The organism is Ralstonia sp. GX3-BWBA, assembly GCF_003290055.1.
In the GTDB taxonomy this organism is placed as follows: Bacteria; Pseudomonadota; Gammaproteobacteria; order Burkholderiales; family Burkholderiaceae; genus Ralstonia; species Ralstonia holmesii.
In genome coordinates this window covers 168517-224921 of the sequence record NZ_QMKS01000020.1, presented here as the reverse complement: position 1 = coordinate 224921, position 56405 = coordinate 168517, and the positions used below count along the sequence as shown (strand labels likewise).

54 protein-coding genes and 3 pseudogenes (1 of these 57 running past the window's edge) are annotated in these 56405 nt (G+C 62.1%); 31 read left to right on the top strand and 26 right to left on the bottom strand.

Features of this window, described 5'->3' with window-relative positions; genetic code table 11:
* Positions 1-257 precede the first annotated feature (257 nt).
* From DOD19_RS19890 to DOD19_RS19845, 10 genes are all read left to right on the top strand, one after another.
* Positions 258-2273 carry a glycoside hydrolase family 28 protein gene (locus DOD19_RS19890; RefSeq protein ID WP_112187532.1) on the top strand — a complete coding sequence of 672 codons (2016 nt, stop codon included), beginning with the start codon at positions 258-260 and terminating at the stop codon, positions 2271-2273.
* A 79-nt stretch (positions 2274-2352) separates the two neighbouring features.
* The gene (locus DOD19_RS19885) at positions 2353-3345 is read left to right on the top strand and encodes a TRAP transporter substrate-binding protein (protein ID WP_112187529.1); all 993 of its coding nucleotides are present in this window, start codon (positions 2353-2355) and stop codon (positions 3343-3345) included.
* Between the two features lie 133 nt (positions 3346-3478).
* Entirely contained in the window at positions 3479-3967 is a 489-nt protein-coding gene (locus DOD19_RS19880; protein ID WP_037032478.1) for a TRAP transporter small permease, read from the top strand.
* A gap of 6 nt (positions 3968-3973) precedes the next feature.
* A complete protein-coding gene (locus tag DOD19_RS19875) occupies positions 3974-5326 on the top strand; it encodes a TRAP transporter large permease (protein WP_024979304.1) in 1353 nt (450 codons plus the stop codon).
* 59 nt (positions 5327-5385) lie between these two features.
* A complete protein-coding gene (locus tag DOD19_RS19870) occupies positions 5386-6594 on the top strand; it encodes a porin (protein WP_112187527.1) in 1209 nt (402 codons plus the stop codon).
* A gap of 226 nt (positions 6595-6820) precedes the next feature.
* On the top strand, positions 6821-7474 hold the full coding sequence (locus DOD19_RS19865; protein ID WP_024979306.1) for a GntR family transcriptional regulator: 654 nt from the start codon (positions 6821-6823) through the stop codon (positions 7472-7474).
* Between the two features lie 279 nt (positions 7475-7753).
* Positions 7754-8584 (top strand): hypothetical protein, encoded by an 831-nt coding sequence (locus DOD19_RS19860; RefSeq protein WP_112187525.1) that lies wholly within the window; start codon positions 7754-7756, stop codon positions 8582-8584.
* A gap of 157 nt (positions 8585-8741) precedes the next feature.
* On the top strand, positions 8742-9173 hold the full coding sequence (locus tag DOD19_RS19855; protein ID WP_024979308.1) for a YciI family protein: 432 nt from the start codon (positions 8742-8744) through the stop codon (positions 9171-9173).
* 11 nt (positions 9174-9184) lie between these two features.
* Entirely contained in the window at positions 9185-10468 is a 1284-nt protein-coding gene (locus DOD19_RS19850) for an RNA polymerase sigma factor (RefSeq protein ID WP_112187523.1), read from the top strand.
* Between the two features lie 89 nt (positions 10469-10557).
* A complete protein-coding gene (locus tag DOD19_RS19845) occupies positions 10558-11685 on the top strand; it encodes an acyltransferase (protein WP_112187521.1) in 1128 nt (375 codons plus the stop codon).
* A 57-nt stretch (positions 11686-11742) separates the two neighbouring features.
* Here the strand turns inward: DOD19_RS19845 and DOD19_RS19840 are convergent, their stop codons facing one another.
* Complete coding sequence (locus DOD19_RS19840) at positions 11743-12561, bottom strand: class I SAM-dependent methyltransferase (RefSeq protein ID WP_112187518.1); 819 nt, start codon at positions 12559-12561, stop codon at positions 11743-11745.
* A 129-nt stretch (positions 12562-12690) separates the two neighbouring features.
* Positions 12691-13641: a LysR family transcriptional regulator gene (locus DOD19_RS19835; protein ID WP_112187516.1), complete on the bottom strand. Its 951-nt coding sequence runs from the start codon at positions 13639-13641 to the stop codon at positions 12691-12693.
* A 110-nt stretch (positions 13642-13751) separates the two neighbouring features.
* On the opposite strand from DOD19_RS19835, the gene pcaD reads away from it, so the two are divergent.
* Both pcaD and DOD19_RS19825 read left to right on the top strand, forming a co-directional pair.
* Complete coding sequence (pcaD, locus tag DOD19_RS19830) at positions 13752-14567, top strand: 3-oxoadipate enol-lactonase (protein ID WP_024979313.1); 816 nt, start codon at positions 13752-13754, stop codon at positions 14565-14567.
* Between the two features lie 86 nt (positions 14568-14653).
* Positions 14654-15274, top strand: a complete 621-nt coding sequence (locus DOD19_RS19825) for a TetR/AcrR family transcriptional regulator (protein ID WP_112187514.1) — start codon at positions 14654-14656, stop codon at positions 15272-15274.
* A 3-nt stretch (positions 15275-15277) separates the two neighbouring features.
* Here the strand turns inward: DOD19_RS19825 and paaE are convergent, their stop codons facing one another.
* From paaE to DOD19_RS19780, 9 genes are all read right to left on the bottom strand, one after another.
* Positions 15278-16378: a 1,2-phenylacetyl-CoA epoxidase subunit PaaE gene (gene paaE / locus DOD19_RS19820; RefSeq protein WP_112187512.1), complete on the bottom strand. Its 1101-nt coding sequence runs from the start codon at positions 16376-16378 to the stop codon at positions 15278-15280.
* Positions 16379-16399: 21 nt separating this feature from the next.
* Positions 16400-16882, bottom strand: a complete 483-nt coding sequence (paaD, locus tag DOD19_RS19815; RefSeq protein ID WP_112187573.1) for a 1,2-phenylacetyl-CoA epoxidase subunit PaaD — start codon at positions 16880-16882, stop codon at positions 16400-16402.
* Positions 16883-16905: 23 nt separating this feature from the next.
* The gene (gene paaC, locus DOD19_RS19810; RefSeq protein ID WP_112187510.1) at positions 16906-17706 is read right to left on the bottom strand and encodes a 1,2-phenylacetyl-CoA epoxidase subunit PaaC; all 801 of its coding nucleotides are present in this window, start codon (positions 17704-17706) and stop codon (positions 16906-16908) included.
* A 9-nt stretch (positions 17707-17715) separates the two neighbouring features.
* A complete protein-coding gene (gene paaB, locus DOD19_RS19805; RefSeq protein ID WP_004635034.1) occupies positions 17716-18003 on the bottom strand; it encodes a 1,2-phenylacetyl-CoA epoxidase subunit PaaB in 288 nt (95 codons plus the stop codon).
* Between the two features lie 17 nt (positions 18004-18020).
* The gene (gene paaA, locus DOD19_RS19800; RefSeq protein ID WP_024979318.1) at positions 18021-19040 is read right to left on the bottom strand and encodes a 1,2-phenylacetyl-CoA epoxidase subunit PaaA; all 1020 of its coding nucleotides are present in this window, start codon (positions 19038-19040) and stop codon (positions 18021-18023) included.
* 165 nt (positions 19041-19205) lie between these two features.
* The gene (locus DOD19_RS19795; RefSeq protein ID WP_112187508.1) at positions 19206-20654 is read right to left on the bottom strand and encodes a DHA2 family efflux MFS transporter permease subunit; all 1449 of its coding nucleotides are present in this window, start codon (positions 20652-20654) and stop codon (positions 19206-19208) included.
* A gap of 40 nt (positions 20655-20694) precedes the next feature.
* Entirely contained in the window at positions 20695-21222 is a 528-nt protein-coding gene (locus tag DOD19_RS19790) for an SRPBCC family protein (RefSeq protein WP_112187506.1), read from the bottom strand.
* Positions 21223-21456: 234 nt separating this feature from the next.
* Positions 21457-21888: a VOC family protein gene (locus DOD19_RS19785; RefSeq protein ID WP_112187504.1), complete on the bottom strand. Its 432-nt coding sequence runs from the start codon at positions 21886-21888 to the stop codon at positions 21457-21459.
* A gap of 73 nt (positions 21889-21961) precedes the next feature.
* The gene (locus DOD19_RS19780) at positions 21962-22393 is read right to left on the bottom strand and encodes a nuclear transport factor 2 family protein (RefSeq protein ID WP_112187502.1); all 432 of its coding nucleotides are present in this window, start codon (positions 22391-22393) and stop codon (positions 21962-21964) included.
* Between the two features lie 138 nt (positions 22394-22531).
* Here DOD19_RS19780 and DOD19_RS19775 point away from each other — a divergent pair, with 138 nt between their 5' ends.
* Together DOD19_RS19775 and DOD19_RS19770 are read left to right on the top strand one after the other, a co-directional pair.
* Entirely contained in the window at positions 22532-23176 is a 645-nt protein-coding gene (locus DOD19_RS19775; RefSeq protein ID WP_112187500.1) for a TetR/AcrR family transcriptional regulator, read from the top strand.
* A gap of 84 nt (positions 23177-23260) precedes the next feature.
* Positions 23261-23773, top strand: coding sequence for a membrane protein (locus DOD19_RS19770; protein ID WP_024979324.1), 513 nt, complete (start codon positions 23261-23263; stop codon positions 23771-23773).
* A 45-nt stretch (positions 23774-23818) separates the two neighbouring features.
* Here the strand turns inward: DOD19_RS19770 and DOD19_RS19765 are convergent, their stop codons facing one another.
* Both DOD19_RS19765 and DOD19_RS19760 read right to left on the bottom strand, forming a co-directional pair.
* Entirely contained in the window at positions 23819-24763 is a 945-nt protein-coding gene (locus tag DOD19_RS19765) for a chemotaxis protein (protein WP_024979325.1), read from the bottom strand.
* A 115-nt stretch (positions 24764-24878) separates the two neighbouring features.
* Positions 24879-25784 (bottom strand): LysR family transcriptional regulator, encoded by a 906-nt coding sequence (locus DOD19_RS19760; protein ID WP_112187498.1) that lies wholly within the window; start codon positions 25782-25784, stop codon positions 24879-24881.
* Between the two features lie 112 nt (positions 25785-25896).
* Between DOD19_RS19760 and DOD19_RS19755 the strand changes: the two genes are divergently transcribed.
* On the top strand, positions 25897-26958 hold the full coding sequence (locus DOD19_RS19755; RefSeq protein ID WP_112187496.1) for an SDR family oxidoreductase: 1062 nt from the start codon (positions 25897-25899) through the stop codon (positions 26956-26958).
* A gap of 288 nt (positions 26959-27246) precedes the next feature.
* On the opposite strand, the pseudogene DOD19_RS19745 reads toward DOD19_RS19755, so the two are convergent.
* Positions 27247-28059 (bottom strand): annotated as a pseudogene (locus DOD19_RS19745) (IS30 family transposase); the annotation flags it as partial.
* Between the two features lie 95 nt (positions 28060-28154).
* Positions 28155-28751 (bottom strand): hypothetical protein, encoded by a 597-nt coding sequence (locus DOD19_RS19740; protein ID WP_112187494.1) that lies wholly within the window; start codon positions 28749-28751, stop codon positions 28155-28157.
* 1161 nt (positions 28752-29912) lie between these two features.
* Here DOD19_RS19740 and DOD19_RS19730 point away from each other — a divergent pair.
* The 8 genes from DOD19_RS19730 to DOD19_RS19685 all read left to right on the top strand — a co-directional run bounded on the left by DOD19_RS19730 (position 29913) and on the right by DOD19_RS19685 (position 39183).
* On the top strand, positions 29913-30518 hold the full coding sequence (locus tag DOD19_RS19730) for a hemerythrin domain-containing protein (RefSeq protein WP_239498050.1): 606 nt from the start codon (positions 29913-29915) through the stop codon (positions 30516-30518).
* A gap of 48 nt (positions 30519-30566) precedes the next feature.
* Complete coding sequence (locus DOD19_RS19725; protein WP_112187488.1) at positions 30567-30836, top strand: DUF2249 domain-containing protein; 270 nt, start codon at positions 30567-30569, stop codon at positions 30834-30836.
* Positions 30837-30999: 163 nt separating this feature from the next.
* Positions 31000-31824 (top strand): helix-turn-helix domain-containing protein, encoded by an 825-nt coding sequence (locus tag DOD19_RS19720; RefSeq protein WP_112187486.1) that lies wholly within the window; start codon positions 31000-31002, stop codon positions 31822-31824.
* Positions 31825-32023: 199 nt separating this feature from the next.
* Positions 32024-32731, top strand: coding sequence for a succinate dehydrogenase iron-sulfur subunit (locus DOD19_RS19715; protein WP_112187484.1), 708 nt, complete (start codon positions 32024-32026; stop codon positions 32729-32731).
* A gap of 30 nt (positions 32732-32761) precedes the next feature.
* A complete protein-coding gene (locus tag DOD19_RS19710; RefSeq protein WP_112187482.1) occupies positions 32762-33097 on the top strand; it encodes a cupin domain-containing protein in 336 nt (111 codons plus the stop codon).
* A 2149-nt stretch (positions 33098-35246) separates the two neighbouring features.
* Positions 35247-36266 carry a GGDEF domain-containing protein gene (locus DOD19_RS19695; RefSeq protein WP_316684929.1) on the top strand — a complete coding sequence of 340 codons (1020 nt, stop codon included), beginning with the start codon at positions 35247-35249 and terminating at the stop codon, positions 36264-36266.
* A 280-nt stretch (positions 36267-36546) separates the two neighbouring features.
* Complete coding sequence (locus DOD19_RS19690; protein ID WP_112187476.1) at positions 36547-37971, top strand: alkaline phosphatase family protein; 1425 nt, start codon at positions 36547-36549, stop codon at positions 37969-37971.
* Between the two features lie 3 nt (positions 37972-37974).
* Positions 37975-39183 carry an alkaline phosphatase family protein gene (locus tag DOD19_RS19685; RefSeq protein WP_112187474.1) on the top strand — a complete coding sequence of 403 codons (1209 nt, stop codon included), beginning with the start codon at positions 37975-37977 and terminating at the stop codon, positions 39181-39183.
* A gap of 649 nt (positions 39184-39832) precedes the next feature.
* Here DOD19_RS19685 and DOD19_RS19675 read toward each other — a convergent pair.
* Both DOD19_RS19675 and DOD19_RS19670 read right to left on the bottom strand, forming a co-directional pair.
* Entirely contained in the window at positions 39833-40282 is a 450-nt protein-coding gene (locus DOD19_RS19675) for a hypothetical protein (protein ID WP_112187471.1), read from the bottom strand.
* Between the two features lie 124 nt (positions 40283-40406).
* On the bottom strand, positions 40407-40829 hold the full coding sequence (locus tag DOD19_RS19670) for a CHAD domain-containing protein (RefSeq protein WP_112187469.1): 423 nt from the start codon (positions 40827-40829) through the stop codon (positions 40407-40409).
* 293 nt (positions 40830-41122) lie between these two features.
* On the opposite strand from DOD19_RS19670, the pseudogene DOD19_RS28000 reads away from it, so the two are divergent.
* Together DOD19_RS28000 and DOD19_RS19665 are read left to right on the top strand one after the other, a co-directional pair.
* Positions 41123-41317: pseudogene (locus DOD19_RS28000) on the top strand (porin); the annotation flags it as partial.
* A gap of 12 nt (positions 41318-41329) precedes the next feature.
* A pseudogene (locus tag DOD19_RS19665) lies at positions 41330-42217 on the top strand (HAD-IC family P-type ATPase); the annotation flags it as partial.
* A 6-nt stretch (positions 42218-42223) separates the two neighbouring features.
* Here the strand turns inward: DOD19_RS19665 and ppk2 are convergent.
* From ppk2 to DOD19_RS19645, 4 genes are read right to left on the bottom strand one after another with little or no spacing between them, the layout of a single operon-like run.
* Positions 42224-43027, bottom strand: a complete 804-nt coding sequence (gene ppk2 / locus DOD19_RS19660) for a polyphosphate kinase 2 (protein ID WP_112187465.1) — start codon at positions 43025-43027, stop codon at positions 42224-42226.
* A gap of 37 nt (positions 43028-43064) precedes the next feature.
* The gene (locus DOD19_RS19655) at positions 43065-43334 is read right to left on the bottom strand and encodes a DUF5676 family membrane protein (RefSeq protein ID WP_024977713.1); all 270 of its coding nucleotides are present in this window, start codon (positions 43332-43334) and stop codon (positions 43065-43067) included.
* Positions 43335-43364: 30 nt separating this feature from the next.
* Complete coding sequence (locus DOD19_RS19650) at positions 43365-44024, bottom strand: isoprenylcysteine carboxylmethyltransferase family protein (RefSeq protein ID WP_112187463.1); 660 nt, start codon at positions 44022-44024, stop codon at positions 43365-43367.
* The gene (locus DOD19_RS19645) at positions 44024-44284 is read right to left on the bottom strand and encodes a DUF2933 domain-containing protein (RefSeq protein WP_024977711.1); all 261 of its coding nucleotides are present in this window, start codon (positions 44282-44284) and stop codon (positions 44024-44026) included. Before DOD19_RS19645 ends, DOD19_RS19650 begins: the two co-directional genes overlap by 1 nt.
* A gap of 504 nt (positions 44285-44788) precedes the next feature.
* Here DOD19_RS19645 and DOD19_RS19640 point away from each other — a divergent pair.
* Complete coding sequence (locus DOD19_RS19640) at positions 44789-45520, top strand: helix-turn-helix domain-containing protein (protein WP_112187461.1); 732 nt, start codon at positions 44789-44791, stop codon at positions 45518-45520.
* Positions 45521-45875: 355 nt separating this feature from the next.
* Here the strand turns inward: DOD19_RS19640 and DOD19_RS19635 are convergent, their stop codons facing one another.
* Positions 45876-46262, bottom strand: coding sequence for a hypothetical protein (locus DOD19_RS19635; protein ID WP_024977709.1), 387 nt, complete (start codon positions 46260-46262; stop codon positions 45876-45878).
* A 157-nt stretch (positions 46263-46419) separates the two neighbouring features.
* A complete protein-coding gene (locus DOD19_RS19630) occupies positions 46420-46872 on the bottom strand; it encodes a hypothetical protein (protein ID WP_112187459.1) in 453 nt (150 codons plus the stop codon).
* A 692-nt stretch (positions 46873-47564) separates the two neighbouring features.
* Here DOD19_RS19630 and DOD19_RS19620 point away from each other — a divergent pair.
* From DOD19_RS19620 to pdeM, 4 genes are read left to right on the top strand one after another with little or no spacing between them, the layout of a single operon-like run.
* A complete protein-coding gene (locus DOD19_RS19620; RefSeq protein WP_112187455.1) occupies positions 47565-48620 on the top strand; it encodes a ligase-associated DNA damage response exonuclease in 1056 nt (351 codons plus the stop codon).
* Positions 48617-50263: an ATP-dependent DNA ligase gene (locus DOD19_RS19615; protein WP_112187453.1), complete on the top strand. Its 1647-nt coding sequence runs from the start codon at positions 48617-48619 to the stop codon at positions 50261-50263. The genes DOD19_RS19620 and DOD19_RS19615 overlap by 4 nt, the downstream gene beginning before the upstream one ends.
* On the top strand, positions 50260-52875 hold the full coding sequence (locus DOD19_RS19610; protein ID WP_112187451.1) for a ligase-associated DNA damage response DEXH box helicase: 2616 nt from the start codon (positions 50260-50262) through the stop codon (positions 52873-52875). Before DOD19_RS19615 ends, DOD19_RS19610 begins: the two co-directional genes overlap by 4 nt.
* The gene (gene pdeM / locus DOD19_RS19605) at positions 52872-53531 is read left to right on the top strand and encodes a ligase-associated DNA damage response endonuclease PdeM (RefSeq protein ID WP_112187449.1); all 660 of its coding nucleotides are present in this window, start codon (positions 52872-52874) and stop codon (positions 53529-53531) included. The genes DOD19_RS19610 and pdeM overlap by 4 nt, the downstream gene beginning before the upstream one ends.
* A gap of 188 nt (positions 53532-53719) precedes the next feature.
* Here the strand turns inward: pdeM and DOD19_RS19600 are convergent, their stop codons facing one another.
* Positions 53720-54922, bottom strand: coding sequence for a DUF2252 family protein (locus DOD19_RS19600; protein WP_112187571.1), 1203 nt, complete (start codon positions 54920-54922; stop codon positions 53720-53722).
* 192 nt (positions 54923-55114) lie between these two features.
* Here DOD19_RS19600 and DOD19_RS19595 point away from each other — a divergent pair, with 192 nt between their 5' ends.
* Entirely contained in the window at positions 55115-55540 is a 426-nt protein-coding gene (locus DOD19_RS19595) for an HU family DNA-binding protein (RefSeq protein ID WP_004631552.1), read from the top strand.
* 126 nt (positions 55541-55666) lie between these two features.
* Here the strand turns inward: DOD19_RS19595 and DOD19_RS19590 are convergent, their stop codons facing one another.
* Both DOD19_RS19590 and DOD19_RS19585 read right to left on the bottom strand, forming a co-directional pair.
* Positions 55667-56284, bottom strand: coding sequence for a DUF2894 domain-containing protein (locus tag DOD19_RS19590; protein ID WP_239498047.1), 618 nt, complete (start codon positions 56282-56284; stop codon positions 55667-55669).
* A gap of 1 nt (position 56285) precedes the next feature.
* Positions 56286-56405, bottom strand: the 3' portion of a protein-coding gene (locus DOD19_RS19585) for an OmpA family protein (protein WP_112187447.1). It continues 552 nt past the right edge of the window; the window shows 120 of its 672 coding nt (coding positions 553-672); its start codon lies beyond the right edge, outside the window — the gene reads right to left on this strand; its stop codon occupies positions 56286-56288.

The following is a 56405-nucleotide window of genomic DNA, read 5'->3' as shown; positions in this document are numbered from 1 at the left end:
CACAGCGGGCGATAAACGGGCGATCCTTGGTTGCCTCAGCCGTGTTTGCAGGCGATGTCAGCGAGCCCGACACGACGCTCCGCCGAGCGGGTACATGGCTGCTGCAGCCCCGTGTACCCCGCGGGTGGGGATCGGGAAAACCCGCCCTTGACCACTAATATATCAATCCATAAATTCTGATATATCAAAAGACGTGCCCGGATTCCGCAGCCTCCTGCCGGGTCGACACGTCAGACAAAACTAGACGAGGAGACCCAATGACAGCGCCCTTTCGTAATCGGCGGCGGCAGGCATCTGATGCACGCGCCCCGCACAATCCGTCGCGACGTGCCTTTCTGAGTTACGGCGGTGCCGTCGTCGGCGGGGCGCTGGTGAGCGCCTGTGGCGGCAGCTCCGACGACGCCGCAGCACCAGTTGCCACCACGCCCACGGCGCCCGTTCAGGCAGACCCGATCTGGGGCACGAACGGCCTGGCTACCACCATCATCTCGTCGCTGAAAGGCGTGGCACAGAGTGCATTCCCGGCAGTCGATTTCCAGGTCGAGGCGTACGGCGCACAGCCATGCAGCGTTGTCGCACAAACCAGCCCCTACACCGACCCGACCAAGTCGCCCGTCAGTTCAGGCGCGGGCGCAACACAAGCGCCCGGCGCATTCGATTCGCGCCCGGCGTTCCTGGCAGCCATTGCGGCATGCAACGCAGCCGGCGGCGGGCGCGTGGTGGTGCCGTCGGGCACGTGGTATTGCGCCGGGCCGATCGTGCTGCAGAGCAACGTCAACTTTCACCTCAGCGCTAACTGCACGATCTACTTCAGCGCCAATCCGGCGGACTATGCCAAGGATGGCCCGATCGACTGCGGCACCAACGGCAAGCTCTACTACAGCCGCTGGCAGGCCGACGATTGCCTGAATTACGGCTCGCCCATCTACGCACGCAACGCCAGCAACATCGCGCTCACGGGCGAAGGCGCGACCTCGGTGCTCAACGGCCAGGCCATGACGCCATTTGCCGGCACGGGCAACACCAGCACGTGCTGGTGGACCTTCAAGGGCAGCAACGGCGCCTATGGCTGCGCCAGCTCAAGCACGCCGTCGCAGGCTTACAGCAACCCGAACAACGTCGACTTGCAGACCGCGGTGCCGGGCATTCCGAGCGCGCTGTACACGCTGCTCACCAATCCGGCAACGCCCTGGCAGCAAGACCAGAACTATCTGCCCGCGCTGTCCGAAGCCGGCGTTCCGGTCGAGAAGCGCATCTTCGGGCTCGGCCACTACCTGCGTCCGTGCATGGTGGAGTTCATCGGCTGCACCAACGTGCTGATGGAGAACTACCGTACGGTCAACACGCCGTTCTGGCAGCACCATCCGGTGCACTGCACGAACGTGGTCATCCGTAGCGTAACGGTCGACAGCATCGGCCCCAACAACGACGGCTTCGACCCCGACGCCTGCAGCAATGTGCTGTGCGAAAACGTCACGTTCAACACGGGCGACGACTGCATCGCCATCAAGTCGGGCAAGAACCTCGACACCGGCTACGGCCCGGCGCAAGACCACGTCATCCAGAACTGCACGATGAACAGCGGCCACGGCGGCATCACGCTGGGCAGCGAAATGGGCGGCGGCGTACAGAACATCTATGCGCGCAACCTGGCGATGCTCAATCAGTTCTGGGCAACGAACTCGCTGAACATCGCCATCCGCATCAAGACGAACATGAACCGCGGCGGGTTCGTAAAGAACTTCTATGTCACCAACGTCAGCCTGCCCAATGGCGTGAACCTCACGGGTGCCGGCTACGGCAGCAAGATGCTGGCGGGCAGCCCGATCAACAGCACGGTGCCGCTGGGCGTGGTGACGGCGGCCGCAGCCAACCCGTCAGCTTCGCAAGGCGGCCTGATCACGTTCGACTGCGATTACCAGCCTGCAGCCGATGCCATCCGCACGCGGCCAGCCCTGGTGCAGAACGTGAACATCTCCAACGTAACCGCCGGCAACGTCACCACTGGCAGCCTGACGGGCTCATGCTTCCAGGCCATCGTTGCGCAGGGCCCCGTGGCGTTCGACTACAACGGCGCGCTGCCTGTGCCCACCGTTCCGCCCATCACTGGCGTGACGATCTCGAACTGCAACTTCGGCACGCCCACGGCGGCGGGCCCCGCAAGCGCCACCACGCCTGGGCCGATCTACGCCTACAACGTGCACGACATCACGCTGCAGAACGTCGTGATCGGAGGACAGATCTTCAACACCACCGTGACCGACGTCCGCTGAGCAACCCGCCTCCTTCGCGCTCGGCTGGTTCCGCTGGCCGGCGCCTTTTTATTCCGACCCTGCTGCCCATACATCCATCATGAAACGCCCTACCGCAATCGCTCGTACCTCCCTGCTGTTCGCCGCGCTGCTGGCCGCCTTCGCAAGCGGCGCTGCGCACGCGCGCACCTTCCGTGTAGCCGACGTGCACGGCGACACCTACCCCACCAACATGGCCGTCAAGTTCATGGGCGAGGAGATCAAAAAGGCCACCGACGGCAAAGACTCCGTCAAGGTGTTCGGCAACAGCGCGCTGGGCTCGGAGAAAGACACCATCGACCAGGTGCGCATTGGCGCGATCGACATGGTGCGTGCCAACGGCGCGGCCTTCAACGAGATCGTTCCCGAATCGGTCATTCCTTCGCTGCCCTTCCTGTTCCGCGACATCGACCACTTCCGCAAGGTGATGTACGGCCCGGTCGGCCAGAAGATCCTCGATTCGTTTGCCGCCAAGGGCTTCGTTGCGCTGACGTTCTATGAGAGCGGCGCACGCTCGATCTACGCCAAGAAGGCCATCCACACCCCGGCCGACATGAAGGGCGTGAAGATCCGCGTGCAGCCGTCGGACCTGATGGTCGACGAGATCAAGGCCATGGGCGGCACGCCCACGCCGATGCCGTTCAGCGAGGTCTACACCGGCCTGAAGACGGGCCTGGTGGATGCGGCGGAAAACAACATCCCGTCGTATGAAGAAACCAAGCACTTTGAAGTCGCGCAGATCTACTCCGAAACGCAGCATGCGATGACGCCGGAAGTGCTCGTCTTCTCCAAGAAGATCTGGGACACGCTCACGCCGCAGGAGCAAGCCGCAATCCGCAAGGCAGCTGCCGACTCCGTGCCGTACTACGTCAAGCTCTGGACCGCGCGCGAGCAGGCCGCCACGGCAACCGTGACCAAGGGCAACGCCACCATCGTGCCGGCTTCGCAGGTTGACCGCGCCGCCTTCGTCAAGGCCATGCAGCCGATCTGGACAAAATACGAGACCACGCCGCAGATGAAGGACATCGTCAACGCGATCGTGGCCACCAAGTAAGCCTGCATCACCGCTCAAGCGCGGGGCCTGCGACTTTCCCGCAGGCCCCGCGCCGGGCAGGCTCCCGATGTACGTCGTTGGTACACCGGCCCCGCCTGCCCACCTCCGATACCGCGTTCCCTCCAGGTTCAGCATGCAATCGATGTCTTTACTCAAGCGCATCAACGATGCGTTTGCGCTCGTGCTCACGCTTGTGGCGGCGTCATGCCTGGCCACGCTGACCGTGCTTGTCTTCTACGGCGTGATCATGCGCTACGTCTTCAACAACGCGCCGGATTTTGTTGAACCCATCGCGCTGCTCATGGTGGTGGTCATTGCCATGTTCGGGGCCGCGCTGAAGGTGCGCGAAGGCGGCCATATCGGCCTGGATTCCTTTGTTGAACGCCTGCCCGCGGGCGGCAAGCGCGCCGCGCACGTGCTGCAGAAGCTGTGCCTGATCGCCTTTGCCGTGGTGATCTTCATCGGCTGCTTCGATATGGCCGAAACCACGTTCGGTGACCGTATTCCCATTCTCGGGCTGCCTGAAGCCGTTCGCTATTGGATTCCTATCGTGGCGAGTGTCGCCATCGCCCTGTTCGCTCTCGAACGCCTGGTCGGGCTGTTCGCGCAAGACGCAAGTTAAGTCACCATGGATCTCGCCATTCTCTCCGTCAGTTTTCTGGCGTTTCTCTTGCTGGGCGTACCGGTTTCATTCGCGCTCGGCCTGTCATGCGTGCTGACGTATCTGCACGAAGGCCTGCCGGCGGCCACCGCCATGCAATCGATGATCTCGGGCATGAACGCGTTCTCGTTCCTGGCCGTGCCGTTCTTCATCCTGTCGGGCGAGCTGATGCTGCACGGCGGCATTGCAGACCGCATCCTGCGCTTCGCGCAATCACTGGTGGGGCACTTCCGCGGTGGCCTGGGCATGGCCAACGTGGTGGCCTGCACGCTGTTCGGCGGCGTCTCGGGCTCGCCCACCGCCGACACGTCCGCCATGGGCGGCGTGGTGATTCCGTTGATGAAACGCGAAGGCTACAGCGCGGCCTACGCCGTGAACGTGACCACGCATGCCTCGCTGGCCGGCGCGCTCATGCCGACCTCCACCAACATGATCATCTACGCCTTTGCGGCGCAAGGCATCGTGGGCTCGCTCAACGGCCAGCAGGTGAGCGGCGTGTCGATTGGCGACCTGCTGTTCTCGGGGCTGCTGCCGGTGCTGTGGGTCATGGGCTTCGTGCTAATCGCCGCCTACTGGCAAGCCAAGCGCTACGGTTTCCCGCGCCGCGCCGATGGCTCGACCGAGCTGCCGCCCTTCCCCGGCTGGTTTGCCGTGGCACGTGCCTTTGTGGGCGCAGTACCGGGCCTGATGGTGATCGCGCTGATCCTGGTGTGCGTGGCCATGGGCATTGCCACCGCCACCGAAGCCGCGGCCATCGCAGTCGCCTATTCGCTGTGCCTGACGGTGCTCGTCTATCGCTCCATGACGTGGACCAAGTTCCGCCGTGCGCTGGCCCACGCCGCCAAGACCACGGGCGTGGTGCTGCTGCTGATTGCCGTGTCGAACATGCTGCGCTTCCAGATGGCCTACCTGGAGATTCCGGACGCCATCGAGCAGATGCTCACGCAGACCAGCGCCGCACCGTGGCTGATGCTGCTCTACATCAACGTCCTGCAGGTGTTCCTGGGCACGTTCGTCGACATGGCGGCGCACATCCTGATCACCACGCCGCTGTTCCTGCCCATGGCCATGCATTGCGGCGTCGGCCCGGTGCAGTTCGGAATCATGCTGCTGCTCAACTGCTCGCTGGGTCTGGTGCATCCGCCCATCGGTTCAGTGCAGTTTGTCGGTTGCGCCATCGGCGAAGTCTCCATTGGCGAGACCACCAAGATCGCCTGGCCTTACTACCTCGCCATCTTCACCGCCATCAACGTGGTGACGTACATGCCGTTCTTCTCGACCTGGCTACCGAGCGTGATCAACGGGCACCCGGTGTACTGAGCCCCCTCAACGAATAACCAACATGCAGCCACGGCTGCGACATCAAGGAAGGAGTCATCATGAAGAGCCAAGTAGCAATCGCGGCAGCGATCGCGCTCACAGGAGGCATCGCCGGATCAGCGTACGCGCAGAGCAGCGTCACGCTGTACGGCAACATCGACGTGTCGGTCGGGTATCAGAGCAACCAGACCTCGGTCGGGTCCACGTCGAACGGCCACTCGGTCGTCAAGCAGAACAGCGGCATCTGGTCGGGCAGCCGCTTCGGCTTCAAGGGCAACGAAGACCTGGGCGGCGGCAACAGCGCGCAGTTCGTGCTTGAAGAAGGCTTTAACGGCGACACGGGCTCGCAATCGGTCTCGGGGCTGATGTTCAACCGCCAGGCCTTCGTGGGTCTGGCCAACCGCGAGCTGGGCACCGTCACGCTGGGCCGCCAGTACACGGCGTACTTCTCGATCCTGGCCCCGTACAGCCCGATCAACTGGCTGACCGGCTTCTACGGTGCGCACCCGGGCGATATCGACTCGCTCGACACCAACTACCGCGTCAACAACTCCGTGGTCTATACCTCGCCCACGCTGGGCGGCGTGACCTTCAGCGGCTCCTACGGCATGGGCGAAACGCCGGCCAGCGTGGGCAACGGTTCCACCTGGAGCTTTGCCGCGCGCTATGCCAATGGGCCGGTCGGCGTGGGCGCCGGCTTCATGCGCGTGAACAACTCGACGGTGGGCGGCGGTGCCTGGGGCGCGAACTCAGCGCTGTCCAACAACGGCAGCCAGCCGGCCGTGTCCGCCATCAACGCCGGCTACCAGCTGGCGGCGGCGCAACAGCGCTTTGCCGTGCTCGGTTCGTACACGTTCTCGCCGGCATGGGACGTGTCGGTGTCGTACTCCAACGTGCAGTACATCCCGGGTGTGAACTCCAAGTTCGCCAGCGAGGCGATCTTCAATACCGGCGGTGCCGTCCTGCACTACAAGGCCACCCCGACGCTTGACCTGGCCGCCGGCTATTCGTACACGCGCGCCACCAAGGCCAACGGCATTGCGGACGCGGCGACATATCACCAGTTCAACCTGTCGCAGTACTACAGCTTCTCCAAGCGCACGGGCCTGTACCTGCTGGAGGCGTATCAGAAAGCGAAGGGTAAGACGATCTCGCCCACGGGGGGCATCATCGATGCCACGGCGTCCATCGGCGATGGCCAGAACGGCGCGCCTTCGGCAACCGGGTCGCAACTTACCGTGGCTGTCGGCATGATTCACCGGTTCTGACCGGTTTGAGCGCCGGTCACGGCGTCCGCCCGGACGCTGTGACCGGGTTCACCTCAGTTCAAGTGCGCGGAGTTTGCCGCTATCATGGTGCCCGCGCTGCCCTTGGTCTCTGACCGCATCGACACCTCAGGCCGCGCCGTTGCGATCCCTTCCACTTCCCCCCGAACTCGTTGCGAGCTGTATGACTTCGCGCCCTTTCCCCTCGCCCTCTGAGGACGAGGCCACCATGACCGCCGCCCGACGCGTGTATCTGAAGCTGCGTGAGCGGATTGTCGAGATGGAACTGCTACCCGGAACGCGCATCGTCGAGAAGGATCTCGCAGAAGAATTCGGCACCAGCCGTACCCCCGTTCATGAGGCCGTCCAGCGGTTGGCCGAGGAAGGGCTGATCGACGTCCAGGCCCGCGTCGGGACGTTCGTGTCGCGCATTCCGCTCAATACGCTGGAAGAAGCCATGCTCGTGCGCGGCGCGCTGGAAGTCGCCATCATCGAGAAGGCTGCCGAGCGCATGACGCCCGAAGGCATCCACAAGCTGAACGTCGTGCTCGAACGGCAGGCGCAATGCGTTCGAGAGAGCAACCGGCGCGGCTTCTTCCGCACCGACGAAGCCTTTCACGCCACGCTGGCCGAGCTGTCGGGCTACCCCGGCGTCTGGCAGATCATCCTGGAAGTCAAAACGCAGATCGACCGCTACCGGCTGCTGACCCTACCGCTGGAGGGCCGCATGACCGAGGTCCTGGCCGAGCACCGCGCGGTGATCGACGCCCTCGCTTCCAACAATCCGAAACGCGCCGTGCGCGCCATGCGGGAGCACCTGGATCACGTGCTGCCCGTGTTGGAAATTACCCGCCGGCTGCGCCCGGAGTACTTCACCATCTAGCGGGTCCGGGCAAGTGGCCGCTTCAGGCTGGGGCGGCCGCTTGATGCACCGTGTCGGAGCACGGCCTTCGCCAGCCCGCACCGCCGTGACTGGCTCCGGCACAAACATCCCCACCGCCCGGGAATGCATATTCCCGAATCGCCCTGGCGCATGCACCAGTCGTTCGGCCCTGGCGCATTGTTAATCCTTGGTTCACATGCGCAGTGGATCATGTCGGATCAACCCGCTTCCCATGCACCGCCCTCCATGCCGAATTGCACTTCAGTGAACCCTTTGCCGATGACCTTGCCTGCTGCCGCATTGGTACTCAGCCTGGCACTCGCGCTGCCAGCGCTGGCACAAACGAACGCCCTGCGCGTGGCCTCCGATGTAAAGGACATCCGCATCAAGCCGTTGAACGTGCTGCCCAAGGCCACCGGCAGCAAGAGCGACCGAGCTGACTGCCCACAGGTCGTCATGAAGCCGGCATCGGCAGCAGCCAAGCAGGTGGCGGCACAAGGCTGGGCGGTCATGGCCGATGTGCCGCTTGGCTCGGCCTCTTCCGGCACGTATCGCGCCATCAGTTTTGCGGGCCGCCTGGAAGCCGGTACCAGCGCAACCTGCAGCATCACGCAAGGCAACGTGGCCGTGTTCGACAACGACAAGCTCGTCGCGCTGGCCTACGGCAAATCCGCCGAAGACACCGCCATCGGCACCCTCACCGCGCTCGAAGGCGGCGCCGTGCGCGTGTGGGACGGCGACATGGTTGCGTCGCCGGTCGGTGACTTGCGTGTCGACGCTGACGGCACGGTGCGCCTGAGCAAAATTGCCGACGAAGATACCGTCTGCCATGGCCGCGCCAAGGTACCGACCATCTACGGCATGCCGATCGACAAGGCCCGCAAGGCACTCGCCGCCAAGGGCTGGAAGCCTGTACGAGGCGGCCCCAACGGCGAGCCGCGCCAGAGCGCCCTGGTCAAGCAGGGTCTGGTAGAAACCGAAAACTGTGCAGGCACGGGCCTCGCCTACTGCGACTTCAGCTACACCGGCCCCGCCGGCAAGCTGACCGTGACCACCGCAGGGGAGGACGACCCGCCGCACGTTGCCGACTACGAGGTCAAATGCCGTTGATCGGCAGCAGCGCGCTCTTCAGGCACCCTCACGTTACATGTTGTTACACTTTCGTTTGCCAGGTCTGTCGATTCCGCCCACCCTTCATTCGACGTGCAAGTAGAGGCGCGAACATCATGCGTCGCCTCCAAACCCATCGAACTCAAGGAGAAACACCATGCGATTCATGATCCTGCGTCTGGCCGACAAAGACACCGAAGCCGCCGTCATGCCGAGCGAAGAACTGCTCACCGCCATGGGCAAGTACATGGAAGACTTGGCCAAGGCAGGCGTGCTGCTGGGCGGCGAAGGGCTGCACCCCAGCTCGCGCGGCGCACGCGTGGAATTCAAGAATGGCAAGCCGACGGTGATCGATGGCCCGTTTGCGGAAGCCAAGGAGCTGATCGCCGGCTACACAATGTTGCAAGTCAAGTCGGAAGAAGAAGCACTGGAGTGGGTCAAGCGCTGGCCCGCACTGGATGCCGGCGGCAATGTGCGCCTGGAAATCCGCCGCGTGTTTGAAGCGGAAGATTTTGGTGCGGAGTTCACACCCGAAGCCCGCGAGCGCGAAGAACGCCTGCGCGCAGAACTGGCGGCCAAGCAGCAATAAACGGCGCCGTCATGGCCGGTTCGACGCCGGATGCGCTCGCCATCCACCGCACCATCGATGCGGTGTGGCGCATCGAATCGGCCAGGATCATTGCCGGGCTTGCACGCCTGCTGCGCGACGTGGGGCTGGCCGAAGAGCTGGCGCAGGATGCACTGGTCGCGGCGCTGGAGCAATGGCCCGCATCCGGTATCCCCGACAATCCGGCCGCGTGGCTCACGGCCACCGCCAAACACCGCGCCATTGACCGGCTGCGCCATCACACGCTGGCGGAGCAAAAGCATGCGCTGCTTGCCATCGAGCTGGAGATCGAACAGGAGCTTGCCCAGGCCGATGCCGAAACAGCGCGCGACGAGGCCATCGGCGACGATCTGCTGCGGCTGGTCTTCATTTCCTGCCATCCGGTGCTGCCACACGAAGGCCGCGTGGCGCTCACACTACGACTGCTCGGCGGGCTGACCACGGACGAGATCGCCCGGGCCTTTCTGGTGCCGGAGCCCACGGTGGCGCAGCGCATCGTGCGGGCAAAGAAGACGCTTGCCGCCGCACACGTGCCGTTCGAGCTGCCCGAGCCCGATGCGTTGCCCGAGCGGCTTTCAGCCGTGCTGCAGGTGATCTATCTCGTCTTCAACGAAGGCTATGCCGCCACCGCGGGTGACGACTGGACGCGTCCCACGCTATGTGAAGAGGCGCAGCGCCTGGGCCGCATCCTGGCCGGGCTTATGCCGGGCGAGCCGGAAGTGCATGGTCTGCTTGCGCTGATGGAGCTTCAGGCCTCGCGCCTGCGTGCACGCGTGGGCCCGGGCGGCCGGCCCATCCTGCTGATGGAACAGGACCGCAGCCGTTGGGACTACCTGCTCATCCGGCGTGGCTTTGCAGCGTTGGCACAAGCGCAAGCCTGCGGGCGGGGGCTCGGCCCGTATGGACTGCAGGCGGCAATTGCGGCATGTCATGCAAGCGCACGCACCGCCGAACAAACCGACTGGACCCGCATTGCTGCGCTGTACGACGCGCTGGCGCAGCTCACGCCGTCGCCCATCGTCGAACTGAACCGCGCCGTGGCGGTGGGCATGGCGTATGGCCCGCAGGCGGGGCTCGAGATTGTCGATACGCTGCTGGCCGAACCGGCACTGCGCAGCTACCACCTGTTGCCCAGCGTGCGCGCCGATTTTCTAGCGCGCCTCAACCGCCCGGAGGAGGCCCGCGTGGAGTACGAACGCGCAGCAGTGCTTGCACACAATCGGCAAGAACGCGCGCTCTTGCTGGAACGCGCAGCCAAGTGCGGCGCACCGGAGTAACGCCGCGGCACGCCGCTTGCTACGCAAATTGGCTTGTCGATAACGCGACGGCGGCGGAACCTTGATCGCGCCGTGGTCGTCCATCCTGCGTGAACCGTTCTTCGTCTTCCCTTCTCAGCATTCAGGCACTGCGGGGCTTTGCCGCGCTGTATGTGGTGGTGTACCACTCCGGGCTCGCCTTGGCCTATGCCGATATCCCTGCCCTTGCGTGGCTGACTACGCATGTAATCAAGCGCGGGCATGTGGGTGTGGATGTGTTCTTCGTCATCAGCGGCTTCATCATTGCGTGGGTCGCCATTCTTGGCCCGAAAGGACCTGAGCCGGCCAGCGAATTTCTCGTCAAGCGTGCGTTCCGGCTTGCGCCGCCTTACTGGCTGATGTCGTTGCTGCATTCCACGTGGCTCAACCCGGTGTCGGCGGGCGTGCTGCTGACCTCGCTCGCGTTTGTGCCGCAGGCGAATGTGGATGCGCCGTACCTCGGGTATCCGGCACTGTATGTGGGCTGGTCGCTCAACTACGAGGTCTTCTTCTACGCGCTGTGTGCGGTCGGGCTGGCGCTGTTCGGCCGGCGCGCGCTTGGGCTGGTGGCACTGGCGCTATTCACGACCACGATCATCGTGCCGTTCTGGCACAGCGGCGTCGTGCAGCGCAACCCGGAAGCGCTGTACGACTGGGCCACCCCGCTGCAGGCCATGGCAGCCAATCCGCTTGTGCTGGAGTTCCTGCTGGGCGCGGGGCTGGCGTGGCTGTATGCGGCAAATCGGCATCGTCTCACGCCGGCCTACGCGCGGGTGTTGATGGCGATAGGCGTGGCGACGTTCGTGATATCGGTCGTTGGCCCTGTTCCCAAGTTCGATCTGCTCGCCCGGGGGCTGCCCGCAGGCGCATTGTTGATCGGCATGGTGGCGATGGAGCACTGCGGCGAGCTTCGCGTGCCGCGCGTCGCTGTCTGGCTGGGTGAGCTGTCGTACGCGCTCTACCTCGTTCACCCGAGTGTGATTGAAGCCACGCACCGCCTGGTGGGCAGGCTGGCGCCCGAATGGATCGGCACCCAGTTGATGCTGTTCGCCGTCAACCTTGCATTCACGCTGGTGTTGGCCCTGCTGCTGCATCGCTATGTGGAGCTACCGTCCATTGCCATGGGCCGCCGCGCCATCGGCTGGATGCGCAACCGTCGGCACGCCTCGCGTACGCGCCTGGGTCAACAGGAATCTTGAGCAGCGACGCCTCTGCGCCGCCTGCGGTGCGTGACGCGATGCCGCTGCCTGCTCTCCTCAAGCTATCACGCTGAACATCAACGCCTGGATCTTGCCGTCGACCGGGCCCGCGCCGAACTGGGCCGTCAATGCATCGGTACATACCTCGGTGGCGTCGGTCAGTGCATCGGGGCCGAATGCCTCCAGTTCGCCTCGCACCGGCGTGCCCTGGCAGTAGGCGACAGCCACCACGCGTGCCGTATCTGCCCGGCTGCGCGCTGGGACAACGTCGTACATGACCTCTGCGGTAAAACCGCCCGCCCGGGCGTCGGCTTGAATAGGCGCCGGGTCGTAATGACCATGCGGCGTACGCGCCAGAAACATCGGCGGATTTTCGGGAAAGCGTTTCGCCAGCGCCTTCGTCACCACATTTGCAAAGTCGTTGTCTTCAATCCGGCCCCACACGCTCAAGAGCAGCCTGCCGCCTGGTGTCAGCACACGCCGCGCTTCAGCAAAGGCCCTGGGCCGGTCGGGGAAGAACATCGCGCCAAACTGGCAGATCACCACATCGAAAGAGCCATCGGCAAACGGCAGTTGCTGGGCGTCGGCCTGCTGCCATGTCACGGGCCGGTCTGTGCCCACGGCGGCCGCGCGATCGAGCATCGGCGGGTTCAGGTCGGTCGCGACAATCTCGGTGGTCGCAGGCAACGCACGCGCCAGTGCGCGCGTCACGGCTCCGGTACCTGCCGCAACTTCCAGTACGCGCTGCGGCTGACATGCCGCCGCCCGTGCAGCCATGTCCACCGCATAGGGCTCGAAGATCAACGGGACCAGCAGCGTGTCATACAGCTCGGGAATGGAGCCAGAGAAGACCTGATCGGTGCCATGCGCAGCCATCGTTCACCACCTTTGCCCAAGGAAGGGTCGAGCATGAATCGTTATAGCCCGGAACCGCGCAGCGGGCACTCCGCCAAGTCGACTAGAGGACATGCCCGCCAAGGCATGAAGGGCCGTCAAGGCGCGGGATTACACACGTTTTCTGGTGGCCGCCCCTGCCTGACGCGGCATGCGCCCCAACGCCGGCTTGAGCACCGGTGCGTGGTCGCCGAGAAATTCCCACAGCCGATTGGCGACCGGCCCGTGCGGCTGATCCCGCCGTCGCGCAACCGCCAGCTCCTGCACCATGCCAGGAAAATGCCGCCCCGCAATCGATAGCAATGTCCCTTCGCGCAATTCCGCATCGATCAGGAAACGCGGCAGATGCCCCCACGCCATGCCGTGGAGGATCAGCTCTTTCTTCATCAACTGATCGGGCACGGCGCACTGCGGTGCCCCTTCGATGACGTAGTGGGATTGCTCCGGCGGGTTCTGCGCCGAATCATTGATGACGCACTGCATGAAGCGCTGCATCTGCTGTGGCGTAATGGATGACGTGACGGGGAACGGCAGAAAGCCCGGGGCCACCACCGGCACCATGGCGATCTTGCCCAGGTCGATCCATTCCATGCGCACATCGCCCTTTGGTACGCGGTGGACGATCAGGTCGGTGTCGTCGTCCAGCAAGCGTTCCCACGGCCCGGTGACGGCTTCAAACTGCAATTGCAGGCGCGTCTGCGGGCACTGGCCGAAGAACTGGCTGAGCAGTGCCAGGACGGGCTGCAGCGGGCACAGGTCACCCAGCACCACGCGCAATTCGGCTTCCTCGCCCATCGCCAGCTGCTTTGCGTGGGTTCGCAGTTCATCGCTCTCACGCAGCACGGACTGCACCTTGCGATGAAACGATCGCCCCGCTTCCGTCAAGCGCACGCGATAGCCGCTGCGGTCCAGCAGGCTCAAGCCCAGTTGCCCCTCCAGCTTGGCGACCGCCGCAAACACGGAAGGGTGCGAGCGGTGCAGCCGATCGGCGGCCGCCTGAAAGCTGCCGCCGGCGACCACCGCGTCGAAGCACTGCAGCTCGTGAAGCGTGAAGTTCTGCATTGTCGGCAAAACCTACAAAGGTTGTCAGAACTTCATAGTATCCACGAACCACCTCGGCTTCTAGGATGACGACATCCAATCGTTTCAACCGTCTTTCTCAGGAGCCCATCATGACCACCCGCAACGACCTTTCCTTCATCACCACCGGTGACGGCACGCGCATCGCCTATCGCTTCGACGGCGCGGCGGACAAGCCCGTCCTGCTGCTGTCCAACTCCATCGGCACCGATCTCCATATGTGGGACGTGACCGTGCCACGCCTTGCTGAGCACTTTCATGTGCTGCGCTACGACGCGCGCGGCCATGGCGCTTCGGATGCCCCCGCCGGTGCCTACTCGATGGATCGGCTTGGGCGTGACGTCGTGGAGCTGCTCGATGCGCTGGGCATCCAGCGCGTGCACATGCTGGGGCTGTCGCTGGGCGGCATCGTGGCGCAGTGGCTGGCGATTCATGTGCCGGAGCGCATCGATCGGCTGATCCTATCCAACACCGCCGCGCACATCGGACCGACGCAGTATTTCGACCAGGCCATTGCAGAGCTTCAGCAGGCGCCCGACATGCAGGCAACGGCCGAAACGTTCCTGCGCAACTGGTTTCCGGCACGCATGCTGGAGGCACGCGACCCGGCCGTTGAACCATTCCGCCGCACGCTGCTGGCGACGCCGCGCGAGGGCATCATCGGCGGGTGGACAGCGGTGCGCGATGCCGACCTGCGCCGCACGATCACGCTGATCACGCATCCGACGCTCGTCATTGCCGGCCAGCACGACACCGTGACGTCCGCCTGCCACGGCGAGGAAATTGCCGCCGCCATTCCGGGGGCGCAACTGCACATGCTGGACACCGTGCATCTTGCCAACGTGGAGCAGCCGGATGCATTCATGAACGCTGTGCTGGATTTCCTGGCCGTGCGCGAAACGGCTTGATGCGTGGACGATGCATCGACACGGCATCGACACGCGGCAACCCAGCCGGTTAACATGGCGGCCATCCAACCGATGTGCCGCCAGCCATGTCCCGCGTCAAGAACGAAGACGAATTCGAACTGCGCCGCGAAAGCGTGCTCGACACCGCCGCCGAGGCCTTTGCGGCCGACAGCTATCCGAGCGTGTCGATGAACCAGCTTGCCGCTGCGTGCGGCGGCTCCAAATCGCGCCTGTATCACTACTACGAAGGCAAGGAAGCCATCCTGTTCGACCTGCTGGACCGCTACACGCGCCGGCTGGCCGATCTGGTTGAACGCGCCGAGAGCGACGCGCGGCACGCCAAGCTTTCGGCGCGCGCCACGCTGCATCTGCTGGTCCGTACGTTCCTGGCCGAATACGCTACGTCGCGCACCCGGCATGTTGCTTTGCTCAATGACGTGAAATACCTGGCGCCGGAGCAGCGCGACATCGTGCTCGCGCGCGAGCGGGACGTAGTGGCGGCCGTGGGCCGGCAACTTGGCGCGGCCTACCCGGACAAAGTGGATGAAGCCAACCGCACGCCCATCACGATGATGCTGTTCGGCATGATGAACTGGACGTTCACCTGGCTCAAACCTGACGGGCCACTCTCGTACGAGGGCTATGCGGAAATGGTGATCGACATGCTGGAAAATGGGCTGAGCGGCCCAGGCGGCAGAAAAGGCTGACGTTCAACGCTCGTCATAGCTGACCACCACGCGCTGCGTGAGCGGGCGCGCCTGGCAGGTCAGCACAAACCCCTGCTGGATTTCCCAGTCTTCCAGTGTGAAGTTCTTGTCCATCTCCACACGGCCTTCCAGCACCTTGGCACGGCACGTACAGCACACACCGCCCTTGCACGCATAGGGCAGATCGAGCCCCGCGTTCAACGCACTGTCGAGCACCTTGGCATCCCCCGCCATGGGCACTTCGTGCGATTTGCCGTCGAGCACCACAGTCAGCGCGACATCGCCAGCCATGGCGGCGTGTTTGCGCGGCCTGGCCGCCGCCGACGCATCGCCCACCGGCACGCCAAAGCGCTCGGCATGCACGCGCTCGCGCGGCACCCCGCGCTCAAGCAGCGCCGCTTCCACCGCGTCGATCATCGTCGACGGACCACAGATGAAGGCGGCATCAATATCCTCGGGCGGGATCAGCGTGTCCAGAAAAGCACGCGCCTTCGCACCGTCCAGCCGCCCGTTGAACAGCGCGATCTCTTGCGCCTGCCGCGACAACACGTGATACAGCGCGAAGCGATCGAGGTAGCGGTCTTTCAAATCTTCGAGCGCTTCGCCAAAAATGATGCTGTCGACGCTGCGGTTGCCGTAGACCAGCGTGAAGCGGCTCTGCGGCTCGGCCGCCAGCGTCGTCTTGATCAGCGACAGGATGGGCGTGATGCCGCTGCCAGCCGCAAAGGCCACATAGTGACGCGCGCTTTCGGCTGCCAGCGGTACGTAGAAGCGGCCGTCAGGCGGCAACACATCGAGCGTCTGGCCCACGCGGATACGGTCGTGCAGGTGATTGGAGAAGACCCCCGCATCGACACGCTTGACCGCCACACGCAACTCGCCGTGCGCGTCGTAGTCCTGCACGGCGCAGCAGATGGAATACGAGCGCCGCAGTTCTTCCTGTCCGGGCAGTTGGCCAGACGGCACGCGCAGCGTCAGAAACTGGCCTTGCGTAAAGCGGTATGCGTTACGCAGATCGTTCGGCACGTCAAAGCGCACCGAAATCGTATCGGCCGTCTCGCCGCGCACTTCGGCAACACGCAAGGGGTGGAATTGCGGAGTCATGGCGGTCGGGCTCGGTGGGGCTTAGTAAGGCTTGAAATAGTCGAACGGCTCGCGACAGGCGCGGCAGCGGTACAGCGCCTTGCAAGCTGTCGAACCGAAGGCGGAGATGAGCACCGTATCGTGCGATCCGCATTGCGGGCAGGCGATATGCTCGGCCTGCATTGGGCGCGTGAGACGAATCGGGCGGGTGCCGTCTACTTGGGCCACATGTGCCGGCGGTGCAATACCAAAGGCGCGCAGCTTGCGGCGCCCTTCGGCAGTGATCCAATCCGTTGTCCATGCCGGCGACAGCACCGAACGCACGCGATACGCACCCACGTCTGCCGCCTGCAACGCGCGGCTCACATCATCGGCAATCTGCTCCATGGCCGGGCAACCGGAATACGTGGGCGTGATCGTTGCCACCAGTGTGCCGGCTTCGTCGAGCTGCACATCGCGCAGGATGCCAAGCTCGGCGAGCGTGACCACGGGAATCTCCGGATCGGTCACGGCGTCCAGCGCGATACGGGCGCGGTCCAACCGCTCGCTTACCACGATGCCCCCGGATACTGGCGCGCCAGTCCCTGCATCTCGGCCAGCAGATAACCCATATGCTCGGAATGCACGCCGTGCTTGCCGGTGCTGACATACGGACCAGCCTCTGGCCAACGCAGCGTGGCCTCGTCCAATGCGTCGCGCACCGTGGCTTCCCATGCGCCGCGCAGGTCTGCCGGATGCACGCCGATGCCGGCCTCGGCCACGGCAGTTTCAACGTCATCCGCAGCGAAGTATTCGTTGGTGTAAGGCATCAGCCAATCGAGCGCGGCTTGGGCCCGCGCATGCGATTCGTCGGTGCCATCACCGAAGCGCACGAGCCAGTCGCGCGTATGGGCGAGGTGGTAACGCATCTCCTTCACCGATTTGGCGGCAATGGCGGCCAGTTCGGTATCGGTCGAACGCGTCAGCGCCTCCCACAGCGGCACCATCAATGCGGCGGACAGGAAGTGGCGGACGATGGTGACGGCGTAGTCGCGCGCGGTTGCGGAGGTCGCCACCATTGGCCCCGCATGCGGCAGCTCGAGCAGCGTGTAATTGCGGAAAGCAGGCTCCGCACGCCAGTAGGCGTAGTCATCCTCGGTGCGCGGCGTACCGGTGAGCGTGCCTTCAATCTGCCCCGCGTGCGTGTAGAGCAACCGCGCCTGCCCGATCAGGTCAAGACTCAGGTTGGACAGCGCGATGTCTTCTTCCAGCACCGGGCCATGGCCAGTCCATTCCGCGTTGCGCTGGCCGAGGATGAGCGCGTTGTCGGCCAGACGAAGGATGTATTGCAGATGCGCGTCGGAAGTCATCACCGCGGCTCACATGTGGTTGACTTCATCGGGCAGCCGATAGAACGTCGGGTGCCGATAGATCTTGTCGGCCATCGGGTCGAAGAGCATCGGCTTGTCGTCAGGTTCGCTGGCGGTGATGGCGGCCGATGGCACAACCCAGATCGAGACGCCTTCCTGCCGCCGCGTATACACATCGCGCGCCATCTGCAGCGCCTGCTTGGCGTCCACCGCGTGCAGGCTGCCGCAGTGCTTGTGCTCCAGACCCTGCTTGCTGCGGATGAACACTTCCCACAGCGGCCATTCGTGTTGATGCATGGTGGGCTCCTTCCGGTTCAGGCAGCTTGTTGGTTGGCGGTGGCGCGTTCGGCCCGCTTGCGCGCGTAGGCAAGCGCGGCCTCGCGCACCCATTCGCCTTCTTCGTGTGCACGCTTGCGGGTGGCAAGGCGCTCGCGGTTGCACGGGCCGTGGCCGTCCAGCACACGCTTGAACTCAGACCAATCGAGCGGTGAGAAATCGTAGTGGCCGCGCGCTTCGTTCCACGTGAGGCCGGGGTCGGGCAGCGTCACGCCCAGCACGCGCGCCTGCTCGACGGTGGCATCGACAAAGCGTTGCCGCAGATCGTCGTTCGAGATGCGCTTGATGCCCCAGGCCATGGTCTGCGCGCTGTTGGGCGATGCAGTATCGGGCGGCCCGAACATCATCAGCACCGGAAACCACCAGCGGTTGACGGATTCCTGCACCATGTCGCGCTGCGCCTGCGTGCCGCCCATCATCGTCAGCAAAGATTCATAGCCCTGGCGCTGGTGAAATGACTCTTCCTTGCAGATGCGGATCATGGCGCGCGCATACGGGCCGTATGAGCAACGGCACAGCGGCACCTGATTCATGATCGCTGCGCCATCGACCAGCCAGCCGATCACGCCCACGTCTGCCCAGGAGAGCGTCGGGTAATTGAAGATCGACGAATACTTCGCGCGACCTTCGTGCAGCGCATCGATCATCTCGTCGCGCGAGCTACCAAGCGTTTCTGCGGCGGAATAGAGATAGAGGCCATGGCCCGCTTCATCCTGCACCTTGGCCAGGAGGATGGCCTTGCGCTTGAGCGACGGCGCGCGGCTGATCCAGTTGCCCTCGGGCAGCATACCCACCACCTCGGAATGCGCGTGCTGCGAAATCTGCCGCAGCAAAGTCTTGCGGTAAGGCGCAGGCATCCAGTCTTGCGGCTCGATCTTGTGGTCGGCGCCGATGCGTGCGTCAAAGCGCGCCTGCAAATCGGCTTCGCCTTGGGAGGCAGCGGCCAGCTCCTGCTCCGTGGGCAGACCGCCGGGCTGGTCGAGGCTTTGGGTGTACATGCGATCCTCCGGCCGCTTTCTGGGCATGTGCACGGCACGTCATGTGCGCCGTGTTTTGGATGGATCGATTATAAACCGTCCGACCGGTCGGTCAATAACGGGTTTCACCGCATGCCTCGTTTGAGACATGCGGTGAAACCGGCGTCCTCTTTGCCCTTCTCGGACTTAGATTGGCGCTGCAGACGACGCTCCCCCCTGCGCCGCCCCATGCGTGCGGGTGCGCACAAACACCCCTGCCAACACCGAAGCAAACAGGGCTGCAACAGCGCCCAACAGGAACGCGAGGTGGTAGCCGCCATTGAGCGCGGTCGTGGCATCGGCGCCTGCCGCGGTTAGGCTTTCGGTGCACCCTGCAGCCAGACTCGCCAGGATGGCCAAGCCTAACGCACCGCCCATCATGAACGACGTGTTGACCACGCCCGACGCCAGGCCCGACTCATCCGGCGCCACATCACTCATGGCCGCCAGCAGCACCGGATTGAATGCCACACCGGCGCCCAGGCCCAGCAACAGCATGCCGGGCAGCACGTCGAGCACAAAGCTGCCGCCGGCAGGCGCGCGCGCAAACAGCACCAGCCCCACAGCTGCCACCAGCAAACCCAACGACAGCGGCGCGCGAATGCCAAAGCGCATCACCAGCTTGGCCGACAAGCCCAGCGAGAACACCGCCATGATGATGTTGGCCGGCAGGAAGGCCAGCCCCACCCGCATGGCGCTGTAATCAAGCACGCGCTGCATGTACAGCGCCGAAATGAAGAACCACGCGAACATCGCCGCCGCCCACAACACGCCCACCAAGTTGGCCGTGGCCACGTTGCGCAGCGCGAACATGTGCAGCGGCATCAACGGATGCGACACGCGCGATTCAATGATCAGGAACGCGATCATCAGCGCAATGGCAATGCCCAGCTGCGTCAGCGTTTGCGTGGATGTCCAACCGGCTTCGTTGCCATGCACGACCGCATACACCGCCAGCATCAGCGACGCGGTCACGGCAATCGCGCCCGCCACGTCCAGCTTCGTGCGATCGGCCAACGGCTTGCCCGCAGGCAACAACGCCACGCACGCGGCATACACCGCCACGCCAATCGGTAGATTAACCAGGAAGATCCAGTGCCAGCTCAGCGTGCTCGTCAGCAAGCCACCGAGCAACACACCGATGCTGCCGCCCCCCGCACACACAAAACCGTAGATCCCCATCGCCTTGGCGCGATCCGCCGGCGAGGTGAACAGGTTCATGATCAGCGACAGCGACACCGCCGACACCACTGCACCGCCCAGCCCCTGCACGGCGCGCGCCGTGATCAGCAGCCCTTGCGAATTCGCCAGCCCGCATGCAGCCGAAGCCAGCGTGAACAACGTCAGCCCCAGCAGGAACAGCTTGCGATGTCCGAACAGGTCTCCCAGCCTGCCTCCCAGCAGCAGGCAGCCGCCAAAGGTCAGCATGTAGGCGTTGACGACCCACACGAGCGAGGTTTCGGTAAAGCCCAGGTCTGCCTGGATGGACGGCAGCGCAACGTTCACGATGGTCGTATCCAGCACGATCATCAGCACGCCCAGACAGAGCACGATGAGGGCAAGCCAGCGCTTGCGTTCGTCGATGCCATGCGTCATGGAATCACTCCTATGATTGGCCGCTGCGCCTGAATGTCGATCAGGATTGCGCAGCCGATTTAAGGTTGGCGAGACCGGCTTCAAAGTCCTTGCCGATCATCGCGTCCATACTGAAGAACAGGCCCATCACCTTGGAGATGAATGGGCTCGGGCCATACATGGCCCAGGTGACGTGCGTCACATCGCCGGCAGGCTTCAGCGTGAATTCCGCAGTGTTGTGCGCCGCGAAGGGCTTCAGGAAATCCAACTGAATCTGGATGCGGCTGGGCGACGTTGAATCGACGATCTCCATGCGCCCGGCCCCCACTTCCCGCGAGCCATCCCACGCATAGTTCGCGCCTTTGCCACTCGCGGGGCTGCCATAGGTGCGCTTCATTGCGGGGTCACGCTTTTCCCACGGAGACCAAGTCGTCCAGTGGTGGAAATCGTTGATCAGGGCGAACACTTCTTCGGGCGGTGCCTTGATGTCGATCTCGCGCTGCACTTTGAAGGTATCCGGGCGCGTGGCGGCAAAACCCAGCACAGCAGCAATCGCGACGACGATGACGATCGCAATGATCTTCAGCATGAAGAGCGCTCCAACAGATGGGGACAGCAGGTGAAGGGACGCCTTTGCGCAAGCCGTGCAAAGGGTCGCGGCCAGAACAGCCGGTCGTCGCCAAGGGGGTGGTTTCGTTGATATTAGTAAGGCGCCGATGATCGCGCAGCCTGGCACCGGACCGTGGCCCTGCGCCAAGGCAGGCGCCCTACGATTTTTCGCAGAACGGCCACCGAGCGGCGGCCGTTTTCACACGCACCGCAATTACATCGGCTTGGGCGCGATCACCATCCACGTGATGCCGAAGCGGTCGGTCACCATGCCAAACGCGTTGGCAAAAAACGTTTCGGACATCGGCATCGTGACGTGACCGCCATCGCCGAGTGCCTTGAATGTCCGTTCGGCAGTGGCGTTGTCGGGCACGCTCACGGACAACCCGAAACCTTTGAAATCCGTCTTGCCGCCGGCCATGCCGTCGGACGCCAGAATCTGGGTTTCGCCCACGCGGAAGGCGGCGTGCATCACCTTGTCGAGCGGGGGCGCCATGCCGCCGCATTGCTCGGCAGTGGGCTGTGCGTCCTTGGGCGCATCCTTGTAGTGCATCACCACATCGACCTTGGCACCAAGCGTCTTCTTGTAGAACTCCAGCGCTTCTTCACAACGACCTTCGAAGAACAGATACGGTTGAACTTGCATCACAACTCCTTGGGGTGGACTTGGGGGACTGCAAAGCCGCGCATTGCGCCACGCGGTCGGGGGAAAACCTCGCTCAGCCGCACGCCGGCTCAGGCACCGGCATCGGCACTGAGGCATGCTCGTGTACGACTTGCCAACGGCCATCGCGCTTGCGGAAACACACGGTAGCGCGCGTCTGCGCATCGTGCTTCGCACCGTCCCGATAGCGCGCACGCAAGCGATTCACGCTGAAGCAATAGGCCAGATCGCCACTCACCTCAAGGTGCAGCTCGGTGAATTGGAAATCGGCCTGACCCTCAAGCGCATCGAACCAGCTTTGCCAGTTGCGGCGGTATGCGTCGACGCCTTTGACGAACAACGGCGGCATCACATCGAAGACCACCACATCGTGTGCGTAATGACGCATGACGGCGTCGACATCCTTGGCGCGGACGGCGGCAGCCCACTCGTTAATCAACGTACGTAGTTGGGCCTCGTCGTCCGCTGCGGTAGTGGCAATCGTCATGTTGGCCTCCAAACATCTGTTGCACGAAAGGCTTGGAAATTTGCGTCACAGCGCCTAGGGTTTAATTGTGAACACTGTCCACAAAAGATAGCAGACATAATGGACGGTGTCCACATAGAACTTGCGGAGTTGCATTGCATGACCCAGGAACCGCCCCGACCACCCGCGCGCACCACGTATCGCCATGGCGACTTGCGACGTGCGCTGCTTGACGCCGGCATTGAACTGGCGCGCGCCGGCGGGCCCGACGCCATCGTGCTGCGCGAAGCCACGCGCCGCGCGGGCGTGGTGCCAAATGCCGCCTACCGGCACTTCGCGGGGCGACAGGACTTGCTACAAGCCGTGCGGGCAGAGGCATTGGCGGCGTTGGCGCGCGCCATGGAAGCGGAGTTGGATGCCATCGACCCGACGTGGCCAGAAGATGTGCGCGCACGTGCGTCGCTACGCGCCATCGGCGTGGGTTATCTACGGTTTGCGCAGACGGAAACCGGCCTCTTCCGCACAGCCTTTGCGGTGCCCGATGAAGTAGAAAACGACGCGGACCCTGCCAAGGCCGGCAATAGTGGCCTGAACCCGTTCCAGTTGCTAAGCCTGGCGCTCGACCGGATGACCGCTGCCGGCGTACTGCCGTCCGAACGCCGTCCGGGCGCCGAATACCTCGCATGGTCTGCGGTGCATGGGCTGGCCCTGCTCATCATTGATGGGCCGTTGCGCGGGCGCCCGCCTGAGCAGACCGGCGCCATTGCATTGCGTGTGGTGGAAATGGTGGAAAACGGCCTGTAGAGACTGCTGGACAGAGCGCCGATGGAATATTGTCTGCACCCGAAGTGTTTACCATCAGCACAAGCCACACACCGGAGAACCACCATGCAGATGCGACCAGGCAGATGGATCAGCGCCGCCGCGCTCGTGCTGAGCGCATGCGCGGCGCTTTCGCCGATCCAGACGGCCCAAAAGATGATCGGCCAGCCCGAAAGTGCCGTACGCGAGACGTTTGGCACGCCCACCGAGACGTATCAGTTGGCAGGCGGCACGCACCGCTGGATCTATTCCAAGCAGCCGATGGGGCACGAAGTCTATGCCGCAGACTTTGACGCGGGCGGCAAGCTCACCAACTTCCGGCAGATGCTGACTGAAAAGGAAATCTACGAAGCGCGGCCCGGCGTCTGGACCAAGCATGATGTGGCGGAGCGCTTTGGCATGCCGCGCGAACCGACGCAATACTACCCGCTGATGAAGCGGGAGGCGTGGTCATACCGGATGTACATCGTCGGGCATCAACAGGCGCACTTCAACGCCCTCTTCGACGACAACGGTGTGCTCGATCGCACCATGATCGTCGTCGACCCGCTTGGCGGCGATCACCAAAGCCGCAAGTGATAAAAAGCCCGGGCGGCGCATTGCACGTCGCCCGGGCTCCAGGGTTTAGCCCAGCGCAGAAGCGATGGCCTGCGCGAGTTCGTTCGCTTCAAACTTTGCAACGTAGCCGTTGGCGCCAACGCGGCGCACGTGGTCTTCGTTGGCGGAGCCCGACAGCGACGAGTGAATCACCACCGGAATCGACTGGAATGCCGGCTCGGTTTTGATCTTGCGCGTGAGCGTGAACCCGTCCATCTCGGGCATTTCCAGATCGGTCAGCACCAGCGCGATCTTGTCGCGCACAGTCTTGCCTTCGCGTGCGGCATCGCGTGCGATGTTCTGCAGCGTGTCCCACGCTTCCTGGCCGCTCTTGGTCATCACGTACGGTGTGCCCATCGCTTCCAGACCGTTGGCGATCAGCGAGCGTGCAAGGCCCGAATCATCCGCCACCAGCAGCTTGGCACCCGGGGGCAGCTTGATCGGACGCTCGCCATTGTCGGGCGCCAGATCGGTACGGCGGGTCGGGAACACATCCACCAGAATCTGCTCGACGTCGATCACCTGGGCCAGGCGTGAGTTGTCGGCGTTGCCATCCAGGCGCGCCAGGCTGGTGATATTGCTGCTGCCCACGCTCGCCTCGGCCGGAAAGATCTGGCTCCATTCCAGGCGCACGATCTCGTCCACTTCTTCCACCGCAAAGCCTTGGGTGGAGCGCGCGTATTCGGTAATCAGCAGGATGTTGGCATTGCCGTTCTTGGTGCCGATCACGCTGGCGAGGTCAATCACGGGAATGATCTGGCCGCGCACATTGACCGCGCCCAGGATATGGGCGCCGGCATCCGCCACATGCGTCACAGGCGGCATGACCATGATCTCGCGCACCTTGAACACGTTAATGCCGAACATCTCGCGCTGATTGGAGCGCGCAGATTCGCCCAGGCGGAACAGCAACAGTTCAAAACGGTTGTTGTTTGTCAGATTGGTCCGTTCATCAACTTCGTGCTGCGACATTGTCTTCCCCCGTTCAAGCACACGTTATGTGGCGGTAAACGGCACGGCGTTTGGCAACTTGAAGGGGTTTTGCGAATGTGAAGGCCGAGCCCTGCCAGCGTGGGGAAACACAAGCCTAGGCAACCTTCACATGGGCGACCAGGAAATCCAGAAACGCCCGCACGCGCGCCGGCAGATGCGCCCCGTGACCGACATAGACAGCGTGGATGTCTTCGGTCTCGCCGGGGCTGTAATCCTCCAGGACGGGGACGAGACGGCCCGCATCCAAGTCAGCGCGCACCTGAAATTCGGCCAGACGCGCCAAACCCAGACCGGCGACCGCCACGGCGCGCAGCGCCTCGCCATCGCTGATCTGCGTGTTGCCGTGTGGGGTGAATTCGGTGCGGCGCCCGCGCTTGATAAAGGGCCAGGCACTGATGGCGCGAACGTAGCTGAACGCCAGGCAGTTGTGGTTTGCCAAATCAGCCGGCGTGCGCGGCATGCCGGCGCGCGCCAGATAGGCAGGCGACGCCACCACCATCAAGCGCGTCTGCCCCAGCTTGCGCGCCACCAGCCGAGAACTCTTTAGCGGACCACTGCGCAGGGCAACATCGGTGCGATCTTCCAGCAGATCGACCACGCGATCCGTGAGCGCAATGTCGAGCGACACCTCCGGATGGCACGTCAGAAACGCCGGCACAATCGGCAGCAGTAAATGCGTGCCGACCGGCACATTGGAATTGATGCGCAAGCGCCCTGCTGGCTGCGCCCCGGCAGAAGCCTCGCGCTCGGCCTCGTCCAGATCGGCCAGTACCGTCACGCTGCGCTCATAGAACGCCATGCCCTCGGGCGTGAGCTGAAAGCGCCGCGTGGAGCGGTTCACCAGCCTCGCGCCCAGCCGGGCTTCCAACCGTGCCACCAGTTTGCTCACCGCCGACGGCGTCATGCGGCAAGCACGCGCCGCAGCGGAGAGGCCGCCCTCTTCCACGACCCGCACGAAGACTTCCATCTCGCCAAAGCGATTGACATCAAGCCGCGACATTGTGATTTCAATTCATAGATGTTGTGCTTGCCGGCAGTCTATCGCACAGATCCGACCGTTCTCATACTGGTGGCCATTGCCATTGCTGCTTCGGGCTCAACCCAACACCAACATGACTGCACAGAATAAAGTCGCGCTCGTCGTGGGCGCACAGGGCGTGATCGGCCGCAACCTGATCGAGCACCTCGCCACATTGGACGACTGGCGCATCGTCGGCCTGTCGCGCCGCGGCGGAGCATCGACGCAGCGCATCCGGCATGTGGCCGTCGACTTGCTCGACGCAGCCGACACGCGCATCAAGCTCGGCGCACTTGGCGACGTCACGCACCTCTTCTACGCCGCCTATCAGGACCGCCCGACCTGGGCTGAACTGGTGCCGCCCAACCTCGCCATGCTGACCAACGTGGTCGACGCCATGGAAGCCGCATCGCCCCAGCTCGCGCACATCAGCCTGATGCAGGGCTACAAGGTCTACGGCGGTCACCTCGGGCCATTCAAAACCCCGGCGCGCGAAACCGATGCGCATTTCATGCCGCCCGAATTCATGTTCGACCAGCAGACCTTTCTGGAAGCGCGCCAGGTGGGCAAGGCGTGGACATGGTCGGCCATCCGCCCGTCGGTGGTGGGCGGCTTTGCGCTGGGCAATCCGATGAACCTTGCCGTGGCCATCGCCATGTACGCGTCGCTATCGAAAGAACTGGGCCTGCCGCTGCGCTTTCCCGGCAAACCCGGCGCATACGACCACCTGCTGGAAATGACCGATGCCGGCCTGCTTGCCCGCGCCACCGTGTGGGCCGCCACCGACCCACGCTGCGCCAACCAGGCCTTCAACATCAACAACGGAGACCTATTCCGCTGGAGCGAAATGTGGCCGAAGATCGCCGGCTACTTTGCGATGGAAGTCGCCCCGCCGCTGCCCTTGTCGCTCGACATCGTCATGGCCGACAAGGCGCCACTCTGGCAAAGCATGATCGCCAAGCATGGTTTGGCGAACACGCCCTACCGCGATGTGTCTTCGTGGCGCTTTGCCGATTTCGTCTTCTCATGGGACTACGACATGTTCGGTGACGGCTCCAAGGCGCGCCGCTTTGGTTTTCACGAATACGTGGAGACGGAAGCGATGTTCATGCGCATCTTCGACGACTTGCGCCAGCGCAGAATCATTCCGGGGTAGAGCGTTGGGATGCCTCCGCCAGAGTAGCGCACTGGCCGATCCGGCTAGGGGGATGTCCCGACTCGGGTTTCCTCAGGAAGGGTCGATATAGTGAAGGCGGGACGGTAGCTCATGGGTCGAGCGGCGACGGTTTACCGACGCAGGCAGGCAGGTTCAAATCCTGTACGTCCCACCAAATTGATGTTCGTTGTGGATCAACGAAATTGTGCCGTTAAGCATAAAGTGGCCATTTGGACGGGTTATGGTTGTTTACCCGTTGGGACACATTATGTTTTATCGAAAAACGGTGCTATCTTTGCTGGCGACTTTCAGCAGCATCACGAACCTAGTCTGACGCTCGACCAAGGTGACGATCTGGCTGTTAGCGCTGCCGAAGAGCAGGTCGCCTTCCCAGTGGCCGGGCACCGCACGGTCCTCCGCCGTAGCAGGCCGCTCGCTGATCGGCAGCGTCTCAGAGATCCGGCCATGGTCGTCCGTCTTCTGCGTATGGTGCCGCGAACGACGCATGGCTCTTTCACGCCGCAAGTGTTCGAGCAGCTCCTTTTTAAGCGCTCCGCGGGCCTGTATGTACAGGCTGCGATAGATCGTCTCGTGTGACACCAGGTAGTCCTTGTTGACGGCATATGCATGCTTGAGCCAGCCGGCAATCTGCTCAGGGGACCACTGTAGCCGCAGCTTGGCTGCCACGACCTGCGCCAGCGTTCGGTTTCTGACGAGCTTACATACCTTTGGGCGGCGTGCTCGAGCCCAGGCAAGCTCGCCCGCCTGACTCGCACGATAGCTATGGCTTCCGCCATTTCGCTGGAGCTCGCGACTAATGGTGGACGGAGCTCGCCCTAGCCGGGAGGCGATCGAACGTATCGAGAGCCCCGCCACGACCGAGCGGGAGATCTCTTCACGCTCGGCAAGCGTCAATGCCAGCCGGGAGCGGTGTCGCTGTGCCGGCTGGATACCGCCGGTCTGCGCGAGAATTCCCTGTACAGAAGAATGGTTCCGATCGAACAGTTGGGCAATGTGCTGGAGAGAGTCGCCACTACGCCAGCGCTCCCACATGAGTGCTTTCTGACTCTCGGTGTAGTAGATCCGGCGCCTTTGTTTCATTTGCAACACCTCCACTGCTCACGCGTCTCTAGTGTGTTGCATCGACCGGTTGAATCCGCAGCCAGAAGCGGACAGCTGCTAGCTGCCTACAAACCTCAGGGCTTATCGACACCTTCCGCGATCCGTGCTTGACGAGTCATGGGCGCAGCGATAGAAGATAGATAGAAGGTACGCTGATCCTCTTCTGTCAACGGGTCGCCGTGGTAGAGCTTTTCTAAAAGATCGAGAAGATCAGAGGCGACGCCATACTCAACGCCGGCATCCTGCATACGACGGATAGACGCGGCTTCATCGCCTTCGATACGGAGTGTGTCGCGTGATACGGGGACATCAGCGAGTGAGTCACGAATACCTTCCTGCAGGCAGGGTAACAAGCGGGCGGCGGCGTCGGTCAGCCCGGTATTAGGAACAGCCACTTCCATCAGTGCTGCCAGCGTCAACCGAAACCACTCGGTATCGGTTCCCGACGGCGGGATCGCGTGAACGTGTGCAATATATTGCACCGCAAAGGCGATCACGTCGTCGCTCTCTCGCCGTCGGCGAACGAAGTCTTGATGATCCTCGGCAATGGCTAGAAATTTCTGCGCCAGCGTCTCGACAACATCGCTCGACTCAGCGCCATTCCGCCAAAGAACCTCCTTCGCCACTGCCTTGCATGCGTTGAACAAGTCTGCATCAGCTGGCTCGACCATGTACCCCCCCTCTGAATCATTTGTAAAGGGATCAAAGCAAGTCCTCACTGACCTGCTTTAATCGCACCGGATCATCTTCGACGTACTGCGCCATCCTGAAGAACTGGTTCTGGCCGAAAATGGCCAGTGGCCACCGGCCACAGCAACTGGAGTTGACCCGACTCGGCTACAGCCTCGATTGCCTCGTCGCGACGACCGGCAATGGGGCGCCAAGAAGCAAGGCGCGCTCCTGCCTCTATTGCGAAGCGCTCAGGAAACCTTGCTTGTCGATTGACCGCTGATGGCCGGAAGCTGACATCGGCGGCATATGATTTACTTCTGTCAGCACAAGTCCCAAGCGAACAGCTCTTGCCTGCAGTGCCTACATACGAATTTGTACAGAGCGGAGTCACCACCTGGTTGGTAACCCTCCGTAACCCGTCCCCACACCGCCTCATCCTGTTTGTACTCAAGCAGCCAAGCTTGTTTGGTGCTCTCGGATGCTGACTCGACGTCCTGAATACTGGCATCGCCATGGAACTCACAAGCGTCGCCGCAGTGAGAAAGCCACCACTCCTGTTGCCAAGAGATATAGCCCGGGGTCCGAAGATTCACCTCTTCCATAGCTTCGACTGGTACCCCTGCACGCGCCAGTGGGTACGAGTCAGCGAAAGATGCATCCAGCTTGCTGGCTGCAGAACCATCGGCGATGCACCACGGGCACAGCGCGTCGTGCAAATCGTTGACTGAATAGACCGGTCCTACATAGATGTAGCCTCGCGCTTGCTTGCAGCACGCGCATATCGTTTGGCTGGCAGCGACGGCGCCGGTTACAAGGGGCGCCGGATGGTAGCGAAAATATGGGAGCGGTTCTGTTACGGTCATGGCCCTGTACTTTAATGTTCGGTAACGGCCAACACGCCTGCAAGGACGATCAGCCGGCCTCTCTAGCCTTGCTCTATGGTACGCCGAGCCGCTCTTCAAGCAGATTGTGTACCTCGGTCATAAATCGAGCATAGTCGACCGGACTGGCGATCCGCGCTCACCTAGGTAGCGCGTGACGACCTCGCGGGTGGACAAGCGCTCTGCGGTGTGCGGAGTAAAGCGGGGACGAATCGGTGAGGTTGTAAGGTCGAAATAAATGATGTATTGTTAATGCATGTTATATCACTGCGGGCCAAGTTGAAAACCGCGCACCCACGGCCGACGGCAAGACAGGCCGAACAGGAAGCTGAAGGATACGAAGTGAAGCTAGATGGCCTACTAACCAAACCGGCACCCTCTTTCGACGAGCCGCTCGAAATGCTCAAGGCCTGTCACGAGCGTATTGCCGCGCAATGCGCCACGCTCGCGAAGCTGTCGGCACATCTGCCATCGCACGGTGCGGACGAACAGGCGCAGCAGGCGGCCCGAAACATCATGCGTTACTTCGACGTGGCCGGGCCTCATCATCATGCCGACGAAGAAGAAGATCTCTTTCCGTTGCTGATCGCAGAGGGCCAGCGTCGGGGTTCGCCGGTGGTCGAGGTGATCGCGTCGCTGCTCACTGAGCATCGATCTCTGGAAGCGAACTGGGCGCAGTTGCGAGCAGTCCTTGCCGATATTGCTCAGGGCCAGGTCAGGCCGATCGAGCGCGCCTGGGCAGAGAGCTTCGCTGACGCATACCGTCGTCACATCGCCGTCGAAGAAGGTCAGGTTCTGGTGTTCGCCCAAGCGTGCCTGGATCGAAAGCAGCTCGCCAGGCTGAGCACAACGATGGTTGCCCGACGCGCCGTGGCATCGCACTGAAACCCAATGAAGCCCACCACGAGGGCACCCTTTCCAGGAGAAACTTCCATGCCAACTTTGAAAGCCATCGGCACCATCTTCGCCCAGCATCATGTCTTCGATGCACGGGGCATTGCCAAGCGTTTCCGGCACGCGGCCATCTTCGGCGCGCTCGACGCCCTAGAGCCAGGCGAAGTGATGCGCTTTGTCAACGATCATGATCCGCTCCCGCTCCTTGCGCAGATTGAGCGGCACTACGGGCCACGCGTGGATGCCGGATATGTCACCCGCGATCCGGGCAACATCGTGATCGACTTTACGGTGAGAGCGGCCGGCTGAATGTCTGCCGCATCCGCAATCAATGCCGGCGAATGTGTCTTGTGGCAGGCCGCGATCATCGATCTGGCCAGCACAACGGATGCTTGATGCGCAGATGATTCGGTCATTTGCGAACGATGCATACACGTGCCGGTGACCTTAGTACTGGTGGACAGAGGACAACATGCTGACCACAATCGAACCCGACAGCGTCCACGCGCCTGACGCCTGTTGCGAGACGCTTCTGCCGCAGGCGCGCCAAGAGATTGAGGCGACGAACGTCACTTGCAACAGTTGTGCATTGGCGCGCCTATGCACCGCTGAACCGGTCGACACATCGGCCGCAGAGCGGCTCAACGAGTCTATGCGCTGCATCCGTATGATCAAGCGCGGACAGGCGCTGTACCGCAGAGGCGGAAGCCTCCAAAGCATCTATGCCATCCGTGCCGGCTCCTTCAAAACCGTAATCCATCGGACGGGAGGAGCACAGGTCGTCGGCATCGCTTTGTCGGGTGATCCGCTTGGCATTGACGGTATCGCCAGCGGCAAGCATGCCTACGATGCAATCGCACTGGAAGACAGCTCGGTATGCGTGATGCCGTTTGAGCGACTCGAACGCCTGTGCCATGACCTGAAGATCGTTCAGCGGCACGTATTGAGCATGCTCAGCGCCGAGATCGTGCGCGGGTCCAAATGGATGGGGCTGCTCGGCACGATGGGAGCGGAGGATCGCGTCGCCACCTTTCTGTTCGATTTATCGGAACGCTGGAGCGCGCGCGGTTTTTCGTCGACACAGTTCACGCTGAAAATGACGCGCGCGGAGATTGGCAGCTACCTTGGGTTGAAACTCGAAACTGTTAGCAGAATGCTGACGAAACTGCAGCAGCGTCGGCTGCTTGAAGTGCGCGGCAAAGACATCCGGATTCTCGATATGGACCGATTCCAGGCCGTGGCGATGGATGGCTGCACGCCATTTTCCGGCTCCTGTTCAGTCTCGATATACGGCTAGGCTGAGCGCTAGCGTGACGCCTACCTCGCATGCCCACGTGTCCAATCACACCTACTCGTCGCTGATATAGAGATAGAACCAGCGCGGCGATGGCCCATCAAACCGAAGGCTCATTTCACCTGAGTGCCTAACCTCCATCGCACCCGCTACGAGAGCGCGGTGCCTCACAGTGGAAAACAAGCGCCGAAGGAGAGACGTCATGAGCGACACACGCGTTTTCGAGGTCTACCGCTACGATCCCGATTCAGATGTCCAGCCCTACATGCAGGCCTTTGACGTCGAGTTGAAGCCAGACGAACGGATGCTGCTGGATGTTCTGATTCGCCTCAAGGCGCAGGATCAGACACTGAGCTTCCGAAGATCATGCCGGGAGGGTGTGTGCGGTTCAGACGCGATGAACATCAACGGCAAGAACGGTCTTGCCTGTACGACCAACCTCAACGAGCTGCCGCGCCATATCGTTCTACGCCCGCTTCCGGGCCTGCCCGTCATACGCGACCTGATCGTGGATATGACGGATTTCTTCAAGCAATACCACTCGATCAAGCCGTACCTGATCAACGACACCGCACCGCCGGAGCGTGAGCGCCTTCAATCACCTCAGGAACGCGACCAATTGGACGGCCTCTATGAGTGCATCCTGTGCGCATGCTGCTCAAGCGCATGTCCGTCGTACTGGTGGAATCCCGACAAGTATGTCGGCCCGGCTGGCCTGCTGCAGGCGTATCGCTTTCTCTTGGATTCGCGCGACGAGGCCACTGCCGCGCGCCTGGACAACCTCAACGATCCCTACCGCCTGTTCCGCTGCCGAACGATCATGAACTGTACGAACGTGTGCCCCAAGGGCCTGAACCCAGCCAAGGCGATCAGCGAGATCCGAAACATGCTCGCCCGCAGGGCAATTTGACCGACGCAGCTTTAACGACCAGGAGAGAACATGGCAACACCACACGCCGCGCCCGGAGAGCTGATCGACGTCCGCCCACTGGGCGCTGCACTCCAGCAAGCAAAATCCGTCGCCTTGATCCGCTCGACGCACCTTGAAGTCATGCGACTCGTGCTGCCTACAGGCGGCCGTATTCCTGTCCATCAGGCGCCGGGAGACATTACGGTGCAGTGCCTCGAGGGCGTGCTGAAGCTCGGCATGAACTCGGCCACACACACCATGCGCGCAGGAGATCTTCTGCTGCTTCCACCGGAAGAACCGCATTGGCTAGAGGCAATAGAAAGTGCGTCTGTGCTTGTTACCCTCTATCTTCCGCAGCGTCCATAGGCAAGTTGGGGAAGCGGAAGACGGTTTTCGCTGCCCTCTTGCGAACGCCGCACCTTATTGGACAGCCCCCCCGCTCAACGTGCCCGGTCAACGGAGCCTGTCGCACTTCCGATAGGAAGAGAAGGGGCGGCAGAGACTGCGTTGCTCAATCATCTCGCTCATATGCGCCTCTCCGACATTGCCGAGTGCGTGCGGGTGCAAGATGTTTGAGACTCCCCCGTCCATCATCGAGCAGGCACCCCACGCCGCATAAACGGCGACTTTTCTTTTCAGCCCGCTTCACGTCGGCTTTGCAAGAGCGAACCGCTCAACCAGGAAGTCGATGAATACACGCACCCTGTGCGATAAATGGCGCCCAGGCGGATAAATCGCATACAGGCTGCCTGCCGCCAGGCGGTAATCGGAAAGAACCGGTAGGTAGCGCGCAAAGACGTAGAGCGCACAGTACGTACAGCAATCGAAATGCACGTGCGCGGGCACGTTGCACCCTCGAAAGCATCTGAGCAGTGGAAGAAGATTCTTCAACAACTGCCGGCAGACGTGGTGGCCGACATTCTTGCCTTGGAACTCTCCACAGGCAAATACCAGTCAGTACCAATGTGTGAGCACTGCGGCAGATACGGCATGGTTCACTTGCGAGCCTGCGGTCTAATAGAGAACGTCATTGTCTATTAGAGAATGCCAAAGTGGACTACGCTCCACTTGCCCACAATTCCCAAGCTAATACAGGGTCGGGCGCACCTGGATTAGGGCCCAAGATTCAGTCGTACGCACGTAACCCCATCCGCCCGTCCAACGCGGCCGAGCAGCCGGATGCATCGTCATGATCTGTGCGCAGACGGTCCAGTGGCGAACGAGAAGCTCGGAGGGCTCCATGGCGACCACTTCCCGAGACCCGCATTGCGCGCGCCTCAATGGGAAGAAATCCGTTTGGACACGTTATGCCTTATTTCGTCCCGTTGGGCCAAGTTATGCTTTATGGCCTGGCGCCACGCCAGACTAAGCCCCTAGTTCCCGGCCACGTTATGCTTTATTGGCCGGCCACGTTATGCCTAACGGCACAGAAATTGTGCCGTTAGGCATAAAGTGGCCATCTGGACAGGTTATCCATGATGTTAACGTTTGTGGTTGTGCAATTTCCCAGTACCTAGAGTACCGACGAGGGTTGGTGCCTGCTCAATGTGGGCGCCTGTAAACGACGTCTCGCTAGAGACCGAGACGAGGAATTCGTAATTCTTGTCGACGCAGACTACTGACGTTCTGCCAATCGGACATCTCATTCAGGCGTCTCCTTTTGGCTGGTAGAGGACGTTCGCTCTATCCCGGCGTTGGGACTCAGCTCAGCATAGAAAAACGAAAGACCCCGTGCTCTGCCGGAATGGTGGAGTGCGCAAGCGGCGCGGCCAATGGCATTCCATGTTCTCTATTGGTAAAGAGGACGAATCCGTTCCTGGACGACAGCGACACCATGGCAAATGCTCGGTACCCCGGGTTATTTCCCCAATGCCAGAGGTAGGTGTCGCTGTTCGCAGTCTCGATGCCCCATCCGTATCCGACTTTCACTCATTGCGCGATGGCGATGGTTGGAACTGCAAGAGCAGATATTTCCACAGTCTTGATGTTCTAGCATGGTGCTCCTCGCCTGCGGGTTGAGCGCTACACCATGCGGCGCCGCAAGCATTGCGAGCAGTGTCCCTCGTACTCCTTCAAAGCAGCGTGCGTGACCGCCCAAACGGATCGGAAATTATTTCCACGAGAGCCTGGGATACTGCTCCTGCTGTCGCCGCCGACCGTTTCGAGACAAATGACGGCGTGCCCGACGACAGAACTTGCCGCTTCGAGTTGGCTGGGATTTGAATCGTCGGAAGGCACTTCGAGCACATAGTCAGCACTTTCTCGCATCTCCTTGGCGCGCTCCCGATCAGACGAAATCGCTGACGAACTCGCACTTCAGATGAGTCGCACGCGCGACTGGATCCCGGGTAAACAGCGCGCGTCTGCACGCGTGCGCAACCCCACCAACTAACTACGTCGGCAGATGAACTTCAGCGCTTGTGCATCAACTACACTCGACTAAAACCAGAAAGGTTGTGGCTTGCGAGTTGATATGCGATTGGCAGACTTACTTGGCGTTAGCGGAGCCCGGCGTTTGAGCACCGTTGAAAGGCTGCCGGAATATGAGCAAGCGCTGTTGCGGATCTACCTGGGCCCGCTACCCCTCCTGGCCTATGCAGTCGTTGCGCTTACCCAACCAACGCCTGAGGCCTACCGAACGCTATTGGCATGTCTTTTTTATGTCGTATTCAGCGTCGGTACATATATAGCTGTCAATGCACTGTCCGGCCCATCGCGCACACGGTTAGTCACGACCACCGTCATGGACCAAGCCTCGGTCGTCATGATTCTTGCCGCAGGAGGCCGGATAGCATTGCCCATGCTCTGGGCTTTCTTCTGGTTTTTGGTAGGCGCCGGGTGTCGCTATGGCAAGCGCATGTTGGCACTCTCCTGCACTGTCGCGCTTGCTGGCATTGTCGCGCTCATGCGATGGGCACCGTGGTGGCAGGAGAATTTTTCCGCCGCGCTGGGCATCGCCTTTGGCGTTACCGCAACCTCCATATATTTGTCAGTGTTGGTCAACAGGCTCGAGAAGCGAGCCGCTACTGATCCTTTGACGGGTCTGAGCAATCGCAAAAGCCTTGAGAAGACCATCGCGCGCGTCCTTTGTGGTCAAGATGGCGAGGCGGAACGAACGGCTCTGTTGCTCATTGATTTGGACGGGTTCAAACAGGTCAACGACGCGTATGGGCACGGAGTAGGAGACTTGCTGCTGCAACGCTTTGCCCAAGCCTTGCAAGCTCGCATGCGCCGCGGCGATACGCTCTCCCGCCTGGGAGGCGACGAGTTTGTGATTCTGGCGCGCGACCTTTATCGCAAGACAGACGCGCAAGCCATTGCAGATGATGTCCAATCGGTACTGAATGCGATTCAAACCGTTGATGGGCATCCTGTTTCTGTGTCGGCCAGCATCGGCATCTATCTGTTTTCAACTGACGCACGAGGCGAACCCCTCGACATCCCCTCCATCTTGCGTCGCGCAGATAGTGCGATGTATCGCGCGAAGACCTCCGGGAAGAACCAGACCGCGTTCACCGACGAGCGTTTCCTCTGAAATGATGGGTGACCGGAAAACGCGCTCGCTCCCAAATGCGATCCGCTGCCGCTGCCGCTGCCAGATATTTAACCTCGCTGCCATCCGCAAGGCGTTGCATACACGCACCTACTCTGGCAGCGGCCTTGGCAACGTGTGCGCCACGCGCCGCATCCAGGCTGTTTGAATAAGAGCCACGACTCTACTCCGCGATCCTGTCACATGAGGGACCGAGCGCCACTGCTACTGTCCGCGCGTTCTAAGGATGCCTTCAGGGCGATACATAAGCGGGAGAAGTTGCGTGACTCAGAAGATTTCAACGGTGCGTTTCCAGACGCGCCGCCGATTGCTTGGTGCGGCGGCTGCAACGCTCGCCGGTGCCGGCTTGTCTGCATGTGGCGGGGGCGGCGATGGCAGCCTCGCAGGGGATCCGGGTGGCGCCTCATCTACGGGGAGCGCGCCCGTGCCAACACAGTTGGTGCCACCGGTCTTGCCCGGTCCTGCGCAGTCGGGCATCGACCACGTCGTGCTGGTGGTGATGGAAAACCGATCGTTCGACCACTATCTGGGCTGGCTGCCGGGTGCCAACGGAAAGCAGGCTGGGCTCCAGTTCGTCGACGCGTTTGGCAATCCGCAGAACTCGTTCCGCCTCGCGACCGATCCCAAGTATGGTTTTCAGGGTTGTGGCTTCGCCGATCCGGATCACAGCTACGAAGGGGCACGCATCCAACTCGACGGCGGGAAGATGGATGGATGGTTGCTGACGCCGGACACAAACAAGACGCCCGGCGACCTCTTCCCCATCGGTTACTACCAAGCCGAAGATCTATCTTTCTTTGGGTCAGCCGCCCGGGATTGGACAGTCTGTGACAGCTACCACTGCGGAATTCTGGCCGAAACCTATCCGAACCGGTTTTACCTGATGTGCGGCGAAACCGATCGACTGCACAACTCCAATGCAACCTGCTCGCTGCCGACAATCTTCGATCGCTTTGCCGAGAAGGGTGTGTCCGCCAACTATTACTTCAGCGACGTGCCATTCACGGCGCTGTTCGGCGCGAAGTATCTCAACACATCCAAACCGTTCGCGACGTTTTTGACGGACGCTGCGGCCGGCACCCTACCCGCATTCTCATACGTCGATCCGCGCTTTACCGGGGAGAACCCGCAAGGCATATCGGCCGATGATCACCCGAACTCCGATATCCGCAACGGACAGGTCTTTCTTAACCAGATCTATGACGCGGTGCGTAACGGACCCGGATGGCAGAAGACGCTGCTGATCATTACCTACGACGAATGGGGCGGCTTTTTCGACCACGTACCGCCATTCAAGCGCCCCGTCTCTGCTGCCGAGACGCAGTTAGGTAACGATGGCTACCTCGGCTTCCGTGTGCCGATGGTGCTGATTGGTCCACGCGTCAAGCGCGGGCATGTCAGCCATTGGCCGCTTGACCCGAGTTCGATCCACCAGTTACTGGCTTGGCGCTTCGGACTCAATCCCCTCGGTGCGCGTGGAGGCCTGCCGGACACCAATTCGATCGCCTACGCGCTCGACTTCATCTCACAGCCGAATTTAACGGCACCGGCTTACTCGGTTCCGCAAGGTCCGTTCGGAGGCGTGTGCCCGGGCTCCATCACAGGCAGCGCCCCCGGAATCAGCGGGGTTCCTGGCATCAGTTCCCTTCGCACGATCGCCACCTCGTTGGGCTTTCCTCTTCCTTGAATCATGGCAACCATGCGACTTTCCAAATTGAACTGGCTGACCGGCGGCATCGCCGCAACCTTCTTTGCATGCCTGCTGGCGGGCTGCGGCGGGGCAAGCGATGCAATCACCCCAACTGGCGGGGCGTCGTCGGCAGCAGCTCCAGTCTCGCCACCCGCGCAGTCCCCAGTGACGCCCACCGCAAGCCGGATCGGCCACGTTTTTGTGATCGTGTTGGAGAACAAGGGCTACACCCAAACCTTCAGCTCCGGCAGTCAGGCACCTTATCTCGCCAACACGCTGACAAGCCAAGGGGCATTATTGACTCAGTACTACGGTACCGGCCACAACAGCAACGACAACTACCTGACCATGATCAGCGGGCAGGCACCCAACGCGCAAACACAGGCTGACTGTCAGTACTACACCGACTGGTTGGGCACCATGAGCCCCGATGCCAATGGGCAGGTAACAGGTACCGGTTGCGTCTATCCTGCCGCCATCGGCACGATTGCCAGCCAGTTGGATGCCAAAGGCTTGGCTTGGCGCGGCTACATGGAAGACATGGGCAACGATCTAACGCGCGATGGCAGCCCAACCTGCTCTCACCCCGCGCTCAATGGCAAGGACGGCACCCAGACCGCCACCGCGACTGACGGCTACGCAACACGCCACAACCCGTTCATGTATTTCCACTCGGTGATCGATAACCAGTCGTACTGCGATAGTCATGTCGTGCGGCTCGATTCTCTGGCCACCGATCTGAATAGCATTGCGACCACGCCCGCGTTCTCGTTCATCGTGCCGAACCTTTGCAACGATGGACATGACGAGCCAACCTGCGCCGACGGCAAGAGCGCGGGCGGCTTGCCGGCGGTCAATCGCTTTCTGCAGACCTGGGTACCGCAGATCACCAACTCGCCGGCCTTCCAGTCCGATGGCTTACTGATCATCACTTTCGACGAATCGGATACGAGTGACACCTCCGCCTGCTGCGGTGAGCCCACTGGTCCGAATTCGGTAGCACCGGGCCTCACTGGTCCTGGCGGTGGCCGCGTCGGCGCTGTGGTGCTCTCGCCTTTCATCAAGCCGGGCACGGTCAGCAACACGCCCTACAACCACTATGCGCTGCTCAAGAGCATCGAGGACGTGTTCGGGTTATCGCATCTTGGCTATGCCGGCATGAACGGCTTGCAGGGCTTCGGCAGCGACGTCTATACAGCCGCGCACTGATGTTTTGAGGGTTGTGCGTTCACCCCCAACGCCGGTCAGTTGGAGGGTCAACGTGCCGTCGCAATCGAGATGGTGATGGTCAACATGTCTTCGGCGAGCGCCCTCGGTCGGTGAGGGCATAGGCCGGGTAGTCAGATGGGTGTCTCTCGCTCCTCAACGGATGCCGAGAACCACCGTAGAGCGAGTGCCCGGCCTTCCCGCATGCCTGCGGAAATTGCGGCGTCCATCGAATCAAAGTCGGCAGAGATATGATGGAACCGCTGCATCTTTGGGTACGACATGTCGTCGCCTTTCGGGCCGCAAACAAAACCCGTGTACGCGTACCGAAAATCGGCCCCCCGTCCAAGGACCGCGAGCACATGTATCGAGCAGCCCCGAAACTCTTGAATCGACCACGCCTGCATATTGCCCCCACCACGCTTCCCCGTCCGGATATTGTCCCGTGGGTAGCGAGTGCATGGCAATGAGGGGAGGCTCAAATCACATTCGTGACAAATCACGTTTGTGAAAAATTTCCGTCATAACGCGCGTGTAACTTGGCGCCGCGACGAGAGACGCACCCCGCCTTCTCGCCGCGCGCAGCCCGATGGCTGCGTTTTTTTTGCCCTCCGCTCTGCCGGCCTGTCCAACAAAGGGAGGGCGCGGCGCGTCAACCCTTTGCTGGCCGCCCGGTCTTTACCGACTCGACGCTGGCGACTGCGGTCAGCAGGCGTTTTGCCGGAAGCGATGCAAGCAAGGCGAGTCCGGCCCGCAGCAGTTCGCTCTTCTTGACCTTCTGCCCGCCTGCGAGACACCGTTCCTTGAGCTCGGCCAGCTTCCGATAGTCCTCTTCCGGCATCGTGAAGCTATCTCGGACCACCTTAGTTTTTTTGGGCTTTTGGCAGGCCGCCGCCTCGGCCGAACCTGCGGCACCATTGGCCGGCTTCACGCTCTTCTGGTTCTTCTCCTGCGCGGCTGGCGCTGCCGCTCGCTTAGTCGAGCTTGGCTTCACCACTCGTGCATCTGCGCCCGCTACGGATTTGGTACGGCGCGCCTTCGTTGTCGCGCTGGTGGACGCAGTCTGATCAGTTGCTGCTTGCTTTGCCATTTCAAGATCCATTTTTTACCCCTCCTTTCTGACGTGTTTGGAAACAGTATATACAGTTTCTGCGGCGCACAAAGTTTGAGCACACCGAGCCGATTCAAGTCCAACGCGGGTTGACAGAGTTCGAAGCGTGCTTTGTTCACAGCTTTTGTGGATAAGTAACGCAACCCCTCAGCCACTGAGCGAATAGGTCGTAAGCCGCCGCGTACTCCGGGCTAACCGGGACTTGCCCCAGGTATGCTGCTCCGATGACCACGTCGTTCAATTTTCCGAGCGCGTCTTGAAGCTGTTCAAGCCGTCGAATGCGCTTGCGGTCCTCCTTGCTTAGCACTTCCGCGAAGAACTCAAGGAGGTAACGCAAGCGTTTCATCTGGATGAGAGTCTGATGCGATTCCTGCAAGCCACCATTCGACGCGCAGCGAAGCGCCTTGGCAACCTGTCTCGATGCCCCAACAATGCTGGCGTGGGCGAGCTCTCCGAGGGTCTCACCGCTCTCTGTCTCCGCCTGAATAGCCTGCCCGATGGCCTCGTTGAAAGAAGCTATCAGCCCGTGGGGGCTCAAGGCTGCCGAGAGCTATGCGGCTTGCCGTGTGCCGCGCTTGATGCTGTAGGTAGGGCCCGTCGTAGTTTGCTTTTCGAGTAGCGCAATACCGGAGCCAATTGTTTCAATAATAGAAACATTAAATCCACATCCTCGTTGATTGTTTACTTATTGCTGTCACATCACTGACGCATTCTCTCGCCTCAGCGTTAGGGGGCACGTTCAATAGCAGGTCACGACAGGCCCCAACGCAGATTCGTTTGTTCAAACAGCAACTGAGGCTAACAGTGAAAAAAACTCTCCTCGCCGTGACGATGGCAGCCAGCACCTTGCCTGCCGCCGCATTCGCGCAGTCTTCGAATGTCACGCTCTATGGCATTGTTGACGCCGGCATCAGCTATCAAAGCCACGTGAACGGCGGCGCCAACGGGAATGGCTCCGTCACGGGGCTCACCTCCGGGGGGCTGTCCGGATCGCGCTGGGGAATCCGTGGCGTTGAAGATCTGGGGAATAACCTGAAGGGTATCAGCGGCTTTTCTGACGTGGAGGTGCTGCGGCTCGCTGCCAGCCTTGACCAAGGCAGCGAGCATCCATTGGCCGCCACGATTGTAGAAGCGGCGCGTCAGCAGAATCTGACGCTCGACAAGGCAGAGGACTTCGAGTCGAGCACAGGCATCGGGGTACGCGGCACGGTGGCCGGGAAGAAGCTTGCGCTGGGCAACACCGTGCTGATGGAAACCGAAGGCGTATCAACAACTGTCATGAGCCAAGCTGGCGATGAACTGCGCGCCCATGGCGCGAGCGTCATGTACCTGGCGGTAGACGGGGCGCTGGCGGGCCTCTTGGCGGTATCCGACCCTATCAAGGCGACCACTGCGGAGGCGCTTGAGCGCCTCAAAGAAAAAGGCATCCGTGTCGTGATGGCAACCGGGGACGGCGTGGTAACTGCCAAGGCTGTCGCGGCGAAACTCGGCATTGACGAGTTCCATGGTGAGGTCAAGCCCGCCGACAAACTCGCTCTGGTCAGCAAATTCCAAAGTGAAGGCCGTGTCGTGGCCATGGCCGGTGACGGCATCAATGACGCCCCTGCGCTAGCCAAAGCCGATGTTGGCATCGCCATGGGAACCGGAACTGACGTTGCAATGAACAGTGCTCAGGTCACGTTGGTGAAGGGCGACTTGCGGGGCATTTCCAGAGCGCGTCAGCTGTCGGAAGCGACCATCGCAAACATGAAGCAGAACCTCGGTTTTGCCTTCATCTACAACGCGTTGGGCGTGCCCCTGGCAGCAGGCGTGCTCTACAGTGCGACCGGTCTGCTTCTGTCGCCGATGATTGCCGCCCTTGCCATGAGCCTGAGTTCAGTATCCGTCGTCTCCAACGCCCTGCGCTTAAGACGCACGGAAGTCTGACCCGTGCTATTTGGCAATGGAGCCGCTCTGCAGGTGCTTCCATTCATAGGGGAAGACGATATCGGCCTGGGGCTGGACCAGGCTGTCGTCCTTGCCAGCATAGTGGAGGCGGTGCAGCATATCCTTGATAACGTTCAGGCGAGCAACGCGCTTGTCGTCAGCCCGAACGACACTCCACGGAACCACCTCGCCAGTTCGTTCGAGCATCTCGTTTCGTGCCTTGCTGTAGTCAGCCCAAAGCGAGACGGCTTGGTCATCGATTGGGCTGACCTTCCACTGCTTCAAAGGGTCCTTACGGCGAGACGCTAGTCGCCGCTTTTGTTCCGCCTTGCTGATGTCGAGGTAATACTTGATGAGCCGGATTCCCGAGCGGACTAGCATCTTCTCGAAGTCGAAGACGCACTCCATGAACTCCTCGTATTCCGCTTCCGTACAGAATCCCATCACACGCTCAACGCCCGCCCGGTTGTACCAACTGCGGTTGAACAGCGTGAACTCGCCGGCGGTTGGCAGTTGCTCCACATAACGCTGGAAGTACCAGGAACCCCGGTCGCGGTCGGACGGCTTACCCAAGGCGACAACGCGCGTTTCGCGAGGGCTCAGATGCTCGACGATACGTTTGATGGTGCCGTCTTTCCCTGCAGCATCTCTACCTTCAAAAACCACCAGTATCTTGTCGTTGCAGCAGAGGAAGTGCTTCTGAAGTTTGACCAACTCTATTTGCAGGACATGGAGCTCCCGTTCGTACTGGTCGTGGGTCAGGTCGCTGGTATCGGCGTCGTTGCCTGTCGAACGTTCTTTGGCTCGCATGATGGAGGTTCCGTGTCGCACACCGTAACCGAAGGTGTCAGGCTTCCTTTTTGGAGCCGAACGCATCGGATAGCCACGAAAAGAACATGGCTGCCAGGAACGCCCAGATACCGAGGATGACGTCGGCATAGATGGTGCCACCCAGTGTCGCTGGCTCGGCTTGGAGGCGATGGAAATCAAGGCCGTGAAACAACTGGCTCATGAATCGCATAAACGGCTCGGGGAGTACGAACCAAACGAGCGCGCACAGGGCATAGAACAGCATGACCGTCACGGCAAAGGTCACGCCTGTTTTGACTGGTTTCATCACAACCTCCCGCAGTTGATGCAGTAGCGGTTAGTGAACCTTGGCGCCCGGTGGGCTGCCAAGATGAGGAAAGAAGGCAGGTGTTCTGCTTCGGTATTCCTCGTATTCACGCCCGAACTCAGCGAGGGCTTCCTTCTCTTCTTCCTTGGCCAACCGAACGTACATCCACACCAGGATGGGGAACATCAGCACGGTAAGTATCGTCGGCCACTGGAGCAGGAAGCCAAACATAATCAACACAAACGCAACGTACTGAGGGTGTCGCATACGGGCATAGAGGCCGGACGTCGCCAGACGATGGGCGCACTGCGCGGTGTAGAGAACGCGCCACGCCGACGCGAGCATGATGAAGCCGCCAAAAATCAGGACGTTGCTGACGATATGGAACACCCCGAAATGCGGGTTGGCTCGCCAGCCAAACATCATCTCAAGCAAGTGTCCCGAGTCATGCGCGAGGAAATCGACACCGGGGAACTTGGCAGTGAGCCACGGCAAGAGCAGGTAGATGGTCAACGGTACGCCGTACATCTCGGTGAACAGCGCCACGATGAACGCCGAGAAAGCACCAAACGACCGCCAGTCGCGGCTGGTCTGGGGCTTCGTAAAGCTGAAGGCAAAGATGATAAAGACCGCCGAGTTGATGAACACCAGCGACCACAGACCGTAACCGAAAGAGGCATCGTGTTGCATCACCGCTCTCCTTTGGTGTCGACTTCTTCCGGCTCTTGCTGCCTACCGTGGTGATGACCGTGTCCATGGCCACCATGCATGAACAAGTGCATGAGGGGACACGAGGCGAGCAGAAGGAACGGCAAGAACTGGATGACATGAGCCCGGTGTTCGGTCCACAGAAAGTACGCAATCACCAAGAGAAAACCAATCAACACCAGCTTGGACCGGGAAATGGTTCCATACGGCTCGCCTTGCTGCTCGTGCTCACGGTGGTCCATTTCACGCTCCAACGTTAGGAAGGCGGATTGGCTGGCATTCCGCCAGCCCATTGCAACAACCTCGCATTTTCAGTATTGGCGTTGGGAAATTCCGGAGGTTGACCCTCGTCAACCACCCTACGGCAAATGCTTCTTAGGCCTGGATGAGTGTCAGGCTGGGGGTAGCCATGCACGTAGGTTGCCGTCGGGCAGCATGCGCCTTGGCATGATTTCCTCGATCGCAGGCTTGGCTGGTATCGAGATGAGGAGCCGGTGCCGGGCGAGGGATGGCGGACAGAAAGTCGCCCGAGTACCTGCCGCATCTGCTTAAACACTAACGCGGATCAACCCTCCCCCGATATCTCGGCACACCTGTGCAACGAATTTCGGTGCTACGAATGATCGGCCACACCGAAACAGCAAATGACCATACGCGTGAGGGCATTTATCCGATATTTGACCTGGCAACATGAAGTTCTGTGAGCGACGGCCGATAACACTATTTTGTCTTCCCCCCAATGTCCCATGTCCGATAGCGCCCCCACTCAAGGCTGTACCACGTGTCGAAACGGTCACCTTTGCCTTTCCCGCGGTTTGAACGCCCGTGAGGCGGCGCTGGTAGAAGACATCGCACAGCGAAAAATCCGGGTAAAGAGAGGCGAGTCAATCTTCCGCTGTGGCGATCCCTTGGATGAAATCTACGCGGTGAAATACGGCACGTTCAAGCTAACGCTTGGTACAGCCGAAGGCCGCGAGATGATTGCCGCCTTCTACCTGAGCGGCGACATATTCGGCACGGACGGATTCGAATCGGATACCCGAACCTCAACCGCAATCGCATTGGAAGACTCGGAGGTGTGCGCCGTATCGTGGAAGCGCCTTGCCGAGCTAGCACAGCAAGAAGGTGCCATTCAAAAACTGGTTACGCAGATCTTCAGCACGCGCATCGGCCGCAAACAACGCCTGATGCTCTGCCTCGGTTCCATGCGCTCGGAGGAGCGCGTCGCCGTGTTCTTGCTCGATCTTTCGGAGCGGCTGAAAGAGCGGGGCTTTTCAGATCGGCACATTGTTCTGCGCATGAGTCGGGAAGAGATTGCCGAGCACCTAGCCATGCAGCTCGAGACCGTGAGCCGAATTTTCAGTTCGCTCGCGCGCGAGGGCATTTTGCGAGTCAATCATCGCAAAATTCAGATATTGGACTTACAGGGCTTGGCGACGGTTGCACAGGCGGGTGTTCAGAAAAATCGTGCTTTCTAAGATCGTTTGCTGGCGAGTTACGCCTACGGCGTAATACGGGTCGACGCTTTCCACGAAAAGCTTTCCACAAAAGGGGAGCACGACGACAAATGCGCCATGCGTCGATTCCGCGCCCCCTTTTGCAAACGATGCTCCCGTTAGTGGGACCACACTTGCAAGCGACAAACCACACCACGGCACCTGCCCCCGACGCTAGCTGTTCTCAACGTCGCGAATTGCGCCGACTATGCTGCGGGTCGTGTCCGTTGAAGCGGGGCTTGTCTTGAAGCATGCAAAGTGCGCTGTGTAACGTAGTGATAAAACGCGTAGACCCTGAACACCGACGCAAAGCCGGTCTTGACTTGCGATCGAGCCGTCATGGCCGTTGTGCATCGACGGCTGGACGGAAAATGCCTCCCGGTACAAGCGCGCAGATATCGAAGCCCATCTCGTTGTCGCCAGTCTCTTCTGCGCCCTCAAGCGCCCAGTTCGCCCAATCCTTCAATCGTCGGCACGTACTTGCACGAGCGTCAACGGACTGGTGAAAGTAGACCTGCAGCATCAACTCCGTCAGGTGGAATGAAAATGAATTGACCTGCTTGTCGCCTCGCGGGCCTTCTACTATCCACCACGCGTGTGCATCTATTCCGCCTAGTTCATCGCCTTCAAGCCGCAAGACGGCCCGACGAGGCAGCGTCTCTGTCAGCGCATCTTGGAGTTCCCGTAGACAAGTCCTTTCGGCTTCGTTGATCCGCTCGCGCATAAGACCTCCCGCATTTCCCCGCGCCCACATTGATGGGCCGCCATTCGAAGGTAGCTTCTGCGTAACCCCATGCATTGACGGCGCACAACGAACCGGTGTTTAGAAAGCCAGCCGGAGGAAAGGGCACAACCCAACAGCCGTTGGACAGAGCTTCCACTCACGTCAATGGCGGCACTGATGCGCCCCGATAGAGCGAAAAATCGTGTTCCCGGTCTTCCCGCCCCACGCGAATGGCGTCTCTCTCATCGAGAAAGAAGGCGTTTGGCGCGGTGAGTACCAAGTCGTAGCCCGTGTCTGCGCACTGTTCTCCACCCTGGAATTCCAACTGGACGCTCAACCATTCGCTCACCCGCCGACAAATCTCTTCCCGTCTTGGGTGATTCAATCGGCAGTACGCCTTAGCCTCGTCCAAGCTGAAATGCACCGCTACCGTGCATTCCTGCCGATTGCCACGGACTGTCGACATCGCCCACTTCGCTGCCACGTCATAGCCACCGCAATGGGCACGAGCCGAATTGACGAGCGCTCCTCTGGGCAATGCGCGGGACACTGAGGACTCCAGTTCCCAAAGCGCGGCGGCAACCACCTCGTCTGGTTGTTGTTCAAGCATGACGTTTCCCCGTTTTCAGCCTATTGAATGGCTCTTTCTGATAGCACTCCACGGTAAGCCGATGCGGGCCTTCGCTGGCTGATACAGATCAACCTCTAAATCTGCCGCGCAGCATTTAGAAATGACGCTCGCGGGTTTTCCAGCGGTCCAAGCCCCTCCCCCGATCGTGCTTTTTTCCCACCATTGAAGAAATGGCCAACCGCCTCCGCTGCCTGGAAGCCAACTGCTCCGCGCCCCCGGCGAGGAACCCTGGCATGCCGGCTGCTTCCGCCCACGGGAGCGCAACGGAGGCCACGCATGCATCACGCATTACGAGTGACAAAGCGAACAGCTGCAGGTTGGCTGTTTTTCCTGGCATCGACGGGCGGCAGCGGACTTTCGCTTGCGCAGCCTACTGAGCCCCGCCCGGCGTCGCCAGACGTCGCTCCAGCGGCCCTACCGAAGACCGTAAAACATTCCTTGTCGCGATATCCGGACACCGTGCGGGCCTCCGCGCCTGATCCCTCTACACCGCAGGCCACGTCTCCTTCCCCAGGATCGGGCGGGGCTGGGGGCATCACTGGGCCTTCGGGCACCAGTGCCGGCGCAGGCCCCGGCGGCCCGGCCGACATGCGTGGCGCGCCTGCGCATAAGCAGCCATTGCGTTAATGTTGTCGCCAAAACCTGATAAGGGTCTCGAATGAGAGCGAGTGATGACCAGCGCAGCGGAACTGATCGTGACAACGCCCAAAGGCCTGTACTGCCCAGTAGGCGACTTCTACATTGACCCTTGGCGGCCGGTTGACCGTGCCGTCATCACCCACGCCCACAGTGACCACGCCCGCATCGGGCACCAGCATTACCTTGCTGCAGCCCCTGGTGCGGGTGTGCTGCGCGCGCGCCTGGGTGAGGACATCCCCCTCCAGACGCTGCTGTACGGCGAATCCATCGTCCATCACGGCGTCCGGTTGAGCTTTCATCCGGCGGGGCATGTACTCGGGTCCGCGCAGGTGCGGCTGGAATACGACGGCGACGTATGGGTGGTGTCTGGCGACTACAAGGTCGAGGCGGATCGCACCTGCACGCCGTTCGAGCCGGTGCGCTGCAACACATTCATCACCGAATCCACATTCGGACTGCCGATCTACCACTGGCGGCCGCAGACCGAGATTTTTGCGCAGCTCAACGCATGGTGGCGCGGCAATGCCGAAGCGGGTCGCACGAGCGTCGTGTTCTGCTATGCGTTCGGCAAGGCCCAGCGCATTCTGTCGGGGCTCGATACGGGCATCGGGCCGATTGTTTCGCACGGCGCCATGCTGCAGTTGGACGCCGCCTATCGGCACGCGGGCGTGGCGCTACCACCCACGCAACTGGCGGCAGACGTGCCTCGCGCTGAATTACGACGCGCTCTGGTGCTGGCGCCGCCCTCCGCCCAACGCACGCCGTGGATACGCCGTTTTGGCGACTATGCCGATGCCTTTGCCAGCGGTTGGATGCAGCTTCGCGGGGCGCGTCGGCGGCGCGGCGTCGATCGCGGCATCGTGCTGTCAGATCATGCCGACTGGCCCGGCTTGCTGCAGGCCATTGATGCCACGGGTGCCACGCGTGTCTATGTCACGCACGGGCAAGTGGCCCCGATGGTGCGCTGGCTGTGCGAGCGCGGCCTCGATGCACGCGCCTTCGCCACCGAGTACGGCGACGACGGCCAAGAAGGCGATGCAGCCGAGGCACGCGACACGCCCGCGCAAGTGGACACGCCCGCGCCATGAAAGCCTTTGCCGATCTGTACGCGCAGCTCGACGCCACCACATCGAGCAACGGCAAGTTGGCCGCACTGGTGGCCTACCTTCGCACCGCGCCCGATGCCGACGCCGCCTGGGCGGTCTACTTCCTGGCCGGCGGCAAGCCCCGCCAGTTGGTGCCCGTGCGCGTGCTAGCCAGCTTTGCGCAGACCACGTCCGGCTTGCCGGATTGGCTGTTTGACGAGTGCTACCAAGCCGTAGGCGACTTGGCCGAGACCATCGCGCTCGTCCTGCCCGATGCCGATCATGCAGACGACACCAGCCTGGCCGAGTGGATGGAAACGCGTTTGCTGCCATTGCGTGGTCAGCCCCCCGAGCTGGTACTGCCTCGCCTTGCGGAACTGTGCCGGGGCCTCCCGCTGCATGCGCGACTGGCGTTGATGAAGCTGATCACGGGAGCGTTTCGCGTGGGGGTGTCAAAACTGCTGGTCACGCGCGCGCTGGCCGAAGTGGGCGGCACCGACCCCAAGCACGTCGCGCAACGGCTGATGGGCTATACCGACATAGGCCAGGCGCCCACCGCCGAGCGCTATCGCGCGCTGCTGGCCGATGCCAGTGTCGATGGCCACGCACTCGATACCGGGCACCCGTATCCGTTCTTCCTCGCGCATCCGCTGCAGGCCGACGCGCAAGCCTTCGACACACTGCTGGGCCCACCCACTGAATGGCAAATCGAATGGAAATGGGATGGCATCCGCGCGCAGCTCGTACGCCGCGCCGACAGCGCATGGCTGTGGTCGCGCGGCGAGGAACTCATCACCGATCGCTTCCCTGAACTATCCGCCATGGCGGAGGTATTGCCCTCAGGCACCGTGCTCGATGGCGAGATCGTGGTGTGGCAAGCGGGCCGCGTGCAGCCCTTTGCGCTGCTTCAGCAACGCATCGGTCGCAAGACGCTGAACGCGCGCGTGCTGCGGGAAGCGCCAGCCGTGCTGCTGGCGTATGACCTGCTCGAATGGCAGGGGCAGGACCTGCGCGAGCGCACGCAAAGCGAGCGGCGCGTGCAACTTGAACGCGTGATTGCCACATGCATCCATCCGGCGCTGGAGCTGTCTCCGTTGCTTCAAGGCGACGACTGGCAGCACCTTGCGCACCAGCGCGAAGCCTCGCGCGAGCTGGGCGTCGAAGGGCTGATGCTCAAGCGGCGCGATGCGCGCTACGGCGTGGGCCGCACCAAAGACGTGGGCGTGTGGTGGAAGTGGAAGATCGATCCGTTCTCGGTGGATGCCGTCCTCATCTATGCGCAGCGTGGCCACGGCCGGCGCGCGAGCCTGTATACCGACTACACCTTCGCCGTATGGGATGCACCGCCCGACGTGCCGGAGCGCAAGCTGGTGCCCTTTGCCAAGGCGTACTCCGGCCTGAGCGACGCAGAGATCCGCCAAGTCGACGCGCTCATCCGCAAGACCACGGTGGAGAGCTTCGGCCCCGTACGCAGCGTAGCGCCCACCCTGGTGTTCGAACTAGGCTTTGAAGGCATTGCACGCAGCGCGCGCCACAAGAGCGGCATCGCGGTACGGTTTCCGCGCATGCTGCGCTGGCGCCACGACAAACCCATTGCCGAAGCCGATACGCTGCAGACGCTGGAAAGCCTGCTGCCGCCGTCATGACCGAACCTGCCCTGCCCGATCTTGATGCCTGGTTTGCCGCGCGCGACTGGACGCCAATGCCGTTCCAGCGCGCCGTGTGGTCGGCCATGGCGCGCGGCGAATCGGGCCTGCTGCACGCCACCACGGGTGCGGGGAAAACCTATGCCGTCTGGCTCGGTGCGTTGCAACGGTTGGCGCAAGTGCGCGGGCGCGGCGGCGCGCCGCCGTTGTCGGTACTGTGGCTCACGCCCATGCGCGCGCTGGCGGCCGACACCACGCGCGCATTGACCGACGCCGCACAGGCATTGGCGCCACATTGGACGCTCGGGCTGCGCACCGGCGACACCGGCAGCGCCGAGCGTGCCGCGCAATCGCGCCGTTTGCCTACCGCCCTGGTGACAACGCCCGAGAGCCTGTCGTTGCTGCTCGCGCGCGCCGATGCGCGTGAAGCCCTCGGCTCTGTACGCGTGGTCGTCGTCGATGAATGGCACGAACTGGTGGGCAACAAACGCGGCGTGCAGGTGCAGTTGGCGCTGGCGCGGCTGCGCACGTGGTCACCGGGGCTGGTCGTGTGGGGACTTTCCGCCACGCTGGGCAACCTGGCTGAAGCGATGGATGCACTGGGCGATGCGGCGGCGCCCACCGCCGGCACGCTGGTGCAAGGCCACCTGCCCAAGCGCATGGAGATCGATACGCTGCTGCCCGATGGTGTGGGCCGATTTCCTTGGGCCGGGCACCTGGGTATGGCGATGCTGCCCCACGTTCTGGAAGAGCTGGAAAGTGCCCGCACCGCGCTGGTGTTTCTCAACACGCGCTCGCAAGCGGAGCTGTGGTATCAGGCCGTCATCAATGCGCGGCCGGAATGGGCGGGGTTGATCGCGTTGCATCATGGCTCACTGGACCGCGTAACGCGCGACTGGGTGGAGACCGGGCTCAAGCAAGGCATGCTCAAGGCGGTGTTCTGCACGTCAAGCCTGGATTTGGGCGTCGACTTTCTGCCAGTGGAACGCGTACTGCAGATTGGCTCGCCCAAGGGCGTGGCGCGGCTCTTGCAGCGTGCCGGGCGATCGGGCCACGCGCCGGGCCGGCCCTCTCGCGTGACGGTGGTGCCCACGCATAGCCTTGAACTCGTGGAAGGCGCAGCCGCACGCGCAGCCGCCATGTCGGGCCAGGTGGAAGCCCGCACCTCAGCGCACAAGCCGCTCGATGTGCTGGTCCAGCATCTGGTGACGGTGGCGCTGGGCGGCGGCTTCGTGCCCGACGCGCTGTTGCAGGAAGTGCGCCGCGCATGGGCTTACCGAGATTTGCGCGACGACGAGTGGCAATGGGCGCTCGACTTCGTGCGGCAGGGCGGCCACTCGCTCACCGCATATCCCGACTACCACCGCGTCATGCCGGATGAACATGGCATCTGGCGCGTGCCCGATGCACGGCTCGCACGGCGGCACCGCATGAGCATCGGCACCATCGTCAGCGATGCAACGATGACTGTGCGCTGGTGGCGTGCTTCCGGCGGCGGTGCGTTGGGGTCGATCGAGGAGGGTTTCATTGCGCGGCTGCGCCCCGGTGACAACTTTCTGTTTGCGGGCCGCCTGCTGGAACTGGTGCGCGTGCAGGACATGACGGCCTATGTGCGGCGTGCCACCGGCAAACGCGCTGCCGTGCCGCGCTGGAACGGTGGTCGCATGCCGCTTTCCACCGAGCTGGCGCACGCGGTGGTCGCGCAGCTCGATGCGGCGGCACATGCGCGTTTCGACAGCCCCGAAATGGAAGCCGCACGCCCGCTGCTGGAACTGCAGGCGCGCTGGTCTGCGCTGCCCACCACGGCAACGCTGGTGGCCGAGACTCTGCACTCCCGCGAGGGCTGGCATCTCTTTCTCTACCCGTTTGCCGGGCGGCATGCGCACCTGGGGCTGGCAAGCTTGCTGGGCTGGCGCGCCGCCAATCGCACGCCAGCCACTTTCTCCCTGGCGTTCAACGACTACGGCCTCGAACTCCTGTCGGCCACGCCCATCGACTGGCCCGCGTTGCTGGCCACCGGCGAACTCTTTTCCACCCACACGCTCATGCAGGATGTGCTGGCCAGCCTCAACGCCGGAGAACTGGCGCAACGCCGTTTTCGTGAGATCGCACGCGTATCGGGGCTGGTGTTCCAGGGCTACCCTGGCGCGCACAAGAGCACGCGCCAGTTGCAGGCATCGTCCGGCCTGTTCTATGAAGTCTTCCGGCGCCACGACCCGGGCAACCTGCTGCTCTCGCAGGCGGAAACCGAAGTGCTGCGCCAGGAGCTGGACCTCGACCGCATTGAATCCGCCCTCATCCGCATGCGCGGTTTGCGGCTTGAACTGCGCGCACTGACCCGGCCTTCGCCGTTCGGCTTTCCGTTGATGGTGGAGCGTTTTCGCGAGCAGCTCTCGACCGAGAAACTGGCGGATCGGATCGCGCGCATGCTGGCCGAAGCCGAGCGTGCCGCAGGCCCCGAGCCGTCCGACCCGGATGCCGCAACACGGCCGGCGATTGACGCAGACGTACAGGCCGCGTTGCGCTTGACTGAATCGCCCGACACAGCGGGCAAATCCAGCCGCCGCACCCGCAGGCCACGCAAAACATCGAAGCCGCTCCCACTGCTATGACCGCTCCCCAAGACCTCGTCATCCAGTGCGCGGGCGAGACCGTATGGCTCCTGCCCGAGCGCGCGCTGTGGTGGCCCGCGCAACGCATGCTGATGGTGGCCGATGCGCACTTCGGCAAGGCGGCAACCTTCCGTGCACGCGGTGTGCCCGTGCCCACCGGAGGCACCGTCCAGGCGATCGCTCGGCTGGATGCCATGCTGGCGCGATTGCCAGTCTCACATATCGCGTGGCTGGGCGATCTGCTCCACGCCCGCGAGGCGCACGCAGCAATCGACGCGCTCGTCGCCTGGCGCACACGACACGCCGACGTAGCCTGCACGCTGGTCCGCGGCAACCACGACCGCCATGCGGGCGACCCGCCTGCAGACCTGCGCTTCAACGTGGTGGAAGAACCGTGGGCAATCGGCCCCTTCGCCCTATGCCATGAGCCGCAAGTGGTGGCCAATCGCTACGTCATCGCCGGCCACGTGCACCCGGGCATTGTCATCAGCGGGCGCGGAAAGGATCGGCTCCGGCTGCCGTGCTTCCGCTTTGGTCCAACCGGCGCACTGCTACCCGCGTTCGGCGAGTTCACAGGCTTGTGGACCGCACCCGTTGCGCCGGGCGAAGCGCTCTATGGGGTGGCTGACGATCGAGTCTGGCCGCTGCCCAGCTAGACGACGCAATTTGGCTGTATGCCCAGCGCCCAGGCTCAAAACTCAAGGCCGCTCATGCGTGAGCAGCAAGCGGGCCTGTTCCATGCCGTCGCGAATGGCCTCGCCTTCGGTATGCCAGCCGCGCCAGGTCTGGGAAGCGCCGATAGCAGCGTTTGTGCCCGCAGATGGGTGCGGCGCAGCAGATCAGATCAATTGGCCCAGGCGCGACAGTGCTCAAGATACTGGCGCTCGTGCAGCCCGAGCAAGTCGACAATCGAAGACCACAGCCAGAACGGCGCATTGATGGACCGTCCGTGACGCGCCTTCAGCTCACGGTGCCAGGCCATGGCGACATCTCGCGGCATCTGGCTGCCGTGTGCGAGGCCCGCGATATTGCCCAGATAAGCAGCCAATACCGTGGCGTCCTTGTGCTCCAGCTTGTCGACAGACAGCTTCAGATCTTGCGGTTGAAGTTCGCGCATGAAAAAGCTGCTACCCAGCATGCGCCCCCATGCCATGCGATCGCCCAGGTCGGGAGAGAGACGGCGCGCACCTGTGACCACGCGCTCGCCGTTGATCCGGGGCATCTCGCCTGCTGAGGCACTGGGCGCTGCGGCTTTTCCCGCCTCCTTGATGTCGATCAGCCGATACCGCGGCCCGCGATCCTGGTCGACCGCGAGCAAGGCGGCATAACGCCGCTGCCCGAGCGAGCTGCACCCTTTGACCCAGTACGCCGCATCCACGATGCTGACCGAGGCTTCCCCGGGCATCTCGTAAAGGCGCGCCACCAAGGCAAGCACCTCGTGCTGGCTCACGAGTTGTTTCAATTCGCGCCGTTCTTCGCGAGAGAGCGGCCAAAAATGGCGCCCCAGAGGAATGGACGGAGACGTGCCATCGAGCCGCTCCTGGGCCAACTGTTTCCACGTACGCGCAGTCGCCGCTTTCATGGCGGTACGCACGGAGGCGGGGCGCGGCGGCAGGTGCAGCGCCGCATCCGGATCGATGCCGTGCAGATAGCCCGCCATCAGCGCTTCCACCATTCGTGCGGTCACGATGCCCGGGAGGTCTGACCCGCGAGCGGCCGTCGCCAGCGACACGCCAAGCCGAATCAGGTCGTGCGCGGGATTACCAAGCACCGTCTGGTCCAGATCCCGGATTTGTATGCGCGTGGCGCCGGAGGCATCGCCAATGGGGCCGAGGTTACCGACATGGCAATCGCCGCAAATCCAGATGACGGGCCCCTCCGGGAAGGTGTGCGGCTGCACCTCGCTCAGCCACTCGTAAAACTTCACGGTGCTGCCGCGAACGTACGCATGAGTCGAACGCGTCATCTTGGATTGACGCAGCCGGGCGAGCACGGGCGCGCGGTTTTTGGGGCTCACCACGCTGCGCGACGATTTTCGTTGGGGCATGTCTGTGCTGAACCTGGGACGCTTCAGCTGGTTGATGAACGACCAAACCGTATGCAATAAGCGTTCCCTGGCCCCCGAACAGCGTAGATAACGCCTCCACGGTGCCGAACCTTTGCTATGCTTGCTCGAAGCGCGCTGCACAGGCGTCGCTTCCATTGAATGGTCAACTTTACCCAACCATCTATTCTCACTATGGCCACCAAAACCAAGACCGCTGCCAAGACCGCTGCAAAGAAGGCCTCGCCGGCTAAAAAGGCCGCGCCGGCAAAGAAGCCTGCTGCAACGACGCCGACCCTCAAGCCTTTGAAGGACACGTTCACCAAGGCGAGCCTGGTGAGCCATCTGGCTGAACAAGCTGCCGTCGACGCCAAGGCGGTGAAGGCCGTGCTGCTCCATCTGGAGAACACCATCGTGGCTTCGCTGCACAAGAAGGGCGCCGGCGAATTCACGCTGCCGGGCCTGTTCAAGGTGACGTCGGTCAAGGTGCCGGCAACCAAGCGCCGCTTCGGCAAGAACCCCTTTACCGGCGTCGACCAGTGGTTCGAAGCCAAACCGGCAACCGTGCGCGTCAAGGTCCGCGCGCTGAAAAAGGTCAAGGACGCAGCGGTCAACAGCTGATAATCGCAGCAAGAAACCGCCGCAAAGAAAAAGGGAGCCTTGGCTCCCTTTTTTGCGTGCCTGCTGGTCAAAAAAACCAGCAGTGATACCTATGTCACATCTCCGACTGATTGACTGCTGGAATTCCTAGCGCGCCTTACCCCGCGCCTTTCCGCCACTGCGAGCACCCTCGTGGCCACCGGCGGCCCCGTCCCCGCTCATGCGTTCCAGCCAGGAAAGCGCGTCGACATACGACAAAAACTGCCGCAGATAATCGGGTGCCACCTCGCGCATCAATAGCAGTGACCGATGCACAAGACTGCTCGAATTCAGCGGACCCGCATTCACCGGCACCTTCTCCAAGGCGTCGCGCAACTGTTTTTCGGCGCTGACGCGGGACCAGGTGTCCCGCACGTCTTCGAGAATCTTCAGGTCCGGCAATGTGTGCAGATGCCGCGCTGAACCGCCATTCGCAGCGTCGCCGACATCCATGCGTTCACGGCTGGCAATGTCACGCAGCAGTTCGGCCAACGCGCTGCCGGCAGGCGCATCTGAGTCGGACGAAACGGACGCCGCCTTCGCGCGATCGACATCGCCCGCATAGGCCGCAACGAGTTCGCCCAGCCGCGCTTCGAGCATGCGCCGCGCCGCGCCGGTTTGACCGGACGTGCGCCGATGAAGCGCCTCGATGAAGCAAAAGCGCACGCGGTTCAGCCGGTCCGCGCCGCTTGCGCGCCAACTGTCGAGCATGGCTTGCGTGGACAAATCAGTGCGGCTCACGGCGTCCACCGTTGGAAGCGGCCTGCCTTGGAACCGGCGCGATCTCCACACGCCGGTTCTTCGCACGGCCAACGTCGTCCGCATTGGAACTCACGGGCTGCTGCGA

Bases quoted from the DNA above. Each gene is read 5' to 3' on its own strand.
- DOD19_RS19890 (WP_112187532.1), top strand. From the start codon at position 258: ATGACAGCGCCCTTTCGTAATCGGCGGCGGCAGGCATCTGATGCACGC.
- DOD19_RS19885 (WP_112187529.1), top strand. From the start codon at position 2,353: ATGAAACGCCCTACCGCAATCGCTCGTACCTCCCTGCTGTTCGCCGCG.
- DOD19_RS19880 (WP_037032478.1), top strand. From the start codon at position 3,479: ATGCAATCGATGTCTTTACTCAAGCGCATCAACGATGCGTTTGCGCTC.
- DOD19_RS19875 (WP_024979304.1), top strand. From the start codon at position 3,974: ATGGATCTCGCCATTCTCTCCGTCAGTTTTCTGGCGTTTCTCTTGCTG.
- DOD19_RS19870 (WP_112187527.1), top strand. From the start codon at position 5,386: ATGAAGAGCCAAGTAGCAATCGCGGCAGCGATCGCGCTCACAGGAGGC.
- DOD19_RS19865 (WP_024979306.1), top strand. From the start codon at position 6,821: ATGACCGCCGCCCGACGCGTGTATCTGAAGCTGCGTGAGCGGATTGTC.
- DOD19_RS19860 (WP_112187525.1), top strand. From the start codon at position 7,754: ATGACCTTGCCTGCTGCCGCATTGGTACTCAGCCTGGCACTCGCGCTG.
- DOD19_RS19855 (WP_024979308.1), top strand. From the start codon at position 8,742: ATGCGATTCATGATCCTGCGTCTGGCCGACAAAGACACCGAAGCCGCC.
- DOD19_RS19850 (WP_112187523.1), top strand. From the start codon at position 9,185: ATGGCCGGTTCGACGCCGGATGCGCTCGCCATCCACCGCACCATCGAT.
- DOD19_RS19840 (WP_112187518.1), bottom strand. From the start codon at position 12,561: ATGGCTGCGCATGGCACCGATCAGGTCTTCTCTGGCTCCATTCCCGAG.
- DOD19_RS19835 (WP_112187516.1), bottom strand. From the start codon at position 13,641: ATGCAGAACTTCACGCTTCACGAGCTGCAGTGCTTCGACGCGGTGGTC.
- pcaD (WP_024979313.1), top strand. From the start codon at position 13,752: ATGACCACCCGCAACGACCTTTCCTTCATCACCACCGGTGACGGCACG.
- DOD19_RS19825 (WP_112187514.1), top strand. From the start codon at position 14,654: ATGTCCCGCGTCAAGAACGAAGACGAATTCGAACTGCGCCGCGAAAGC.
- paaE (WP_112187512.1), bottom strand. From the start codon at position 16,378: ATGACTCCGCAATTCCACCCCTTGCGTGTTGCCGAAGTGCGCGGCGAG.
- paaC (WP_112187510.1), bottom strand. From the start codon at position 17,706: ATGACTTCCGACGCGCATCTGCAATACATCCTTCGTCTGGCCGACAAC.
- paaB (WP_004635034.1), bottom strand. From the start codon at position 18,003: ATGCATCAACACGAATGGCCGCTGTGGGAAGTGTTCATCCGCAGCAAG.
- paaA (WP_024979318.1), bottom strand. From the start codon at position 19,040: ATGTACACCCAAAGCCTCGACCAGCCCGGCGGTCTGCCCACGGAGCAG.
- DOD19_RS19795 (WP_112187508.1), bottom strand. From the start codon at position 20,654: ATGACGCATGGCATCGACGAACGCAAGCGCTGGCTTGCCCTCATCGTG.
- DOD19_RS19790 (WP_112187506.1), bottom strand. From the start codon at position 21,222: ATGCTGAAGATCATTGCGATCGTCATCGTCGTCGCGATTGCTGCTGTG.
- DOD19_RS19785 (WP_112187504.1), bottom strand. From the start codon at position 21,888: ATGCAAGTTCAACCGTATCTGTTCTTCGAAGGTCGTTGTGAAGAAGCG.
- DOD19_RS19780 (WP_112187502.1), bottom strand. From the start codon at position 22,393: ATGACGATTGCCACTACCGCAGCGGACGACGAGGCCCAACTACGTACG.
- DOD19_RS19775 (WP_112187500.1), top strand. From the start codon at position 22,532: ATGACCCAGGAACCGCCCCGACCACCCGCGCGCACCACGTATCGCCAT.
- DOD19_RS19770 (WP_024979324.1), top strand. From the start codon at position 23,261: ATGCAGATGCGACCAGGCAGATGGATCAGCGCCGCCGCGCTCGTGCTG.
- DOD19_RS19765 (WP_024979325.1), bottom strand. From the start codon at position 24,763: ATGTCGCAGCACGAAGTTGATGAACGGACCAATCTGACAAACAACAAC.
- DOD19_RS19760 (WP_112187498.1), bottom strand. From the start codon at position 25,784: ATGTCGCGGCTTGATGTCAATCGCTTTGGCGAGATGGAAGTCTTCGTG.
- DOD19_RS19755 (WP_112187496.1), top strand. From the start codon at position 25,897: ATGACTGCACAGAATAAAGTCGCGCTCGTCGTGGGCGCACAGGGCGTG.
- DOD19_RS19740 (WP_112187494.1), bottom strand. From the start codon at position 28,751: ATGGTCGAGCCAGCTGATGCAGACTTGTTCAACGCATGCAAGGCAGTG.
- DOD19_RS19725 (WP_112187488.1), top strand. From the start codon at position 30,567: ATGCCAACTTTGAAAGCCATCGGCACCATCTTCGCCCAGCATCATGTC.
- DOD19_RS19720 (WP_112187486.1), top strand. From the start codon at position 31,000: ATGCTGACCACAATCGAACCCGACAGCGTCCACGCGCCTGACGCCTGT.
- DOD19_RS19715 (WP_112187484.1), top strand. From the start codon at position 32,024: ATGAGCGACACACGCGTTTTCGAGGTCTACCGCTACGATCCCGATTCA.
- DOD19_RS19710 (WP_112187482.1), top strand. From the start codon at position 32,762: ATGGCAACACCACACGCCGCGCCCGGAGAGCTGATCGACGTCCGCCCA.
- DOD19_RS19685 (WP_112187474.1), top strand. From the start codon at position 37,975: ATGGCAACCATGCGACTTTCCAAATTGAACTGGCTGACCGGCGGCATC.
- DOD19_RS19675 (WP_112187471.1), bottom strand. From the start codon at position 40,282: ATGGATCTTGAAATGGCAAAGCAAGCAGCAACTGATCAGACTGCGTCC.
- ppk2 (WP_112187465.1), bottom strand. From the start codon at position 43,027: ATGCGAGCCAAAGAACGTTCGACAGGCAACGACGCCGATACCAGCGAC.
- DOD19_RS19655 (WP_024977713.1), bottom strand. From the start codon at position 43,334: ATGAAACCAGTCAAAACAGGCGTGACCTTTGCCGTGACGGTCATGCTG.
- DOD19_RS19650 (WP_112187463.1), bottom strand. From the start codon at position 44,024: ATGCAACACGATGCCTCTTTCGGTTACGGTCTGTGGTCGCTGGTGTTC.
- DOD19_RS19645 (WP_024977711.1), bottom strand. From the start codon at position 44,284: ATGGACCACCGTGAGCACGAGCAGCAAGGCGAGCCGTATGGAACCATT.
- DOD19_RS19640 (WP_112187461.1), top strand. From the start codon at position 44,789: ATGTCCGATAGCGCCCCCACTCAAGGCTGTACCACGTGTCGAAACGGT.
- DOD19_RS19635 (WP_024977709.1), bottom strand. From the start codon at position 46,262: ATGCGCGAGCGGATCAACGAAGCCGAAAGGACTTGTCTACGGGAACTC.
- DOD19_RS19630 (WP_112187459.1), bottom strand. From the start codon at position 46,872: ATGCTTGAACAACAACCAGACGAGGTGGTTGCCGCCGCGCTTTGGGAA.
- DOD19_RS19620 (WP_112187455.1), top strand. From the start codon at position 47,565: ATGACCAGCGCAGCGGAACTGATCGTGACAACGCCCAAAGGCCTGTAC.
- DOD19_RS19615 (WP_112187453.1), top strand. From the start codon at position 48,617: ATGAAAGCCTTTGCCGATCTGTACGCGCAGCTCGACGCCACCACATCG.
- DOD19_RS19610 (WP_112187451.1), top strand. From the start codon at position 50,260: ATGACCGAACCTGCCCTGCCCGATCTTGATGCCTGGTTTGCCGCGCGC.
- pdeM (WP_112187449.1), top strand. From the start codon at position 52,872: ATGACCGCTCCCCAAGACCTCGTCATCCAGTGCGCGGGCGAGACCGTA.
- DOD19_RS19600 (WP_112187571.1), bottom strand. From the start codon at position 54,922: ATGCCCCAACGAAAATCGTCGCGCAGCGTGGTGAGCCCCAAAAACCGC.
- DOD19_RS19595 (WP_004631552.1), top strand. From the start codon at position 55,115: ATGGCCACCAAAACCAAGACCGCTGCCAAGACCGCTGCAAAGAAGGCC.